Below are 43,975 nucleotides of genomic sequence, written 5' to 3'. Positions count from 1 at the left end.
TGAAGTAGGACAGACTTAAAGGGCAATTAATAAAAAGGTAGTTTAAAATGAGTAATATCAATCAATTACAGAGAATAAAACAGAGCTATACAATATTCAAACTCTCAAGAGGAAAATTTAATCTCTTGGGAGTTTTTATATAAAGAAATTTTCTGGAGGTGGAATTGTGGGAATAATGGAAAAAGAAAATATGAAAGAGGAAGTGCTAAAGCTAAATGTAATTGATGGCAAGACACTTCTGGAAATGGAGGTGAAACCACTTAAATATGTAATTTCTAAAATAATGCCAACAGGACTACATATTCTTGCAGGTAGCCCTAAAATCGGTAAGTCATGGCTTGCCCTATGGATTTGTAATCAAATATCTAAAGGCGAAAAAGTTTGGGACTTTGAAACAATAAAAAGCTCTACACTATATTTATCCTTGGAGGATACAATTGAAAGAATACATTTTAGACTATCGCATATTACAGAAGAAGGTTCAGAGCAATCATTTTATTCAACAGAAGCAAAAGAACTGTCAAAAGGTTTAGAAGTGCAGATTGAAAACTTTTTAAAGGAATATCCTGATACTTCATTGATTACTATTGATACTTTTCAAAGGATAAGAGATAACTCAAATGATAAGAATGCTTATGCCAGTGACTATGATGAAGTTAGAAAACTAAAGGTAATTGCAGACACTCATGATATAGCAATACTTTTAGTTCATCATCTTAGAAAAATGCAAGATAGTGACCCAGTAAATATGGTTTCAGGTTCAACAGGTATTATTGGTGCAGTTGATGGTATTTATATTCTTGAAAAAGAAAGCCGTACAGAAAACAAGGCAAAACTTCACATCACAGGGAGAGATATAGAAGATATGCTTTTATCCATTGAATTTGACAAGGAAGAAAGTGTATGGAAATTAATTTCTTATGGAGATAATTCTAATACTTCAAAGGAAGAGCCTATTCTAACTGCATTAAAAAAGCTTATTACTGAAAAGAAAATTTTTCAGGGAACTTCCAAGGAACTGCTCGCAGAGTTAAAGAAGATAGATACTTCTATTACTGTAAAACCTAATGTTTTGGCAAGAATACTTAATTCAAATAAGGAGTTATTGAAAAATAAAAAAGCTATAAATTATCAATCAAAGAAAATAAATGGAATTAAATTGGTATGTTTTACAAGTTTGGGTGTCGATAGTGTCGATGGTGCCGATAATTTTCTATGTATGGGTAATGAAGAAAAAATAGAAAATATCGACCCTTAACTCAAAATTTTATAGAGGATATATTAGGGTGTCGATATTTTAAAGTAGTGGTACATGTAAAAATATCGACTTTACCGACCCCATCGACACCCTAAAATAAAATTATTGGATATTGAGAATAAATATTTTCTTCAATATCTTTTTTTATTATCAAATAACAGGAGGAATTAATGATGAGATATTTTCAAAATGAAAAACATAAAAATAATGTAATTAATTTTTTAAAGAAGGAAAGACGTATTTATAAAGATGGAGAAATAGATTGCTATTATATGCCTGTGGCTTATTTATTATTATCTACTCAAAATAATCTATATAAAAAAACAAGTCAGTATATGAGTAGTGATGGAATTGATTTTGAAACTATGATGAAAGAACAGGATTTCTCAAGTGGTGAATCAAAACTTGTAAGACTTGCTGCTAATCTTTTTAATGGTTCAATGGAAGTATCACCATCAGAATTTATTTATTGTTTAGATGAAGATAATTTTGAATTGGCAATACAATCCATATATTTTAGACGTTATGGTTGCCACATAGAAAACTTGCTACAAGTTGAAAACAATATGGAAAATGATGATGAATTGGAACTATAAAATTGTTAAGTGATAGTAGTATCATTTAACAATTTTAGGGAGTACAGAGGGCAGCGCCCTTTGTTGCCGTCTGCAAAGACCACACACTTTGGAACAAAGTATAGTGTGTTATACTCGTCAATGACGAGAGCCTGATTTGCAAGATATTTTAGGTTTAAAAATAAAATTTGAAAGAGCAAATCAGGCAAAAAACACAAGGGAAATTCTTCAAAAAAGAATTTTCCTTGTGTTTTTTATAGTCAGTGATGAGTATATGAAGACTCCAGAGACATTCTAAAAAAAATATTGAGAAAGAAGATGATTTGTTATGTATGCAATATTAAGATTTGCTAAACATAAGGGAGGACCTGCAAAGCCACTACAAAAGCATCATGAAAGAGAAAAAGAAGCTTATAACAGTAATCCTGATATTGATATAAATAGAAGTTCTAATAATTATCACATTATTAAGTGTGAAAAATCATATTATTATGAAATTCAAAGCAGAATAGAAAATGCTAAGTGTAAGGTTAGAAGTGATAGCGTAAAGTTTGTGGATACCTTTGTTGGAGCTTCACCACAGTTTTTTAAAGATAAATCAGATGTTGAAATAAGAGAGTATTTTGAAAGGGCTGTAAACTTTCTAAAAGAACGTATAGGAGAAGAAAATATATTTTCAGCAGTAGTACATTTAGATGAAAAAACACCTCATATGCACCTATGTTTTGTACCATTAACTCAAGATAAAAGATTAAGTGCAAAAGATGTTTTAGGGAATAGGGTAAAAATGACTAAATGGCAAGATGATTTCTTTGAATGTATGCATTCAAGATGGAATGAATTTGAAAGGGGAGAACCTGCAATTGAAACTAAAAGAAAGCATATTCCAGTAAGACTATTCAAACAAGCTACAAGTCTTAATGCTCAAATGGAAGAAATAAGGAATATTATGAAAGATATTAATGTATTTAATGCAGGAAAAAAGAAAACAAAGGTTATACAGCTACTTGAAAAATGGTATCCTAAAGCTATTTCCTTTAATAAATCTATGGAGCAACTTGTTAAAGAAAAAGATGTTTTAATGGGAGAAGTTAAAGCTGCTAAAAAAGATTTGGAAAATATGAAAAAAGACTTTAATAAGGAAAGGTCAAAGCAATTAGAACTTATAAACAAATTAAGATACACCAATGAAGATTTAGCACAGGCTTATGAAGCTAATCAAGAATTTATTGAGTTTATTCCAGAGAATCTAAGGCGACAACTTTTTAATAAATTTAATGAAAATAAGCAGAAACAAGAATGGGAAAATGAAATATAGTTTGAGATATGTATGCTATTGACATACATATCTCGTTATGATACAATTTTTTAGAAGGGGGAGTGTGTATGCCCGAACGGTACTCTTTTCGTTTTCATAAAGATGATAATAGTTTAATTGAATTTGCTGAGAAACAAACGAATTTTACTGATACTATAAGATATCTTATACAAAAAGAAATATATGAAAACGGAATAAGAAATCTTCAAGAACATATACCTACTACAAGGGATGATGAATATTTTAAAAAGATAAAAAATGAGCATGGAGGTGATAGTCATGAGTGAAGAATTGTTTCAACGTAATTTAATTAATAGTCCTTATAAGATAGGAAATTGGAATTTCTATAACATTGGAGCAACTTCTATTAAGTCTTTGAAAGAAAGTGGCATTATTGAAAATATTGACTATGCCGACATTGAAAATAGAAAACCTGATGGATTAATTGTATCAAATAGTAAGAAAGTAATTGCAGTAATAGAAAATAAGAAACCATCTGAGTTTAATACTGATAAAAAACGAAATAAAGCAATTAAACAGGCTTTAGAAGTATCAAAGGTTTTAAATGCAAAAATTGCTATTGTTACGGATACGGTTCAAACAATTTGGCTTAATGGAATTAATGGTGAAGAAATATTAGATGAAGATGGAAATGTAATTTCAACCATATTTGACTATAGTAGTCCAGAGGTATTAAAATTATTGATTAAAATGGAAGAATGCATAAATATAAATAATTCTCAAATTATATCAGCCGAGCTTAGGAATCCCACACCTTTAGCTAAACAAATATGGCAGGATATTTGGGCAGTAAGTGGAGCTACTCCGGAAAACTGTTTGTATACTTTCGTAGAAATTTTTATTTTCAAATATCTTAGTGATTTGAATGTTTTAAAAGGATTACATAATTTTGATACACTTATTGAAATGTATAAAACAAATAAAGAAGATGAAGTTTTAGAATTTTATGCAAAGACTATTCGTATTAAAATTAAAGAATTATTTCCTAAAAATGACAAAGATAACACAACTATCATAAATGGTACAATTTTTGTTAGTAAAGATGATAAAGCTATTGAGGGGTATAGTGGCGTTTTCAAAAAAATCCTATTTAGATTTAAAAATTATGGTAAACTTGAGAAAATTGATTATGATTTTAAAAGCAAGCTGTTTGAAAGCTTTTTAAAAGAAAGTATTAGCAAAAAAAATTGGGGTCAATTTTTTACACCATTAAAGGTTGTTAAACCAATGGTTAAAATGGCAGATATTAAAGAAGGAATGTCAGTTTGTGACCCAGCTTGTGGTGTAGGTAAATTTTTGTTGGAAGCAATTTTACCACAAATTAAAAGATATTATTCGGTTGATAGAAATGGTAAGCTAACTTCTAAAATAACACTGCATGGTTTTGATAAAGGATTCGATAGAGAAGAACAAAAAACTATTATATTAGCAAAAGCAAATATGCTGATATATTTTTCAGATCTTATTAAGGAACATATTGAATCCACAAAGGATTTTGCTAAGCTTTTTAATGATACATTTACTCTCAAAACAAATTCTATATTAGGCACTTTACGTGACCCAGTAGAAAATGAATATGATTTAATATTAACTAATCCTCCTTATGTAACAAGTGGTAGCAGTAATTTAAAAGATGAAATTAAAAAAGACACCATTTTAGAGGCTTATTATAAAACAAATGGATTAGGGGTAGAAGGTCTATTTATGGAATGGATAGTAAAAGCTTTAAAACCTAATGGAAAAGCTTTTGTTGTAATCCCAGATGGTATTTTAAATAGGCAGAATGATACTAATTTAAGAAAATTCATACTTGAAAATTGTTATGTTGATGCACTTATTTCATTGCCTTTGAATACATTTTTTACTACAAATAAGAAGACGTATATTATTGCACTAACTAAGAAAAATGCTATTAGTGATATACAAACAGAACCAGTATTTTCTTATTTAGTAAGTGATATAGGAGAAACATTGGATATAAACAGATTTGAAACTGGAGAAAATCAGTTAGAGACAGCTGTAAATTTATTTAATCAATTTAAAGGAGCAAAAACGTTCTTTGAATCAAAAGATTTACGTTGTAAAATATTTAATATTGATGAATTTATCAATACTGTTGAAAAAGGATGGATTATTGATAGATGGTGGTCAGAAGAAGAAAAAATAAAATTAGGAATAATTGAAAAAATGCCATCAATGACGATGTCTGATTTTAGTAATTTTATTGGTGATATTGCAAATGAAATTACAGAGTATCAGTCTATCTTCAAAGAATTGGATGAAAAAAAAAACGATAACTTAGTAGATATAAAAACTTTTAAATTATATGAATTGTTTGACGTAGTAAAAGGATATTCAAAGTATACCAAAAGTTATGGTAATGCTCATAAGGGAAGTTTTCCTGTTTATTCAGCATCAAATTTAGCACCTTTAACATATATAGATACTTATGATTTTGATGGTAATTATTTAACATGGGCGACTAATGGTTTTGCAGGATATATGAAAGTTATCAATGGTAAATTTTCAGCCAATGGAGATAGGGGAGTCCTTATTCCTCGTTTTACAGATATTGATTTAGGTTATGTTAAACTTATTCTTGAACCAATTTTAAGAGAACTTGCAAAAGGAAGAAAGGGTGAAGATGGTAAAGATGAGTTTACTAAATTGTATCCTTCAATGATAAAAGATATAGAAATTGAAATGCCTATGATAATTGGAACTGATAGTTTTTGTGAAAAAACACAAAAACAATATGTAAAACGTAGTTCAGTAGAATTAGAATTTAAAGATAAAATTAGAAAATTTAAAGAAACAATTAATAATTTTAATTTTATCCATTCAGATATATCTAAATCAGTTACTATTAAAATTAAGGATTTGTTTTATATTTTTAAAGGAAAATCAATTTATACACACAAGTATTTTGTAAATAATATTGGTGAATATCCTGTGTATTCTTCTCAAACAAAAAATAATGGAGAAATCGCAAAAATAAGTACTTTTGATTTTGATACCGAATGCATAACTTGGACTACTGACGGAGTTTATGCAGGTACAGTTTTTTATAGAAAAGGAAAGTTTAGTATGACTACACATTGTGGAGCATTAATCTTAAAAGAGGAATATAAAGAAACTATTGATATATATTATGTTTATGCATATCTTTCTTCAATTTTGAGGAAACATGCAGATGGAGAGCAAAATAAGCGAGTAACAGTAAACATAATAAAAAATATAGAAATTATTATACCAATAAATGAAAGTGGGTTACCTAACATTGAAGAGCAAAGAAAATATGCAAAGCAATATCAGAGTTTAGAAAGTGTAAAAAACGAGCTTTTGAATAAAGTAGATGAAATACTAAATGTTAATATTATTTTTTAAATAATAAAAAAGAGTCTTAGGTTGAAATTAACCAAAGACTTTTTTTATGCATTTTTACGCTGAAAGGAGAAATTTTATGACACAAAATAAGAATATACAGCCACAGAAGGGTTCAAAGGTAGTTAAGACTAAGATAGTAGTTAAACCTTATTATAAAGGCAATAAAAGCCTTATAGATGCATTTACAGAGGTTATTATAAAAAACATAGAAAAGAAAATGGGATAGCAGCTTTAAGATTGAAAGTCTTTTAGCTGTTTTTTATTTGTCTTGAAATTCTAAAGAGAACGGCGCTATACTAAAAATAGAATATTGTATGGTCTGTTGTCTTTGAACGAAAAGGAGGATTTTTAATGGTAAGGCAACAGAAAGATTATAATACAGCAGTTTATTGCAGACTTTCAAAAGATGATGGAAAACTTACAGAGAGTTCAAGTATACAAACACAAAAAGAAATGTTGACACAATATGTAAGACAGCAAGGGTGGAAATTAGCAGGTATATATGTTGATGATGGCTTTTCAGGACTGGATTTTGATAGACCAGATTTTAAGAGAATGCTTGAGGATATTGACAATGGAAAGATTAATTGTGTAGTAACTAAAGACCTTTCAAGGCTTGGTAGGAATTATCTTGAAGCAGGGGCATATCTTGAAGTATATTTTCCAGAGCGTGGAGTAAGATATATAGCTTTAAATGATGGAGTGGATACTTTAGATGCTATTAATAATGATTTAGCACCATTTAAAAATATTCTAAATGAAATGTATGCTCGTGATGTTTCAAGAAAAGTAAAATCAGCTAAGAAAACAAGGTTTATGCAAGGAATGTTTTTAGGAACTTCTGCTCCCTATGGCTATAAGAAAAGTCCTAAAAATAAGCATTTACTAATAATTGATGAAGAAGTAGCTCCTGTTGTAAGACGTATATTTGCTCTTGCTAAACAAGGATTTGGAATCGCAAGAATAAGGCAAGTATTAACAGATGAAAAAATAATGCGTCCAGGCGCATACAGTGAAATAAGTTATGATAGATATTTTGCTGGCAATGAAGATAAACGTTATATTTGGAGTAATAACTCAGTTAGAGATATTCTTAGAAATCCAGTATATGCAGGACATCTTGCAGGATATAAAAGACCTGCCATATCAATGAAAAATCAGAAAAGACCCTGTAGGCAACCAGAAGAATGGGTTATTATTGAAAATACGCATGAACCTATTATTTCAAAAGAAGATTTTGAATTAGTACAAAGACTAATAAAAAGTAGAAGGGTCAATACTTCTACGGGTTATGATAATATATTTTCAGGACTTGTAAAATGTGCTGATTGTGGCTATGCTATGCGTACAAGCTCTGCTAATAGAAGGAAAAGACCTGAACCTATTGATAATGTAGGATACTTTTGTAATAACTATGGTATTTATGGTAAGAAAGCTTGTACACAACATTGGATTGAAGCAAGGGATTTACATTCGGTTGTATTAGAAGATATTAAAAAACACGCAAGACTTGCCATAAAAGATAACGGAAAACTTATAAAAAAAATATCTGAGAAAATTAGCACACAAAATAAATTAGAACTTTCTAATCTTTTGAAAGAACAAAAATTGTATAAAACAAGGCTTGCAGAAATTGATAAAATTTTTACACAACTTTATGAAGATAGAGCGACTAAAAAGATAAGTGATAGAAATTTTACAGTAATGACAGAAAAATATGAAACAGAACAAACTAATCTTGATGAAAAAATAAAACATATCGAAAACAAGTTATCTGAAAGTCAGAAATCCATTGAAGATACAAAATCATGGGTTAATCTTATAAAACAATATGCTGACACAATAGAGCTTGATGCATCAATGCTAAATGAGCTTATTGAAAAGATAACCATATCAGAACCTGAAATTATTGACGGTGAGAGACTTCAAACCGTTAGTATCTATTACAGATTCGTAGGTTGCATTGAATAACCTATGACTGTTCTTTAAATCTGTTCCACTGATTTAGAGCAGAGAGAAGGAAGAATTAATAGATATAAATGCCTTGCAATAAGACAAAATATAGCTAATAAATATGGGGATATTAACTTTGATACAGATATTTGGACAGAAATGTTTGAAGCAGCAAATAAACTTGAAAAAAATAATGATATGTGTGAGTTAGTGCCGTTTTGGTGTTTACCTGATAATCAGGAAGTAAAAATAGAAAGAATTGTACCAATATATCCATTAAGTAAAGATGGAGCTAAGTATGAACGACTTATAAAAATATTATCACTTTATAGATTAAGTTTAGGCCAAGCTAGGCAAGAGGAACTTTTAGAGTATTTATTTGAGAATGATATTAAAGAAGAAGAACTAAAGAAGTTATTTATGAATTTGAGTCCGTTTTACAAATAAAAAATATTTTTTAGTGAAGCATCAATGCTGATTTTTATAGCAGTGATGCTTTTTTTAATAACAAATAATGATTAGTGAAAGTTATGAAGAAAAAACGCTCAAATAATCAGCATAACAACCAGGATTATTGACTTTATATAATAGTAGTAGTAAAATTGACTAAAGTCAAAGTGAAATTGTGAAATAAAGTTCATATTTTAAGTAATGGAGGTTGAGATGATGGGGGAAAAAGAAATAAAAATATATCAAAGTGTAAATGAAAAAAAAGGAATAATAAGTGTTAATTTTTATAATCCAGTTACAGGTAGGAAAACTACAAAAAGTTTAGGAAAAGAAGTTGGAATAGATAACGAAAAAGCTCAAATAATTATAGATGAATTAAAAGATTTAATAAATAATGAAAAATATTATTGTGATTATACTGGGTATTTAGAAGCAAAAAGAAATTTTAAGAATGAAATGGTTCTTAAAATGGTGTTTTCTGGTGCTGAATTTTTGAAATTGAAAAATGAAGAAGAAAGAATAAAATATATTGATAACAGAATAAGTATTATTGATGGTAATGGGATATATAGAGGTAAGTCAATACAATTATTAGGTGATTCTGGTGCGGGTAAAACAAAAACAATTCAACAATTATTAGGATCGGTAAGGTATAACACCCCAGCATCAACAACTTCAAATACAACAGTAAGTGATTTTGAAGCTGTTATAAAAGGAAATACTGATAGATTAAAAATGGTTGTAAGCTTTTTAGATAAAGATGAACTTTCGGAATATATTAAAGATAATGTTATAAAATGCATAAAAATCATATTGAGTAGTGATGAAAACGAAGAATTGAGTAGCACAATTTCTACTAATATAATGATTTCAGATGATATGAAGCTCAGGTTAAATTTTTTATTAAGAAATATAGATAAAGATCACGAAAATATGCTTAAAGTTCATACTATTTTAAATGATAATGCTATTGAGCTTTGGAATACATTTACAAAAGAAAAAATGATTGATTTAAGTTATAGAGAAGCGAGTAAGGAGATTAAAAATAGTTTTTCTGAATATATAGAGGAAGAACGTGATAAGATATCAGAAGAGTGCATAAAAATTTTAATGCAGATTATTATAGAAGAAATGAATAAAGTGATTAAGAAAATGATTTCCTCTATTAATGAGACAGAAGGGAAAGGTATCATTTTCAATAAAGAAATTGTTAGCGATAGAGATAAGTATGAAAATATAGATAATATACATTTTAATGAAAAAGAATGGCCTAAATATTTTTATTTTGAAATATTAGGTGATGGTGAAAATAAAACACCAAGCGAAAAACATAGAGAAATATTCTGGAAAATATATAGAAATATCTCTTGTGCTGATGAAGATATGCCTAATTTATATCCTTTAGTTGCTTCGAGTCGAGTGGAAGGTAATTTTAAACCATTATGGGTAACTGAAAATGAAATTGAAAATGCTGTCATTATAGATTCGGAAGGGTTTGGACATGATGTAGATAAATTAATATTTACCTCAAAGACAATAAGATATATGCAGAAAGTTGATAGAATTTTATGGATAGCAGATTCAACAAGAGCCATGACTAATAATGACAAATTGATATTGGAAGAATTGTTAAGGAATGGGTGTATTAACAAAGTTAAAATGTGTTTTAATAGATTGGAGAAGATGGATAAAAAATCTGAGGCATCTGATGAGGCAAAACAACAAAGGATAGATTTATTGATTAATAATTTGTTTAAATACTTTGAAGAGAAAGCTTATGAAAACAGTATTGATGTTTATGCATATAAAGAAAATGTAATGCAAAGAGATAAAAGATATTATTTTGATTATTTAGATGAAGTTATAGAAGATGAAGATGGAATATTAACTGAAGAAACAAGATTGATAATAGAAAAATTAAATCTTAAAGATGATTCAATTAAAGGGTTAAAAACTCAATTAAAGTATACTATAAAGAGTTTTGGAGAATTAATAGAATGGATAAATAGTACGGAATTAGAAAAGTCAAAAAGTGGAATAATTGATTATTCTCCTATGTATTCGAGTTCAGTGCTATCGCGTTATTGTGATACTGAAATACTGAAATATAAAATTGATATAAGGAATAAGATTTGGAATGCTCATTGGAATACAGTAAGAGCATTTACTTCTAGAATGGTATATAATCTTTCAAGTTATAGAGGATGGGGAGGTATATATCCTGAAAATGAATTAAAAATGATAACTAAGAATATTGCATTGGACTATTTAATGAAACCACTAAACTATAATAATTGTAAAGAAAGTGATAAAAAGGCTTTTATGGATATTATTCAATCGGCTCAAAATTCATTGGCTATAAGAATAGATGAATTTATAGAAAAAAGAGTTAATGATGATATGAAAGAAAAATGGAAGGAAGCATTAGGTGATTCTGGACCAGGAAGTGGTCTACGTAGAAAATCTGCTGTTATTGAAATATTTGATGAAATTTTTTTGTTTGATAAAGAAAAAAGAGAAAAAAATATGATATATATAGAGTTGCATGAGGCTATAAAAGAAAATGAAGTTCTTGTAGAATTAGATTCTAAAATAGGAATATAGAAAAAAGAGATGCATAATTGCTTCTAATATAAGATAGCGATTATGCATCTCTTTTTTATTGTGTTATACTTTTTGATTTTGTATAACTTTGTGAAAAAAGTGAGTTGAATAAAATAATATGACATTTTTTCAACATAACAGTTGAAAAAATATAAAAGCGATGTTATTATAATAATGTGAAAAACGTTTGTTATGTTGCGTAAGTATAAAAAAAATTAGCATAACATGCGATACTGCGTTTAAAATATAAAAGTTATACTAAAATATTTGAATTTTATTTTGTGAAACTGAAAAATATTAAACAAATATTTAGTTAACTTATGAAGAAGGTGATAAATTTATAAGGTGTTGTAAACTAAGTCGATAAAATTATTAAAAGGTGGAGATTAATATGGAAGTTGAGAAAAAATCGTTAAGAAATATGATGATTATTAATTTTATAATTGGATTAATAATTTTAGTAATCATTAAGTTGTACAAGCCTGAATACTGTAGCTTAAGTGGGGTAATAATGGCTCTAATAAAAAGCAAAGAACTAACAGCATTATTTTATATTATGTTGATAGTGGTATTTGTTATTTTTACTTATGTATTAGCTCTAATAAGTGTTCATGTAATAGGTTCAATGACAATTGGTAAGGCTATAAGGTTTGTTAAAGAAATGTTTGGAATTGATGCAAGTGCTGGAGAAAGGAATATTATAGATCCTGCTGAAGAATATACTTACTTGGAAGTTGCACTTATTGCAATATATGCATTTTTGATTTTACCTATTATGTTATATATGTTGTGGCCAGCACTATCTGTTATTCTAATAATAATCTTAATAATAGTGGCTATAGGGAGCTGCTAATGTAATTTGTGTATAATTTTCAGCAAGTGATACACATTCATGCATAAATCACTTGCTGATTTAAATAATAGTATAGTTTCAAGGGGAGCAGAGATGGGAGAACTTAAGAGATTTTCAGGCTCAGATGATAAAAATAAAAAGTTATATCATAATACAAAATTACTTTTAAAGTTGTATCCTAAAGTGATTTGGAGAATTAATAATGAAGTTTTATGTATACAGGAAGAAGTTAGTGAATATGGGGTTAAGGCAATAAATGAATATATTGATCTATTTGATGAGCAAATAACACAATCTAAAATAGAAGAAAATCTTCAGGATTTAACTTATAGTAATTGCATTATAAGAATTTTAGATAAGTCAATTGATATTTTAAAGAAGTATCCAGAAGTTGGAGAGTTGTATTATAGCATATTAAGATATTCATATTTAGAAAAAGAGAAGTATAAAGAAAATTACATACTTGAACATTTAGCTATATCCAGATCTACTTATTTTAGAGTGAAGAAAGAGGCTATAAATTTATTAAGCACAATTATATGGGGATATGAAATACCAAAAGTAATTAATATGTTTGAGGATAATAAACAGATTTAATATATAAATAAGGTGAACCGGATAAAAGGGGTACAACTTTACTATGATGAAGCATAATGGTGAAATTTGGCGGAGATTTATTTATCTTTTCAAAAAATCTCCACCAGAAATACAAAATTGGACTATGTCAAATCCTTTAGATTTAAGTATCTGTCCTTTAAAATCCACCAGCTCAATTGGCATTTTTAATTCAGCAGCAACATTGGCATAGGTACAGTCTTCTTTAAATAAAGCCATAATTGTTTTATCAGGAATTAATAGTTCAGCAGCAAAAATGTTAGCTTCTCTTTCAGGTTTTGATTTCATATCAAATAATGAAAATTCTCTTATAGGATCATTCTTTGCAAAGCTTTGATGAAATCTATCGTGACCCAATTCATGAGCGCAGATTATTGGGAAAAGTTCTTCTTTTATATTTTTATTTATGACTATGTAGCGAAACTTAGATTGATAAAAGTAGTACCCTTTAAGAGTGCCAAGTTCATGATAGCAGACATTTATTTTCATCATTTCAGCAATTTCAAAAGGATCACGTGTCTTATATTTTTTCACAAGTCTGTTTACTTCTTTTAAGATAAATTTAGTCATAAGCAATTGCTCCTTTAAGGTGTTTTATGGCTGTCTTTATCCTCGGTAGTCTTCCTGCCATATTTTTTCCTTGCCTTATGTTTAGCATCAAAGTATATTTCTGTAATAGATTTAAAAAAGGCATCTTTATCATCTTCAGATAACTCTCCACCAGCAAAAATGGCAGAAGTTCTATCTAAAATTATTTCAGCTTCTTTTTTTCCTTTATAACCAAACTCAGTTTTTGCATTTGAAATAAAATCTTCATTCCTCGAGACATCATCATTATCAGAAATTAAATAATCTACAGATACATTAAATATCTCAGCAAGTCCAGTAATAATCTTTTGACCTTTAGGAAATCTAGTATTATTTTCGTAATTACATATTGATTTTTGAGTTATATTTAATTGCCTTGCCAAATCTTCTTGAGATAATCCTGCATCTTTACGAAGCTGCTTTAATTTGTCACCGAAATTCATTTCTATGACCTCCAATTTTATTATAATACAAGAACATTTGTTCTGAAAAGTTATTGACAAGATAAATTTGCCAATATATACTTAAAATTAGAACGAAAGTTCTTAAATATATTGTAGATTAGAACTAAGTTACTGTCAATGCTAAAGTGTAAAGGGGATGTGGAAATGGATAGCTATGGTGAAATTCAAAGCAATAATTTTAATTTGGGATTAATAAGAACAAGAGGGAATTTAAAAGTAAGCCCTAATATTTATCACAACACAAAACTACTTTTAAAACTTTATAACAAAGTATTATGGAGAATTAATAACTCCTTTGAAGAGATAGAAGCTGACTCTATTTCTTTTTCAGGAAAAAAACTAGACGAGCTTATTGAAAACTTAACAGATACAGAAGAATTTATATCTGAAGCAAAGCTTGAAAGTAGACTTCAATCTATTGCAGATAGTAAAAGTATTATTAATTTAATTGAAAAAGCATTGATGATGTTAAAATCATATCCAGAGAATGGAGAGAGGTATTATTCAATAATATATAAAATTTACATTTCAGCTTATCCTTATTGTGAAAATGAAATACTTGAGTATTTATGTTGCTCTCGTGCTACATATTATAGAGAAAAGCGGAATGCTATAAATTTATTAGGAACAATTTTATGGGGATATTTATTTCCTAATTTTATTAAAGAGCTTAAGAGTTTAGAGCTGATACAAGATTGATACTTAACTGATACTATGTTGGTACTGACATTATACTTTGATACTGATAACATATATACAATAGGAATATTATTGCATATTTTAAAAGCCTTGAAGCGTTTAGTTACGCCTCAGGGCTTTTTTTATGCCAAAAAATAAAAATCAATATAAATAACGCTCAAGAGGGAGTCGCACATTTTTGTGCGGCTCCTTTTTTGCGTTCTGAAAGGAGTTATTAAAAATGTCAAAGGAAGAAAAAGAAATAGCTTATGAAGAATTCAAGGTGGTTATTGAAGAAGAAATTAAAAAAGAGGAAAACAATGAGAGGAAATATTACAGACACAATATTTCACTAGAATATCTTCAAAGCTGCGATGTACCCTTGGAGTCAGCTGAAAACGAACAAGATTCTGAGGTAGAAAAAGAAGCAGAAAAACTTATGAATTTTATAGATTTAATTTCGGAGACAAGCTTACTGAGAGCATTAAAGAATTTTAAAGAAGAAGATCTAAAAGTAATTGAACTTAGATATAGGTTTGGTCTTTCTATAAATGAAATAGCGATAAAGCTACAAATAAAAGATGAAGCTGCTAAAAAGAAGCATCAAAGAGCAATTAAAAAATTAAAAGCAAGTTTAGAAAAAAATAAATAAATTTTATATATTTTGTCCCCTAAAGGCATTTCTCAAGGCTATATAGTGAAGGCATTTTTTATAGATGCTTTTACGCTCCTTGAAAACTTAATATACGGTATATCAAGAAAGCAACCTTTGCCGCTGGGGACACAGCAAGCAACTTAAGCAGAGCGCCATGACCATTTATTGAGAGCGAATCAATCTGGCTTTAAATAATCCGTGGAGGGATTACTTGCGATGAAAGGCAAAGGGATAAATAATGATACTTCTGCCTTGAACGCTTATCGGTATTGGGCAGCCTGCAATGAATGACAGGATAACGCTCATTTGGCTTGAGAACTTATAGCCATGTCAGCTTATATGATGTTCTTCCAAAACAACTTGATATATCCCCTTAGGTTGTATCAGGGAGGTTGAGAACAAATATGATACAGAAAAATAACTGTTTAGTAATAAGCTTGACAGTGGAAACTATGCGGTGGATTTAGGATTTATGCCACCGTATCCTTCTGCTGTCAAGCTATACACCGATTGGATAAGGAGAGATGCATGTGCATGATATAGACTTGGCAGATGAAGAGAAATTAAAGAAATATATTGAAGATAATAAGTTCAAAGGTGAATATAAATATCTATTTACTTTTGAAAATTATATATTTGCGGTTAAAGAAAACAAATGTATAAATACTTATTATGTTATAAATATAAAGAAGAATAAAAGTGAAATTATACTTAGAAGTAAGAAAATCTATTCGGAAGAGCTTAAAGATATTCTAATAGAAAGACTTTTGAATTCTTCTAATTATGAAGTAAAACTAAAAGATGATCCAGAGGATATGATTGAATTTATTTTTATTAAGCTTATGGCTGAAAATGGCTTTAAGATTAGAGAAAATCAAGTTGAACTTTCAAAAGCAATGTATAGAGGAATAATAGAAAATAAAATTGCAATATGTGAGGCTGCTGTAGGTACAGGAAAAACTTATGCTTATATAGTAGCTTGTGTAGTTCACTCACTTTACGAAAGACAAAGGAAAACTAAATATATATTTACTAATGAAGGAACTGATACAGCTGCCAGTGTTATTTCAACATCGAGTATAGAGCTGCAAAATGCAATTATAAATGATTATGTACCAACATTATCAAGAATCTTGCAAGAAAATAAAATTATAAATAAGCCAATAAAAGCTGTGTTAAGAAAAGGGAAAGAGCATTATTTTTGTATAAAAAGATATGAAAGGTTTATGAATTACTTAAAAAGCAGTAATAAAGCTATTGATAAGGAATTGTTACAAAAATTAAATGAACTTCAAATACCTGATAAGGGAATAGACTTAGATGAGTATAAGGGCTTGAAAAATCATATATTGCAAAAGATTAATGTTCCCAAAGCTTGTGATAGATCTTGTTCTTATTTTGATAGATGTAATTATTTAAAGCATTTGGAGTACATGAAATCTTCAGAACATGATTTTCAAGTATGCAACCATAATTATTATCTAGCTGATGCTGTAAAAAGAGCATCAGGAAAAAGAACCTTAATTCCAGAACACTTTGCAGTAGTTGTTGATGAAGCTCATAAGTTAAATGATGCTGCTGCACAAATATTTGGAAAGAAGTTATCCAGTGAAGACATTACCATGGCTATTAACATTATGAATAGTAGTCTTAAAGGTAATAAAGCATATTTAAAAATAGCAAAATCTAAATTGCAGGAATTGAATAAAATAGAAAGTTCTTTATTCAATAGTTTAATATCTAAAGGCAATTTATCTGATATTGAAGAAAATTCTCAAATTCAAATAAAATTAAGCAGATATGAGAAAAAGCTGCTATATAATATGAAGCAAAAAATTTTAGATATTAAAACTTATTGTAATCGAGATATCATTAAAAACAGAAATATACAATTTATTTTAGATGAGCTAGAAGAAAATATAAGGTTTTTTCAAACTGATAGAATAATTTATTGGCTTGAAAATCCGATAAATAAAGATTCAATATGTTTGTCCTGTGTACCAAAAGATTTAGAAAGGCTGCTAAATAAAGTATTATGGGAAAGTGGTTCTCCCAAAATACTAACGTCTGCTACTTTGTCTGATGATAAGGGCTTTGACTATTTTAAGAGTAATACAGGAATCAATATTTTAAGTAAAAATAATATTAAAGAAATAAGTGTAGTTTCTCCATTTAATTTTAAAGAAAATACACTACTATATATAAGCGAAAAAATACCTTATCCCAATAAGCAGAGTGAAGAGTATATTACAGCTTTGTCAGAGGAAATATCAAAAATCATAGAAGTTAGCTTTGGACATGCTGTAATACTTTTTACTTCATATTCGTTAATGTCAAAGATCTATGAAAATATTCAGAATATAATAAAATATCCAACAATGAAGATGAATAAAAGTGAAAAGAATATAATTGAAAGATTTAAAAACAGTAGAAATGGAGTACTGTTTGCTACAGGTTCTTTTTGGGAAGGGGTAGATTGTCCTGGAGATATTCTTTCATCACTTATAGTTGTAAATCTACCATTTATAGTTCCCACACCTATAATTGATGAAAAGAAAAAGGCTTACGAGAACTTAAAAGAATTTATAGATGAAGTAATATTTCCAGAAATGCTTATAAAACTAAAGCAGGGAATAGGTAGATTAGTAAGATGTGAAACTGATACAGGTGTTATATCTATATTAGATGCACGAATAAATAAAGATGGCAAATATCGAAGAAGGGTGCTTGAAGCTCTTAAAGATTACAAGGTTACAGACTCCATAGATGAAGTAAGAAGATTTTTTAGGAAAGTAAAAAGTGAAGATTATTTTTTATAAAACATTGCAGTTACAAAGGTAGCTGCTTTTTCTATTTTTAATGAGTGTTTGGGGGAGATTTTTATATGGATAATAATATGAAGTATAGTATTCAAATTGCAATGCTTAGTCAATTATTGAAGCTCAATATGATATCGGACAAAGAGTTCATGGCTATAAAAAATGAACTTATGAAAAAATATAAGATTATAATGCCTTGAAAAAATACCTTAAACAGTATAAAATTATAACTAATAAGTAATAGGAATACAGTTTGAGGAGAGATTGATATGGCAGATGTACAAGTAATAAAAGCCAGTACAAATAGAGTTAATAGAAATAATGCAAAGGTTATTGAGAGATTAAGAGTAGCTGCTTATTGCAGAGTAAGCACTGATTCAGAAGAGCAATTAAGCAGTTATAATTCACAAGTAGAACATTATAGAAATATGGTGGAAAATAAACCAGAATGGGCACTTGTTGATATATATGCAGATGAAGCAATAAGTGGGACTCAAATAGATAAAAGATTAGATTTTCAAAGAATGATAAATGATGCAGTAGATGGAAAGATTGATTTAATTATAACTAAATCAATATCTAGATTTGCAAGAAACACATTGGACACATTAAAATATGTAAGACTTCTTAAAGAACATAATGTTGCAATCTTATTTGAAAAGGAAAATATAAATACACTGACAATGAATGGTGAAATGCTGCTTGTTATTTTAAGTTCATTAGCTCAACAAGAAAGTGAATCTATTTCAGCTAATGTAAAAATGGGATTAAAGATGAAAATGAAAAGAGGAGAAATGGTTGGGTTTAATGGCTGTTTAGGGTATGACTATGATCCAATAAACAAAGTAATTACAATAAATGAAGAAGAAGCTAAGACCGTTAGATACATTTTTCAAAGATATGTGGAAGGTGCAGGGTGTTTTGTAATAGCAAAAGAGCTGAGCAAATTAAAATATAAAACAAAAAAAGGAAGTACAAGTTGGAATGATGGTTCTGTAAGAGGCATTATTAAAAATGAAAAATATAAAGGAGATTTGCTTCTAGGAAAGACTTTTACAGTAGATCCAATATCTCATAGAAGGCTTGATAATATGGGAGAAGAAGAAAAATATTATATTAACTCACATCACGAAGCAATTATTTCAGAAGAAATGTTTAATGAGGCTCAGAAGATATTAAATAAGAGAAACTCAGGAAGCAGCAACATGGGAAGAAAAGAAAAATATAGCAGACAGTTTGCATTTAGCAGCAAAATAGAATGTGGTTTTTGTGGAGGAACTGCTACAAGAAGAAGATGGCATAGCAGTACTTCTCATGAAAAGACTATTTGGCATTGCGTAGTATCAACTAAAAAAGGTAAAAAATACTGTCCAGATAGTAAAGGCATAGATGAAAAGATTATAGAAAATGCATTTCTTGAAGCATTTAATATGTTTTGTCTTAAAAATAAAGAAATAGTAGAAGAATTTATGGAAACAGTAGAAAATACTATTAATGCTACTAATTCTATAAAAGAATTAAAAAAGCTGCAAAGAGAAGTTTCTTCTATAGAAAATAAGATTAAAAAATTAGTTGATATGAGAATAGATGAAATGATAGACAAAGATACTTATGAACTTAAATATACAGAACTATCAACTGAGTTAGAAAAACTTAAAGCTAAAAGAGATGAAGCGGAACTTGTTAATGAAGATAATATTGATGTGAAAAAACGAATCGAAAGTTTTAGAAAAGTTTTTGATAGCAATAAACCTATAAAAGAATTTGACAGAGTAGTTTTTGAAAGTGCAGTTAATAAAATAATATTAGGTGGAACTGATGAAGAAGGAAATAAAGATCCGTATATGCTAACATTCATATTTAATTCTGGCATGAGTCATTCATTAAAAGGTAAAGATGTGGTAAAATCTAATGGTGATTCAAAAGACGAAAAAGTGTGTTCCTATACAGAACACGACACACGTGGAGACTGTTGTGTTGCTACAACGAGCAGATACGTAGAAATCCTTTGTTTTAGGCACTTTTTCAAACATATTGTCTTCACAGGTGGTGGTTGATATAGAGTGTGGGGATACAAAAAATAAAGGTGGAGAATCAAAGGGGTACTGTGTAAAATGGTACTCCTTTTCTTTTGTTTAGGTGTTCAGAAATTAGCGTGCCTATCATGCATTACGTGACCTGCTTTACTATGACAATCCAAAGCGCACCGCTTTTAAGAGTTTGCTTTTCTTGCTGCTTTTATACCTCAGATTGTATATTCCCATCAAAGGAAATATAATAAAATTATGGAGGTGTTATGCGTGGATTATATAACGACAAAAGAAGCGGCGAAAAATTGGGAAATCACAGATAGAATGGTAGTGTACCATTGCTCTGCTGGACGGATTAAGTGAGCTAAAAAATGGGAAATACATGGCTTGTTCCGGTTGACGCTGAAAAACCGGCTGACGGACGATACAGGAGTAGTAAAGTAAAGGATGGTGAAAATAAATGAAACGTATATTTTTAGTTGAGGACGATAAGGCAATCGCCAGAAACCTTGGGCTTCTGCTCCGCTCGGAGGGATTTATAGTCACTCACGCCCTTACCCGGAGTGAAGCCATTGACGCGCTTGCCGGGAATAAATTTGATTTGGCGTTGATTGATATTTCTTTGCCTGATGGAAATGGCTTTACGGTTTGCACGGAAATCAAAGAAACGCAAGATATTCCCGTCATCTTTTTGACAGCTTCTGGCGATGAAGCAAGTGTTGTTACCGGGCTGAACATGGGCGCGGACGACTATGTCACCAAGCCTTTTCGTCCGCGTGAACTGATCGCACGAATCAGAACCGCTCTGCGAAAAAGCGGACGATCTCCATCGGCTTTTGAAATCTGCGGGCTTCATGTGGATATGGCAAGCGGTGTCGTGAAAAAGGACGGCAGCGAGGTTTTTCTTTCAGCCTTAGAATACCGCTTGTTATTGGTGTTTATTAACAATCCCAAAAATATTATCACAAGGAGCAGGCTGCTTGACGAATTGTGGGACGCAGCGGGCGAGTTTGTTAATGACAATACATTGACCGTGTACATCAAACGCCTGAGGGAGAAGATAGAGAACAACCCCGCAAGCCCGCAAATCATTCTGACCGTTCGCGGTACGGGATATAGATTGGGGGAAGGGTATGCTTCGGAATAGAGAGTTTCGACAGCTTGTAATTTTGTTTTCCTTAATAGCTGCCACCACTGTGACGCTGGGATTTGCAATCAATAGGTTGGCTGGAATCCTTGCCATTGCTTCTGCCGTTGCCTTTGGAATAGCGTTTTTTGCGTTTACCAAAGCCCGATATAAAAGCATTGCGCAGATTTCAGATCAAATTGATCTTGTGCTTCATAACGCAGACCATCTGTATATTGGTGAATCGGACGAGGGCGAACTTTCTATTTTGCAAAGCGAAATAACAAAAATGACGCTGTGTATTCGGGAGCAAAATGACGCACTGAAAAAAGAAAAAGAACATCTTGCTGATTCGCTGGCTGACATAGCCCATCAACTCCGTACCCCTCTCACATCCGTGAACCTTATTCTGTCATTGTTAGAGAATAACCCTGACGAAAATGAACGGAAAGCATTGATACGGGAAACAAAGGAATTGTTTGTACAGATGGATTGGTTGCTTACTTCCCTGTTGAAATTATCCCGCCTGGACGCGGGCATTGTGGTGTTCCAAAGCGAGCAGATAGATGTGAATACTTTGATATGCGCCGCGTTTCGCCCGTTCCTAATCCCAATGGAGCTACACGATATTGATTTGCAAATAGACGTGCCGAAAGGGATAATCATTCACGGCGATTCTGGTTGGCTTTCAGAAGCAATTCAAAACATCCTCAAAAATTGCATAGAAAGCGCAGGCGAGAAGGGGAAAATTGAGATTGTTTGCGCGGACAACCCATTGTTTACCGATATTGCCATCCACGACAGCGGCGCGGGCTTTGAAAAAGAAGATTTACCATACCTGTTTGACAGGTTCCATCGTGGGAAAAACGCAAACGCTACAGGATATGGGATCGGATTGGCTCTCTGCAAGATGATTATAACACGGCAGGGCGGGACGATTACCGCCAAAAATCACCCGCAGGGTGGTGCGATATTTTCCATTCGTTTCCCAAAGTGACGAATCTCTCACCGGAAAGTCACAGAGATGTAAGTTGAAGGTTCTATTATATAGGTAAAACATGAGAAAGGAAATTCACATAATGGAGTTTTTAAGAATTGAAAATTTATGCAAGGTCTACGGCAAGGGGGAAAACCAAGTTACCGCCCTTGACCATGTTTCGCTTACAATCGAAAAAGGGGAGTTTACCGCAATCATCGGCTCCTCCGGTTCCGGCAAATCTACATTGCTTCACATCATGGGTGGAGTGGACGTTCCCACAAGCGGAAAGGTGTATTTGGACGGTCAGGATGTATATGCCCAAAGCAATGAAAAACTCGCCATTTTCCGCAGGAGGCAGGTTGGGTTAATTTACCAGTTTCACAACCTCATTCCCACGCTGAATGTGGTGGAAAACATCACCTTGCCTATACTTATGGACAAGCGTAAAGTCAACAAGGAGAGGTTGAATGAATTGCTGGAACTGCTTGGGTTACAACACCGAAAAACCCATTTACCAAATCAGCTTTCGGGCGGTCAGCAACAGCGTGTTTCCATAGGACGTGCTTTGATGAATGCCCCAGCAGTAATGCTTGCCGACGAACCTACGGGCAGTTTGGATAGCCGAAATGGACATGAAATTATCAATTTGCTGAAATTAAGCAATCAAAAATATCGACAGACCCTTATCGTCGTCACCCATGACGAAAATATCGCCCTACAAGCGGACCGTATTATCGGTATATCAGACGGTAAAGTAGTGCGAGATGAAAGGGTGAGACCATGAACATTTTCAACAAAGTTACACTACAAGGCATGAAAAAAAGCCGTACACGAACACTTGTAACGATTATCGGAGTTATCCTGTCTGCTGCCATGATTACGGCAGTGGCTACCTTTGGTACTTCCCTGTTAAATTTTCTGGTAAAGGGTTCTATTGTGAAACACGGCGATTGGCACGTTGAGTTTTTGGATGTTAATTCCCCTTTCGCACAGAAACGAACCCAGGACAAGGACGTTAAAAACACAGCAACATTTGAAAATATCGGCTACGCAAAACTTGAAGGTGGGAAAAGCCCCGAAAAACCTTATCTTTTTATAGCTGGATTTAGCAAGGAAGCCTTTGATACCTTACCCTTAACCCTGGTTTCAGGCAGATTGCCGAAAAACAGTGGGGAGGTTCTTATCCCAGCGCACGTGGCGATAAAGGGCGGCGTTAGATTCAAGGTGGGAGACACGCTTTCGCTTGATGTTGGAAACCGCATGAACGACAACAAGAATCTGGGTCAACACACCCCTTACATTTCCGGGAAAGAAACTCTTGTGCCAAAAGCAGAGAGAACCTACACAGTTGTGGGTATCTGTGAAAGACCTGATTTTGAGGAACGTTCCGCACCGGGATACACCTTGATAACGAAAGCAGATACTCAAGACAAAGCGGACAGCTTCAGCATATTTGTCACACTTAAAAACCCGCGCAAAGTTAAGGCTTACGCAAGCAGCACAGCGGTCAGCCAAGCTTACGTCTTTAACGATAGTGTGCTGCAATTCATGGGCCTTTCCGACAATAAACTGTTCAACGCGCTTCTGTACACGGTTGGCGGCATTTTGCTTGTCATAATAATGATAGGCTCGATTTTTCTGATTTATAATTCATTCAACATATCGCTGAATGAGCGCACACATCAGTTCGGAATTCTCTCGTCAGTGGGTGCCACGGCAAAGCAACTGCGAAATTCGGTGCTGTTTGAGGGACTTTGCATTGGTGCAATGGGCATACCCATTGGCATTATAGTCGGCATAGGCAGTATTGGACTTATAATTCCTATTGTTGCCAGGAAGTTCGGGAACATTATCCCAAGCACCGTACCTTTAACTTTGTCGGTGTCTGTCTCTGCAATTGTTGCAGCAGCAGCGGTGAGTTTGATTACCATTTTGATTTCAGCTTATATCCCGGCCAGGAAAGCCGCAAATACTCCCGTAATGGAGAGTATTCGCCAAACGGGCGAGGTCAAAACCGAATCGAAAGCCGTGAAAACATCAAAACTGGCACAACGTATTTACGGTTTGGAAGGAACTCTTGCGCTAAAGAATTTTAAGAGAAACAAAAAACGCTATCGCAGCATTGTTCTATCTCTTGTTTTAAGTGTGGTGCTGTTTGTATCAGGAAATGCTTTTGGAACAACTCTGAAACGTCTTGCAGAACGATCCATAATGGACTTTGACTATGACATCGTTTTTACCACTCAGGGCATGAACGACAGCGAAATGTTCCCGCTTTACAACAAACTAAAAACCGCAGAGGGAGTTTACAAAAGCTCCTACCAAGCAATTTTCGCATATTCATGTACTGCCAAAGCAAGCGATTTTTCAGACCGTTATCGAAAATCCGCAGGTTATGCTGCACCGGACCAAACGGTTCATCTTCCAATGGACATCCAGTTTATTGAAGACAGCGAATATCTGAGTTTTATCAAAAAATTGGGCTTGTCCCGAGAAGAATATACTGGTAATGATGGTAAAATGATTGCCGTTGCCAAAAAACTGGTTGCGAAGAAAAACGGGCCAAGCGAACTGTTTGATATGTTTGCCAGTCGTTCAATGACTTTCAGTGTGGCTCCTGAAATAAATGACAAGCCTAAGATGGAACAGAGTCAAAGCATAAACATTACCTTTGTGGATACATACCCGGTGGACCCTCTTAAGACAATAAAGCAATCTTCCGATAAGAATGCATACGTTTTTATGGTGGTGGCTCCCTATTCTCTCAAAGAGAAGTTTGAAACACCGGATATCCATACAGATATAGGACTGAGCTTTCTGTCAAAAAAGCCTTCGCAATCGGTGGCTAAAATAGAAACCATGATTCATGACGCAGGAATTACCTCTGCGTATAACCTGCAAAATATGTACACCGTGGTTGAACAATACCGCAGTCTAACATTTGTTATTGATGTTTTTACCTATGTTTTTGTCATCATGATTTCGCTGATTGCGGTTGCCAATGTGTTCAACACCATTTCCACGAATATCATGCTGCGCAAGCGAGAACTTGCCATGCTCCGCTCGGTGGGAATGTCTGAACGTGATTTCCAAAAGATGATGAATTTCGAGTGTGTCTTTTATGGCATGAGGACGTTACTATTCGGGATTCCAATATCTGCAATATGTTCTTGGCTGATTTACAAAGGGTTTGTGTCAGTAGAAAGGATGGATAACTTCCATTTTGTATTCCCTTGGGGCAGTATGGCAATCAGCGTATTCAGCGTACTCTTTATCGTATTCATTACAATGCTGTATGCTACTCGTAAGATAAAAAAAGAAAATATCATTGACGCGCTTAGGGATGACATGACTTAATTCAAAACTAATATTAACTTAATAGAAAAAATCAAAAAACATCTGTATGATTGAGTTTAAGTGATTCCCAATTGTCTTAAGGACGATTGGGACGCAGATGATATTGAGAAGAGGTGGTCTGAATGTCTTTAATGATGCCTGGTTGCATTTTAATGCTCATTTTTGTTATCAGCATGCTATATGAACCAAGAAGTTTCTGGAATGCACTGCTGCTGATGATGGCAATTGGCATTTTTCTTCTTGGATTTGGCTCTGCACCGGGAATCCGAGGAATGATTTTTGGGATTTTAACGATGCTGCTGATACCATTGATTTTTGTTGTTACTACCATCTTCCTCATTGTGAATGGTTTGGAGATGATGAAAAAAGAGGGACGGCGTTTGCAGAATGTTCTATCTTTATTGACGGGAATAGCCATGATACTGGGAAGTATATTAACCATTGCTGGAATGTATTTTTTTCAGGATGCTTCGGTGATGAGGACGTTATTCTCACTGGTGTTGATTTTGGAGTTTTATATTACCTTTACGTTTTCTGCACTGTTGATCTATTCGTTGATTTATACCTGCTTACCGAAAAGACTGAATTGTGCTTATATTATCGTCCATGGATGTGGTCTGATAGGCGGAGAAAGGGTATCTCCGCTGCTGAAAGGCAGAGTTGACAAAGCCGTCCATATTTACCATAAATGCAGTCAACATCCGAAGATTGTGGTATCAGGTGGTAAGGGCGATGATGAGAAGATATCGGAAGCAGCAGCAATGAAAAATTATCTTGTAAAAACCGGATTCCCAGAAGAGGATATCATTCTTGAGGAACAGTCTAAGACTACCTTTGAAAATCTCAAAAATGTCAGAGATATGCTGGATGTGAATGGTGTGAAACACCGCTATATATTTGTGACGAATAATTATCATGTTTTCCGAACAAGTCTCTATGCAAAAAAGCTGAAGATAAAGGCAAGCGGTGTTGGATGTGGAACAGCAGCTTATTACTGGCCAAGCGCCTTTATCCGTGAATATATAGCCATTATGTTCAGATATAAATGGATATTTGTGGCGATTATACTGTTGTGGGGGATAACAGTTGCCAAAATTTATTCTTGATGATAATTGAACAATAGACGTAACTATTCAGTCACCCCTGTAAAACCTTCAAAATACAGAATCCATTCTACACAAGTAATATAAATTACAAATGAATGCTACCCTGCGGTAATAAAAAACCTCAGTTGTGGCAGATGATGTTTTGCAGTCACAATGTGGCTATGCGGCGGTTTTGAAATAACAATCAAAACCGCTGTTGTTCTTTCCTTTCCTAAAGTGACGAATCTCTCACCGTAAAGTCACAGAAATGTAAGTTGAAGGCTTTATTATATAGGTAAACCATGAAAAAGGAGTGTAACAATATTTATGAAAATTAGTATCAAAAACGTGAGTATGACATACAAAACAGGAAAAAAGGCACTAGATAGCATTAATTTAGAAGTTAACAGCCCAAATTTTATAGGACTTTTGGGTCCAAACGGTGCTGGAAAAAGTACCTTTATGAAACTATTGGTATCGAAGATAATACCAACAGCTGGGGAAATAATTGTTGATGGTAAACCAATCCAAAAACATGAAAAAGAACTGAGAAAGCAGTTAGGTTATTTACCCCAAAGCTTTGGTTTATATGATGAATTAACAGTTTATGAGTTTTTGGATTACATGTGTGCATTAAAAGAAATTAAAAAAGATGTGAAAGGTATGATAAGACAAGCTATTGAACAGACTAATTTACAAGAAAAAAGAAACTTCAAAATTAAAACTCTTTCAGGCGGTCAAAGACAGCGTGTTGGTATAGCACAAGTATTACTTGGAAATCCCGAGCTTATCATTTTAGATGAACCTACCGTTGGACTTGACCCAGAAGAAAGAATTAAATTTAGAAATATATTTTCACAGACTGCAAAGGACAAAATAGTATTACTTTCCACTCACATCATCGATGATATACAAGCAATTTGCAATAGAATTATAATCATTAATACCGGTAGGATTCTATTTGACGGAACTTCGCCGGATTTAATAAAAGCTGTACACGGACATGTTGGTTTTATTGAGGAAAAAGATAACGAGTCTTTAGAAAAAAGAATTGGAGATAAGTATATAATAACATCCAAATTGTTTACAGGTAATGGCATCTCTTGCCGTGTTATTGGTAAAGAAATAGAAAGCTCTATTTCACTGATAGAGCCTACCCTCGAAGATGCGTACACATATGTCATACACAATGGGGGTGTTCATTAAATGAGGAATGCATTTTTTGCCTATGAAACAAAGCGGATTTTAAAGTCCAGATTTACTCAAATAATAATCTTGCTTACGTCAGTTTTTCCTTTGATTGCTGCATTACTCTCTCCTTACATTACCGAAAGTATTAGCAAGTTGCTACTTGGAATAAATAGCTCTACTCTTTTATCTCAAACCATACTTTTTCCAGCAAAGGCAGGGGCAGTAGTTTCAACTCTTGCTTTTACTGTACTAACAGTTTTTGAGTTTGACAAAATACTTAGGTTTAGAGTGGATTATATAATTGAACCAATATCAAGTTCTATAAAGATAAATTTAACTAAAATTACAGGCTTAATCTGTGCGGGTTTTATTTCAACAGCGGGTTCAATGATAATTATGATTCCTCACTATATATTTAACATGGGGAGTTTAAGCAATTTTAGTTATTTCTTGCTCAGTTATTCCATAATAATTTTTAGTTCCATTGTGCTAACAATTCTTATGACTGCAGGATTTTATCTTATATTTAGGAACGTTAATATAACCTGTATTATTATGCTTTTAGCAGTGCTTTTTAGTTTTTTAACAGGAAATATTAATTATCAATATATGTGGGTTCAGACAGGTGCTAGTGGATTTTCTGAAAATTTCGGAAGTGGGAATATCCTTTTGGGAATGCTCTGGAATAGATTGTTTGGATTATCGGTAGCTATGTCCATATTTTTATTCGGAATGTTGTGCCATAGATGTTATGAAAAAGGATTAATTAAATCTATCTTTAAAAACTGTAGAAAATATAAGATGCTGCCAATTTGCTTTTTGGTTTCTCTTTTTGGAGCATTTTTTATTTTTCAAAATGAACCAATTTTTAAATCAATTTCCCTTATGGATGTTGTGTCAACGTTGATTAGTGGTAAAAAAGAAACGCCTGTAAACACCAATGTCATAGGAACTTCAAATATACTTGTAGATCTTAAGATAGAAAAAAACAAAAATTGTGCTAGTGGAGCTTATTTTGAGGAACTGCAAAACGGCACTGACAAGCCTCAAAACATATATTTTGAATTAGCAGAGGGTTACCACATTAATGAAATCAAGTTAGACAATGTAGACATAAACTACACGCAGGTTTTGTCCAAGATTTTGAATAACGCAAAACGTGGAAATGTTTTTCAAACAAGCATTCCCAAAAATACTAAAGCTAAACTAAGTATAAGGTATTCAGGTACACCGAAAGCCATAAGTTTAAATAAAGATTTTTCCGAAGGAATTAGCAAAAATTATGTAAGTCTAGGGCACGCCATTGACATTGCTCCAGTTCTTTGTGTTGAACAAAATGATAGGATTATTGAAGGAAAAATAAAAATAGACTCAAAGTTTACAGTCATAACGGAGGGAGATAAAAATCGCAAAATTTCTGAGAAGGATGGTTTTACTACTTGGAGTTTTTCTTGTAATAAACTAAATGATTTATCTTTGAAAGCCGGACCATATGGAATATTTGAAAGAAATGTAAGGGGCACAAATGTGGAGTTTTTCTATCCATTATCTGCGAGAAAAGAATTTGAATCTAGGGGAAGTGACACTTTAGATATATTCTCGTTCTTTTCGGAAAAATTTGGGCCCCTAGGCAGGGATAGTCTTAAAGTAGTTGTAACATCAGGAGTACATGGTGGAGTTGGAATTCAAGCAGGAAATATTTCTTGTATTTCCGAAGATTGTTTAAAGAAAAAATCCAATGTAGATTCATCCCAAGCCTCTTCTTCTGACACTTTTGCTTTGCTGACCCATGAAATTGCCCATCAATGGTGGGGCGGTGGAGTAGATGTATCTAACGAAAAAAGCCCTAATCAAATAGATAAAAATCATGATGAATGGTCAACTGACGCTTTTGCGGATTTTAGCACTTATTTATTCTTGAAAAACAAATTTGGAAAAGATTATGCAGAAAATTTATTGCTGAAAAAATGGAAAGAAGGAGCAAATGAATTAAATCGAAACTTTTATCAAAGAAATCCTGAATACATGAACAAATTATCAATGCTTCCAAAGTATTACGTCTCATTATTTTTACATGCTAATAAAATTTATGCTTTGGCACCACTTGAAGTTTACAATGTTTATAATAACATTGGTGAAGACAATTATTTCAATTCCATGAAAGTCATTTACAAGGAATACTATGGTAAAAAAGATAAAAAACTATCTTTTTCTGAGTTTTTAAATATTACTGGTGCTAAAAGGAGGTAGTCGTCAATGGATATAAAAATTCTTAAATACGAACTGAAAAGAATAATTTTTTCAAAAATATTTGTGATAACTTTCATAATTGCACTCTTTTTCTCAATGATTGACCTCTATACAAAAATAATACAAGGTGTTTCTGGTACATCACCTTTTTCAAAATGGAGTTATTGCAAGTTTTTGTGTGATATAAATACGATTATGTTATTAATTCTTATGCTTACTTGCACAGGTCTTTTTTCTAGAAACGAAGAAAGAGTAAGAGAAATTACTTCATGTACATCTTTACCACAGAAAAAGTATTTGGCTACAAAAAGTTTAGCTCTGTTTATTTCTTACTTAATTATTGCGGTATGTTGTATTTTGATAAGTTTGGCGTTTTACAAGACAACTTTTAGTTTTATAAATTTTCAAAGCTTTTTATTACCAATCTTAATAATATTACTTCCCACTTTTGTGTTTGTTTTTGGAACAAGTATGTTTTTAGGCAGCAAAAGCCAAATTTTGCTTTATGTTTGGATTCCAATTGTTTTGATTTTGTCACTTATAAGTTTTAGTAGCACACCTTTTATTGATATTTTCGCCAAAGGGTATGTGACTTATATGCCTACAGTTCTATCCGTTGATAGTTTCGGTGAACCTGTTTTTAGTTTGTCTTTAGATTTTATAATAAGTAGGCTTATATTTACTCTAGTAGGAATGGTCTTATATGTGGCTTCATTTAAGAAGCTTTCTGAAAAACCTTAAAAAGTTAGTATAAATCTATTAAAGCAAAAGTTAATTTTTGTGCGGTATTAAAATTTGTAAATAGTACTTAGCTCTGCCGCACAGTAGTAACAGTAGTAATTGTAGAATATTGGATACATAACAAAATATGGCAGATCTACTTGGGCAACTTCTACTATTCTTGGCATTATAAAAAACGAGAAATACATAAGTAGATTTCCAAATTAGATAATAAGAAAGCCTTGTATCAAATTGAACAAGGCTTTTTACTAAAGCAGGTTTATAATGAATTAATATGCAATAACAACTTTCTAATAAGTGGACTATTTTGATGATTTTAAATATGATGTTAATTTAAACCAGATAATTAATCTTGACGCTTTATGATATGGGGTTTGTATATTATCGGCAGATTTTCATTTTTAAAAATTAAACCACTGAAGCAACTATGATTGCCAAATTGATCAACTGAATGCCAGCGTTTCATAAGCTCGGTGTTGGTAATATAGGTGTAGTTGCCCAGTGTGAAAGGATCCATAAATATAATCCTGTCATCATCATAACCACAAGCGATTACATAATGATTATCTTTCCAGTCAAAATTATAGTCAATATTGTCATCTTTCCAAGCCTGAATTGTAAGAATAGGTGTAATCATGTTGTCAATATAAGATTTAACAATATTAATGTTCATATCTATATTAAAAGAGGCTTGAAAGCCAAGCTTTTGCATAAAGTTAATGATATTATGATAATCAGTACCAAATATTGGCTTTTGCTGTAATAGCTCTATCAGTATATCCTGTCGGTATACGATGCCGTAACTTGCAAGTATTGATTGTACACAAGCTACGCCGCAAGTGTATACGGTTTCCTGATAACATAGTGGTACAGGAATAAGATGATTGCAGGAATTAATATGAGTTTCGGAATTGTCAATGTTCTCAATTTTAGCTAGCATTATTTATCACTCCTTACCAGAAGTTAGAGAAAACTCTCTATAATGATAATATATGATATAATGTCGAATAATGTGCGTTAATATTTGTTTAGTATTATATACATGTTAATAACCATAATGAACATGGGGATGATAATAATTATTACATTATTAGCCCATACAGGCTTTATTCTTAAAGATGTGGTAGAGCCGATAACCTTGAATGAAAATTCTTGGTTATCAGCTCTTTTCAGCAATGGCATTATTTCTTTTTCTATCTGCTTACCTTACATCAATTGTAAGTGTTTTTAGATTTCTACATTTGATATAATTTAAATAAATCAATGATCAATTCTGGGATTTTTCAGCAAAACTGTAAAAGGAGAGTTATATTGTGATTAGTCAAAGGAAATTATTAGAAGTCCAAGGCTTACAAAAAAACTATGGAAAGAATAATAACATAACAAAAGCTATACAAGGGATTAGTTTTGATGTTTTTCCAGGAGAATTCTTAGGAATAATGGGGCCAAGTGGATCTGGAAAAACTACATTATTAAACTGTATTGCAACAATAATAAAACCAACATCTGGGCGTATACTTTTAAATGGTAAAAACATAAGTGCTTTTGGTAGTAAAGATTTAGCTGAATATCGTGGTAGTCGAATTGGATATTTGTTTCAAGACTTTGAATTACTGGACAACTTAACTGGACAAGAAAATATATTATTACCATTATCTATTCATGGAGTAGATTTTGCAAAAGCACAAGTTAAATTAGATGAGTTAGCAAGTTTCTTAGAAATTACAGATATTCTAAATAAATTCCCATCTCAGATGTCTGGAGGACAGAAGCAAAGGGTAGCTGCTGCACGCAGTTTGATTTCTGATCCAGATATTGTTCTTGCGGATGAACCTACAGGAGCATTGGATACACGCTCTGCAAGGATTTTAATGAATAAGTTGGAAGGTATTAACAGAAGTAGCGAAAGAACTATATTGATGGTTACCCATGACCCTAATGCAGCAAGCTTTTGCTCAAGAATCCTTTTTATTCAAGATGGTGTGATATTTCATGAACTGCGCTGCAAACAAGATGAGTCTCGCCAGGAGTTTTATGAAAGAATTTTAAAGTTATTATCTCAGTTTGGGGGAGGAAACGCAAATGTTCTATAGGCTGATTTATCGTAATGCTAATCGAAGTCGTAAGGAGAATTTAATTTACTTTGCAACACTTGTAGCAGCAGTGGCTTCGTTTTATATAATTCTCTCCCTTGGAAGACAGGATGTTATTTTATTTTTAAAGGAGTTTGAAAGTGATGCAATCGATAAATTTTTAGCTAGGATGCCAGTTGTTTATATATTTGCATTATTTTTATTATTTTTCTTAATTTTATTTGCTAATAGGTACCAATTAAATCGGAGAAGCAAAGAGTTTGGACTTTATCTTATGTTAGGAATGCGCAAAGAACGTCTTGTTTTTCAACTTTTAGCAGAGGCATTAATTACTTCTATTTTAGCACTTATTGGAGGCATTTTAATAGGAGGATTTTTAGCAGAAATAATTAGCTTAACAGTTTCTAAATTGGTTGGGCAGGGAATTGTGGGTCATCAACTAACCTTGTCGGTAGATGCGATTTTTTTTACAATAATCGGTTTTTTATTCATTCAGTTTATAGCATTAATTATTCTTGGTGGAGGATTATTTAATCAGGACTTATATCAATTACTTTATGAGCAAATGGATAAAAAACAAGATATGGGGCAGTTAAAAGGCAATACACTTAATATTTTAATAGGTTCTATATTACTAGGTATTGCCTATTGGATTGTTTTATATCATTTTATGGACTTTGCAGGAATTGTTCCGTTTGTAGCAATAGCTCTGGGAAGTTTAGGAACTATATTTTTTATGAATGGATTTGGAAAATTACTAAGTTTATTAGCAGGATTGTCTCAGCGTAAATCTACTAAAAGGTTGCACACATTTACATTAAGGCAGTTTCAAGAGAACATAGCTAATAGATCTACCTCTGTTGCGGTAACATCTATTTTAATCACATTATCTATTATTTTGATAGCAAATGGTGCCTCAACTATTTTGAACTCAGGAAGTAGGTTATATAATAGAAAAAATTCCTCGTTATATGATTTTACTGTTAATGGAGATAATCCAAAAGTTAAGGATTATCTTACTTCAAAAAAAATTGCACCATATGTAGAGGATTTAAATCTATTGAAGCTTGGAAAAATGAAACATCAAGGTGTTCATAGAGAAGATGGGATGGTGTTGTCATTAGTTGATTGGTCCAAATTAAGAGAGCAAATTATTATGGCTCTGCCAGCTGATTATAAAGAACAAGTTTTATCTGGAGAAATTCAGTGTTATGATATTGGTGAAGGAAATCCTGAAGCAGTTAATCTGTTTGGCATCCTAGAGACAGGTACAAGAACACCTTATCTCATTCCTGAATCATCTTATAATGGAATTTTAGAAGCTATAGGAGAAAATCCCTTGAACCTACATTCAGATGAAATTGTCTTATACTTTAATCCAGACTTTATGCCTATGGATAATTTAGACAAACTACCTGTACTAGATAACATTTTTGAAAAGGCTGCAAAAGAAGGGCAAAGTTTGATGAGTATTAATAATAAGGAAGTATTTATACGTCCATCAGTTCCCATGAGGGGATTAGTAGCAGACCGTTTAGCAGAAATTTTTTCAGCATTTATAGTTCCTGATCATATGTTTGAACAGTTAATAAATACAGAAACCTATGTGTCATATTGGAATTTTCGAATCCCACAAAAGATGCAAGAACAGAAAGGTTTACTGAAACCAATGATGGAGGCTAGAGATTTATTAAAATTTTCAGGATTTAGGTTTGAAAGTTATTTACAAAACTTTGGACGCCAACTCTTTGGTGTTGTTACTGCAAGTTATACAATTTTATATATGGGATTTTTATTTTTGATTATTGCTTGTACGGTATTATCTTTACAATTTTTGACACAGATGAAACAGACTGGACAACGCTATTTAACACTTTCAATCTTAGGTGCAAAACGTAATCAAATGAAGAAATCTATGTATAAACAAGTGTTGTGGACATTTTTGTTACCTATGTCTCTTGCATTCGTCAGTGGAACTGTTGGAATAAAGGCTATGGCTTCATTTGTTGATATTTACATTGAAAATCAAGCATCGCTTTATCCTATTGCATTTACCTTTGCGTTTATCGTAATAGTAACAGTAGCGATTTATGGAGTAGCAGTTGCCCGTTCAGCAGATCATGAGATTGATAAGTTACGTTGGAAGCCCAATATAGATTAGGCACATTAAAATAGATAACAAGTCAAAGATGCAAAATATCCTAGTATACTGACTTATTTATTTTTTAAATGTGCCTTAAGGGACTATTAAATTTTACATGGAGGGAGGTGCTGAAGTGGCTAGGATTACAATTGTTGAAGATGATTTATTAATGAGAGAAGAATTAATGGATGTATTGCAAAGAGCTGGTTATGAAGTAATAGCAATTGCAGACTTCCATGATATGGTTGATCAAATAGCTACTTTGACACCAGATTTAATATTGTTAGACATTAATTTACCAGAGCAATCAGGATTTGAAGTATGCAAAAATCTAAAATTAAAAGGGATTGGTCCAATATTAATTCTTACATCTAGAGATAAGTTACAAGATGAATTACATGGTCTTAATTTAGGTGCAGACGATTATCTTACGAAACCATGTAATCGAGATAGATTATTAGGGCGTATTCAGAACCTGTTAAGAAGATTTGAAGGACAACCAGAATTGATAGATGTTGGCAGTTTTTTCATAGATCCCAATACTTTTACTTTGTATAAGGGATCTCAATCCTTATTATTATCAACTAATGAAGGAAAAATTTTATTGGCTTTAGTACAGAATAGACCTGAGATTGTATCCAAATCAACACTGAGCGAACTTTTATGGGGAATGGACCAATATATAGACGAAAATGCACTTCAAGTGAATATCACTCGCTTACGAAAAACATTGCGTCAATTAGACTTAGATCATCAAATTGAAACAGTAAGGGGTAAAGGGTATAGGCTTAGGGGGTATATGAAGCCATGAAATGGATAAAGCAAATATATGATTGTCTTTATGCTTATAAACAATGGTTTCTTATGTTGATGGCTACCACTATTCTATTTAGTTTTTTAGCTTGGCTGGCTTATCCAGAAACCTTTAAGGTGTTAGTAGGATTAATGATTGTTTTTACTTTAGCCATGATATCGGTGGCTGTATTTATTATAATTAGAAAGCAAAAAATAATAGAAGAAGCTTTTCAAGATTTCTTATTAGAAGCAAGCGAGACCAATGAAGAAATATTATGCCATGTATCTCCTAAGAATTATTGGTGGTTTATTTATAGGATGGGGAGCCTTATAAGATCATATCAATCTGAACTTAATGATCAAGTCATTGAATTGGGGGATTATGAAAATTATATAGAGGGATGGGTTCATGAAATTAAAAAGCCTCTATCATTAATGACATTAGTATTGGATAATCGTACTGACGAAATGTCTCCCCTTGTTAGAAAGCGTATGCTTCATATTAAAGAGCAAATGATTGGAGACGTAGAGCAAATTTTGTATTTTGCAAGACTTGGGGCTATTCATAAAGATTATATTTTTCATTCTATAAATTTACTAGCATTTTGTAGACAAACAATTGAAGATCATCAAACATTACTAGATGAATCTAGTTTTCAAATACAATTCATAGGTGAAGAAATGGAAGTCTTTTCTGACCGCAAGGGATTAGCTTTTATATTAGGACAAATAATCACTAATAGTACGAAACATATTTCACAGAATCAGGATATTCCAATTTTGAAGTTTGAAACGTTTTATGACAAAGTGAGAGATAAGGCTATCTTAAATATTAGTGATAATGGACCTGGTGTATCTGAAGAAGATTTACCATTTATTTTTGATAAGGGCTTTACTGGAATGAGAGGTACTTATACCAGACAAGCAACAGGTATGGGACTTTTCTTAGTAAGCAAGATGGCTTATGATTTAGCAATTCAGTTAGATGCAAAATCAGAGTTGGGCTCGGGGTTGACTATATCGCTAATATTTCCAAACGTGAAACAATAATCTATCAACTACACATTAATGAGTTAATGCCTAGATAATGATAAAGTAGAAAAGCAGTATCAATGGAAAAAAATGGGGGGCGTAAAAGTGGAAAAACCATATAAAAATTTCTACAAATTATGTTTAGGATGGTTTATTATACTATCCATTTATTTACTGATAGTTTTCATAGTTATCTCAGGTGGCTTCTTGAGAGCAAAGAATGTTTTAGGAATTTTACTACTAGTTTTTCCTTATACAGTTGGTGCACTGTATTATTTATTCTTCTGTAGAGGGAAAAGTAAAACTTTTTATGCATTAGGCTTTTTTGTACCTAGTATTACAGAGAAAATAATAATATATTTACTAAGTGCATATATTTTTGATATTAATCCTCTTTATATTACAAGTGTTATGCAAATAACTACTGATGAAGGATCGCATATGAGGCAAGGTATCAATGGTATTGGAACCTATTACCCTTATGTTTTTTCATTTTTTAGTTGGAGTTATGTGGTTGTAGGAGTGTTGATTCCTATAATTATGACAATATTTATAGTTAGATTACAAAAGAATGTGGATTTATAAATTTCATTTGTTAACTTAAATTTAAATAAAGTAGAAAAAGGAAGCAGCCTATAAGAAAGACTGCTTATTATTATAAAATTTTTATAAATCAATATGTTCTTCAACCAGATTTACATCAAGAATAGGTTCATGAATTTCACATAGCTCTTTCAATTTTGACTGGACTTTAAAACCTTTATACATCCTTGTATCATGAAATTGCAAGAGCTTTTCTTCACCTGATGAAGATGTATAGGTGATCAGAAAAAGTAACTTCTTTGTATGAGAATTATATGTAACATTTGTGATTTGCGAGTACTTCAATGAGACGCTGCCTTTAATACATATTGTTGTCATTTCAATGTGATCATCATATAGTGCGACTTCGATCATTGTTCCTTTAGGGAACATTCCAATATCTTCAAGAGCCTTGAAGTAGTCACTGATTATACTTCCTGGCTTACTTTAAAAAAATCCCACGATATATCCTCCTTTGAAAATCATTCATCCCTTTTTTATATATTTAACAAGAGCTTCTGTTGTTTTTAGTAGCTCATCAATTTCTAAGTACTCTTCAACAGTATGTACATTGTTCATTCCTACTCCAATAATAATTGAGTTAAATCCCTGTTTTGCAAATATATTGCTATCTGATCCTCCTCCAATAACCTTAAGTTCAGAAGGAATATTCAACTCTTCATATACTTCAGCAAACTGTTTTGCAAAAATTAGATTATCATTTGGTTTCAACACTGGATAATCACATTGATAATTTAATTTATAACTACCGCCAAGCTTTGTAACAGATTCATCGCATGCTTTTTTATATAATTCAATAATCTCTAAAATTCTATCTTCAGAATGGCTTCTTATTTCTCCATTAATTGTACATACATCAGGAACTACATTTGATGGAAATTCAGAGTTTATTTTTGAAATATTTGATGTTGTTAAATCATCAATTCTGCCTATGTTCATATGAGATAAAGCATAAGATGCCACAGCTATAGCATTGATGCCCTTTTCAGGCTCTATGCCAGCATGAGCTTTTTTACCTTGGAAACAAATTTCAATATCATATTTACTTGGGGCAGAATGTGCAATAAGCCCAGATTTCCCGGCATTATCAACAACAATCATATTTTTTGCAGGAAACATATCTTTGGGTATTTCTTCCCAATTAAAATGTTTGGCTCCAAGCATACCGATCTCTTCACAAGGTGTTAAAACAACATAAATGTCTTTATGAGGGATGTTTTCTTCTTTTATAGTCCTTATAGTTTCTATAATAGCTGCTATTCCACCTTTGTCATCTCCACCTAAGGTGGTTGTTCCATCTGTTTTGATTATATTACCATCTATTATTGCCTTTGCATTTGAATTAGGTTCTACCACATCCATGTGAGCAGCAAGGGTTACTCCATCACCTTCTATATTACCAGGAAACTTAGCTATTATTGAAGGAGAATCCCCACCATATTCTAGGTACCCTTTATCCAAGTATATTAGTGCACCCATTTCTTTAAATAAATTTACAAGATATTTTGCATATTCTCCTTCTTTTTTTGAAGGTGAGTGAATTTCTAACATTTCTACTAGATTATTTAATAACCTTTGTTTATTCAATATTATACCTCCTAATACTAAATTGTTAGTAACTAATTTGAAGTTATTCATTATCTATTTGTTTACTTAGTTGCCTCTTAGCGAATGAAATTGTAGCAAATACTGAAACTAGAGTAACAATGAATGATGGTTTACCTGGAATAAAGGTAACAATCTTTGTCATTATAAAAGCAATAGCAAGAGCAAATATACCTGATTTTGGAGACTTTAATGCAAATTGGGCAAAAACTCCGCCAAATAATGCAGGAATAATAAGGGATAACACCTTTGTAACAGATGGAGGTAATGTAGCTAGCACAGTTTGTCCAGCAAACACAGATAATAATAAAAATACAATACCAACCCATATAGAAACTCCTATTCCTATAGTTCCCATGATTGCACCTTCATCAGTACCAGATTTATAACCTGATCCTTCTAAAGCAGATACTGCTGCTGGTATTCTCATATTTACTAAATTTCCTGATAGGAACCCCATATATAATCCAGCTCTACCAACGATAGGAAAATAACTAATAGGTTCACTAAAATAAAAAGCTCCGGAAACTGACATCTGAGAAACTGCCCCAGCTAAGATTGCACCAAGTCCAGGGTTAAATCCAAATACTAGAGTCATAATTAGTGGAGGAAGCAAACTTACAACCACTCCAAGAATCATAGTAAATCTACCGATTTTTGTAATATCTTTAATATATTTATCATAAACATTCATTTATAGTAGTCCTCCTTTATTTTAAAATGCTACAGTTCCAATAATTGCTCCTCCAAACATTGCAATTGTTAGAGCCCAATCCTTTAACCAGGTAAATTTTTTATCTCCTAACTTCAAACATATTATCATAATAATCAGACCTGAAATTGCAGAAAGTGTTACATCAGGATTTGTTTTAACTTTTAGATAATTACCAACGTTAAAGTATGCAAAAGATCCAAGCATAGCACCTATACTAACTGCTGGTAATAATGCTTTTCTTCCACTTGTTAATAAGTTATTTACTTTGTCCATTTTATGTGCAAATAAAAATACGAATATTATCCATCCAAGGGAACCTAATGCCATTGTCCATAGGGCATTTGTAAATACTACAGGAGTCATATTAGTAGAAAGTTCTGACCCTAAAGCTTGAGCTCCAAAGTTGGCAGCCATAGCTTCAAAGTTAGAACCGCCAATTACGCTTAATCTGAATGCAGACACAGGGGAACCCATAGTCACTAATAAAGCTAACAGACTTCCAACAACACCTAATGCTGGACCAATGCTACCAATAGCACTTGTTTTAATACCTTTCTTCATTCTAGAATAATCCATTCCCATATCTAAACCTGCTTTAATTGATTTTTTAAGTATTAATGCAGATTGAATTAATACAACAGATATACCTAGTATACATACAATCCACATAATAGGATGATTTGCATAATATAAATGATTTGTTTCGTTCATTGTTTACCTCCATCTTTCTATTTTAAATTTCTTAATTTAGTAAGTTAAGTTGTTTGTTTGGAAAACGCAAATGTTTTTCTGTAGCAACAAATATTTCGAATTGTACTATATTTTTTAAAAAATGTCAACATTTATGAAAAAATATGTAGAATAAAGGGATAAGTTAACATAAATTACAATTTATATTTAACTGTTTAATTAATATATTGATACTATACATGTATTGTTAATGTAGGAAACTTTTGTATGAATTAATAAAACTAACCTTCATCTAACCATTACTCCTGTATACTTTAGTTACGGTGAACAACACCAAATAAAATTTATGGGAGGTTTTCATAATGAAAATTAAAAAAATTGCAATGGGGCTTTTGGCAGCAGGTATGTTAGCATCAGTACCTACAACAACTTTTGCAGCAACTAAGGAGAAGGGAAATTGTCTTGATAATTTATCTGCAAATGTTAAAACATATGATGTAGGAGAAATACTACAAAAACCAGCTAATGCGATTGAGATGAACAAGAAAGTTGTAAAAATTGAAAAAGTATCTGGAGGCATTAAAATACATGTTGATGATCAAATACCTCAAAAGATAGAAAATGCAGTTGCTATTAATAAGAAGGCTATAAGGATTGAAAAGTCATCAGAAGGCATTAAGATATATACTGATGTACAAAAATAATTGATTAGAAGGTTTTAAAATAAAGCAATTAATAATATAATGAACATATTAAGCTGCGCCTAACAGGTGTGGCTTATGTGTTTTCGGAGGTGAGTATTTGAAAATTTTATTGGTAGAAGACGAAGAGAAGCTTTCGTCAATTTTACAAAAAGGATTAAAGAAGCAAGGGTTTGTAGTTGATGCAGCTTTTGATGGGGAAGAAGCATTGTACAACCTAGAGGTAAATAGATATGATATTATTGTACTTGATCTTAATCTTCCTAAGATCAGTGGATTTGAAGTACTTAAAGCTATAAGAAAAGATGATAAGCTAATAAAGGTACTTATATTATCTGCTAAAAACAATGTTGAGGATAAGGTTATGGGACTTGATTTGGGTGCAAATGATTACTTAGAAAAGCCATTTGAATTTTTAGAGTTATCTGCAAGAATAAGAAATCTTCTAAGATGGGATTTTACAATATCAGATGAAATTATAATTTATAAAGATTTAACAATAAATATAGTAGATAAAACAGTTGAAAAAGATGATATGTACATTTCATTAACTAATAAAGAGTTTGGGATACTTGAATATCTTGCGCTAAATAAGAATAGATATGTTTCAGCTGAAGAAATTATAGAGCATGTTTGGGATAGTGAGGCTGATCTGTTTTCAAATTCATGTAAGTATCATATTTCTATGATTAAAAGAAAGCTTGAAACAAAAGATGTGATAGTAAATACAAGGGGAAAAGGATATAAATTTGGTGGTAGATTATGAAATCTTTGAAAGTTAAAATAACCCTTTTAATTTCTTCTATACTTATAGTTACTATGGGATTATTGACGGGATATAGTATTTTAAATAGTAACAATCAATTTGTTAACCCTTTGATTATAGAGCTTTCAAAAGAGCCTAAGGAACCGTTAAAACGAGAAATTATCAGTAATGATAATAAGAACACTGTATTTAAAAACAATGGAGATTGCGATAAAATTTTCATAACTTATAATGTTAGAGCTGCTCAAAGGTCTTTTGGTTATAAGCAGATTTTTGTAATGGTGCTAATGGTCTTGGGTGGTATAGTTTTCACGTATATTATAATTTCAAAAACATTGAAACCACTATCTGTACTTGATAAAACTGCTGTAGAAATAGATGTCAATAGCCTTGAGACACAAATTGAACTGCCCAAATATCAAGATGAGGTGTATTCTCTGACAAATTCATTTAATACAATGCTTTCAAGGCTTAAAATTGCATTTCAAATACAGAAAAATTTTGCGCAAAATGCGGCACATGAGCTTAAAACGCCTCTTGCAGTTATTAAATCATCTATACAGGTTTTAGAATTGGATGATAATCCAACAGTAGAAGATTATAAGGAAAACTTGACAACTGTTAAGCAAAGCACAGATGATCTTATTCAAATAGTAGGTCAATTGTTAGAGGTTACTAACAATGTTGCACCACAAAAACAGGAGATTGATATTGGTGAAGTCATTTTCCAATGTCTAAGTGACTATGAATCCGAGATAGAAAAAAAATCAATTTCTATACTTATGGATGTTAAGAATATAAAAATTTACTCAAATTTTTCCCTATTTAAAAGTATTATTTCAAATATATTATCAAATGCCATAAAGTATAATAGAATAAACGGCTCTATAAGTGTTTGTGTTTATAAAGAAGGAAGAAATGTAGTAATTGTTATCACAGATACAGGAATAGGAATTCCATCTGATAGTTTAATCCATATTTTTGAGACTTTCTACAGGGTAGACCATTCACGCTCTAAAAATACAGTAGGAAATGGATTAGGATTGTCTATTGTAAAGACAGCATGTGAAAAACTTCAAGGGGATATACATATAAATAGTGAAGTTAATAAAGGAACAGTGGTAACAATAGGATTTCCAATGAATAGGGAATTAATAGTGTAGTAATGAAGAGTGCTTATATTAAAAGAGCACTTTTTTAATTATATAGAGATATTTAATTGTTTTTATTTACCGTTTACTCTGAAAAATGTGATTTTAATGAAATACTTGTCCTAGTGTATCATTAGAAGATATTATGAGAAAAAATGAGCAAAATAGATTATATCTAATATAAATTTGTTAAAATAGAGATATAAATCAAAATTCGTTATAAGTACCGTGGTATCATATATCTCGTTCCCGAAAAACACATGCATCAACAAATTGATTGATGAAAAATAAATTTTTAAAATGTGTTGACAAAGGGAAACAGAGATGATATTATGAATAAGCTGTCTAGTACGGCAATGGTCTTTGAAAATTAAACAGAGAAGAGAAACCAGTCAATTCAAACAGGAAACTGTTTAAAATAGCGATGAGCTAAAAAGATTAAACTTTTAAATTGAGAGTTTGATCCTGGCTCAGGACGAACGCTGGCGGCGTGCCTAACACATGCAAGTCGAGCGATGAAGTTTCTTGGGGGATGGATTAGCGGCGGACGGGTGAGTAACACGTGGGCAACCTGCCTCAAAGTGGGGGATAGCCCTCCGAAAGGAGGATTAATACCGCATAATGTTAAGTTTTTGCATAAAGACTTAACCAAAGGAGTAATCCGCTTTGAGATGGGCCCGCGGT

38 protein-coding genes and 1 rRNA gene are annotated in these 43,975 nt (G+C 32.0%); 33 read left to right on the top strand and 6 right to left on the bottom strand.

Annotated elements, in window-relative coordinates; genetic code table 11:
• Positions 1–175 precede the first annotated feature (175 nt).
• From T514_RS25105 to T514_RS25085, 11 genes are all read left to right on the top strand, one after another.
• Positions 176–1,258 carry an AAA family ATPase gene (locus T514_RS25105; protein WP_242850603.1) on the top strand — a complete coding sequence of 361 codons (1,083 nt, stop codon included), beginning with the start codon at positions 176–178 and terminating at the stop codon, positions 1,256–1,258.
• A 170-nt stretch (positions 1,259–1,428) separates the two neighbouring features.
• Positions 1,429–1,854 (top strand): DUF6075 family protein, encoded by a 426-nt coding sequence (locus T514_RS0119740; RefSeq protein ID WP_242850601.1) that lies wholly within the window; start codon positions 1,429–1,431, stop codon positions 1,852–1,854.
• A 307-nt stretch (positions 1,855–2,161) separates the two neighbouring features.
• Positions 2,162–3,151 (top strand): MobV family relaxase, encoded by a 990-nt coding sequence (gene mobV, locus T514_RS0119730; protein ID WP_027625218.1) that lies wholly within the window; start codon positions 2,162–2,164, stop codon positions 3,149–3,151.
• A gap of 68 nt (positions 3,152–3,219) precedes the next feature.
• Positions 3,220–3,438: a hypothetical protein gene (locus T514_RS25100; protein ID WP_034869095.1), complete on the top strand. Its 219-nt coding sequence runs from the start codon at positions 3,220–3,222 to the stop codon at positions 3,436–3,438.
• On the top strand, positions 3,431–6,559 hold the full coding sequence (locus T514_RS27225; protein ID WP_207640937.1) for an N-6 DNA methylase: 3,129 nt from the start codon (positions 3,431–3,433) through the stop codon (positions 6,557–6,559). The genes T514_RS25100 and T514_RS27225 overlap by 8 nt, the downstream gene beginning before the upstream one ends.
• A gap of 76 nt (positions 6,560–6,635) precedes the next feature.
• Positions 6,636–6,785 carry a hypothetical protein gene (locus tag T514_RS26770; RefSeq protein ID WP_156939912.1) on the top strand — a complete coding sequence of 50 codons (150 nt, stop codon included), beginning with the start codon at positions 6,636–6,638 and terminating at the stop codon, positions 6,783–6,785.
• 125 nt (positions 6,786–6,910) lie between these two features.
• Positions 6,911–8,530 (top strand): recombinase family protein, encoded by a 1,620-nt coding sequence (locus T514_RS25090; protein WP_034869754.1) that lies wholly within the window; start codon positions 6,911–6,913, stop codon positions 8,528–8,530.
• Between the two features lie 141 nt (positions 8,531–8,671).
• Positions 8,672–8,959, top strand: a complete 288-nt coding sequence (locus tag T514_RS0119705) for a hypothetical protein (RefSeq protein ID WP_027626314.1) — start codon at positions 8,672–8,674, stop codon at positions 8,957–8,959.
• A gap of 219 nt (positions 8,960–9,178) precedes the next feature.
• Positions 9,179–11,566 (top strand): hypothetical protein, encoded by a 2,388-nt coding sequence (locus T514_RS0119700; protein ID WP_027626313.1) that lies wholly within the window; start codon positions 9,179–9,181, stop codon positions 11,564–11,566.
• Between the two features lie 391 nt (positions 11,567–11,957).
• Positions 11,958–12,419, top strand: coding sequence for a hypothetical protein (locus T514_RS0119695; RefSeq protein WP_027626312.1), 462 nt, complete (start codon positions 11,958–11,960; stop codon positions 12,417–12,419).
• Positions 12,420–12,458: 39 nt separating this feature from the next.
• Positions 12,459–13,016 carry a hypothetical protein gene (locus T514_RS25085; protein WP_051542196.1) on the top strand — a complete coding sequence of 186 codons (558 nt, stop codon included), beginning with the start codon at positions 12,459–12,461 and terminating at the stop codon, positions 13,014–13,016.
• An 81-nt stretch (positions 13,017–13,097) separates the two neighbouring features.
• Here the strand turns inward: T514_RS25085 and T514_RS0119685 are convergent, their stop codons facing one another.
• Together T514_RS0119685 and T514_RS0119680 are read right to left on the bottom strand one after the other, a co-directional pair.
• Positions 13,098–13,604, bottom strand: coding sequence for an ImmA/IrrE family metallo-endopeptidase (locus tag T514_RS0119685; RefSeq protein WP_027626311.1), 507 nt, complete (start codon positions 13,602–13,604; stop codon positions 13,098–13,100).
• Positions 13,605–13,618: 14 nt separating this feature from the next.
• Positions 13,619–14,065 carry a helix-turn-helix domain-containing protein gene (locus T514_RS0119680; protein WP_016207360.1) on the bottom strand — a complete coding sequence of 149 codons (447 nt, stop codon included), beginning with the start codon at positions 14,063–14,065 and terminating at the stop codon, positions 13,619–13,621.
• Positions 14,066–14,230: 165 nt separating this feature from the next.
• On the opposite strand from T514_RS0119680, the gene T514_RS0119675 reads away from it, so the two are divergent.
• The 13 genes from T514_RS0119675 to T514_RS0119610 all read left to right on the top strand — a co-directional run bounded on the left by T514_RS0119675 (position 14,231) and on the right by T514_RS0119610 (position 30,997).
• Positions 14,231–14,785, top strand: coding sequence for a hypothetical protein (locus T514_RS0119675; protein ID WP_016207359.1), 555 nt, complete (start codon positions 14,231–14,233; stop codon positions 14,783–14,785).
• A 220-nt stretch (positions 14,786–15,005) separates the two neighbouring features.
• Positions 15,006–15,416: an RNA polymerase sigma factor gene (locus tag T514_RS0119670; RefSeq protein ID WP_016207358.1), complete on the top strand. Its 411-nt coding sequence runs from the start codon at positions 15,006–15,008 to the stop codon at positions 15,414–15,416.
• Positions 15,417–15,949: 533 nt separating this feature from the next.
• Entirely contained in the window at positions 15,950–18,238 is a 2,289-nt protein-coding gene (locus T514_RS0119665; protein WP_016207357.1) for an ATP-dependent DNA helicase, read from the top strand.
• A gap of 65 nt (positions 18,239–18,303) precedes the next feature.
• The gene (locus T514_RS27600; protein ID WP_016207356.1) at positions 18,304–18,438 is read left to right on the top strand and encodes a hypothetical protein; all 135 of its coding nucleotides are present in this window, start codon (positions 18,304–18,306) and stop codon (positions 18,436–18,438) included.
• Between the two features lie 69 nt (positions 18,439–18,507).
• On the top strand, positions 18,508–20,295 hold the full coding sequence (locus T514_RS25080; protein WP_051542194.1) for a recombinase family protein: 1,788 nt from the start codon (positions 18,508–18,510) through the stop codon (positions 20,293–20,295).
• Positions 20,296–20,728: 433 nt separating this feature from the next.
• Positions 20,729–21,415: a response regulator transcription factor gene (locus tag T514_RS0119645; RefSeq protein ID WP_027626310.1), complete on the top strand. Its 687-nt coding sequence runs from the start codon at positions 20,729–20,731 to the stop codon at positions 21,413–21,415.
• Positions 21,402–22,391: a sensor histidine kinase gene (locus T514_RS0119640; protein ID WP_027626309.1), complete on the top strand. Its 990-nt coding sequence runs from the start codon at positions 21,402–21,404 to the stop codon at positions 22,389–22,391. Before T514_RS0119645 ends, T514_RS0119640 begins: the two co-directional genes overlap by 14 nt.
• An 82-nt stretch (positions 22,392–22,473) precedes the next feature.
• Complete coding sequence (locus T514_RS0119635) at positions 22,474–23,157, top strand: ABC transporter ATP-binding protein (RefSeq protein WP_027626308.1); 684 nt, start codon at positions 22,474–22,476, stop codon at positions 23,155–23,157.
• Complete coding sequence (locus T514_RS0119630; protein WP_027626307.1) at positions 23,154–25,730, top strand: ABC transporter permease; 2,577 nt, start codon at positions 23,154–23,156, stop codon at positions 25,728–25,730. Before T514_RS0119635 ends, T514_RS0119630 begins: the two co-directional genes overlap by 4 nt.
• 122 nt (positions 25,731–25,852) lie before the next feature.
• On the top strand, positions 25,853–26,836 hold the full coding sequence (locus T514_RS0119625) for a YdcF family protein (RefSeq protein WP_027626306.1): 984 nt from the start codon (positions 25,853–25,855) through the stop codon (positions 26,834–26,836).
• Between the two features lie 306 nt (positions 26,837–27,142).
• Positions 27,143–28,021, top strand: a complete 879-nt coding sequence (locus T514_RS0119620) for an ABC transporter ATP-binding protein (protein WP_027626305.1) — start codon at positions 27,143–27,145, stop codon at positions 28,019–28,021.
• Complete coding sequence (locus T514_RS0119615; RefSeq protein ID WP_027626304.1) at positions 28,022–30,256, top strand: gluzincin family metallopeptidase; 2,235 nt, start codon at positions 28,022–28,024, stop codon at positions 30,254–30,256.
• A gap of 6 nt (positions 30,257–30,262) precedes the next feature.
• Positions 30,263–30,997: a hypothetical protein gene (locus T514_RS0119610; RefSeq protein ID WP_027626303.1), complete on the top strand. Its 735-nt coding sequence runs from the start codon at positions 30,263–30,265 to the stop codon at positions 30,995–30,997.
• Between the two features lie 346 nt (positions 30,998–31,343).
• On the opposite strand, the gene T514_RS0119605 is transcribed toward T514_RS0119610, so the two are convergent.
• Positions 31,344–31,937 carry a cysteine peptidase family C39 domain-containing protein gene (locus T514_RS0119605; RefSeq protein WP_027626302.1) on the bottom strand — a complete coding sequence of 198 codons (594 nt, stop codon included), beginning with the start codon at positions 31,935–31,937 and terminating at the stop codon, positions 31,344–31,346.
• Positions 31,938–32,313: 376 nt separating this feature from the next.
• Between T514_RS0119605 and T514_RS0119600 the strand changes: the two genes are divergently transcribed.
• The 5 genes from T514_RS0119600 (at position 32,314) to T514_RS25070 (ending at position 37,645) form a co-directional block, all read left to right on the top strand.
• Positions 32,314–33,090, top strand: a complete 777-nt coding sequence (locus T514_RS0119600; RefSeq protein WP_479723130.1) for an ABC transporter ATP-binding protein — start codon at positions 32,314–32,316, stop codon at positions 33,088–33,090.
• Positions 33,080–35,251 (top strand): ABC transporter permease, encoded by a 2,172-nt coding sequence (locus T514_RS0119595; RefSeq protein WP_027626300.1) that lies wholly within the window; start codon positions 33,080–33,082, stop codon positions 35,249–35,251. Before T514_RS0119600 ends, T514_RS0119595 begins: the two co-directional genes overlap by 11 nt.
• Before the next feature lie 115 nt (positions 35,252–35,366).
• Complete coding sequence (locus tag T514_RS0119590) at positions 35,367–36,044, top strand: response regulator transcription factor (RefSeq protein ID WP_027626299.1); 678 nt, start codon at positions 35,367–35,369, stop codon at positions 36,042–36,044.
• A complete protein-coding gene (locus tag T514_RS0119585) occupies positions 36,041–37,078 on the top strand; it encodes a sensor histidine kinase (protein WP_027626298.1) in 1,038 nt (345 codons plus the stop codon). Before T514_RS0119590 ends, T514_RS0119585 begins: the two co-directional genes overlap by 4 nt.
• 87 nt (positions 37,079–37,165) lie before the next feature.
• Positions 37,166–37,645 (top strand): hypothetical protein, encoded by a 480-nt coding sequence (locus T514_RS25070; RefSeq protein ID WP_051542192.1) that lies wholly within the window; start codon positions 37,166–37,168, stop codon positions 37,643–37,645.
• A gap of 483 nt (positions 37,646–38,128) precedes the next feature.
• Here the strand turns inward: T514_RS25070 and T514_RS0119570 are convergent, their stop codons facing one another.
• The 3 genes from T514_RS0119570 to T514_RS0119560 are packed head-to-tail and all read right to left on the bottom strand — an operon-like array spanning position 38,129 to position 40,694.
• Positions 38,129–39,250, bottom strand: coding sequence for a M20/M25/M40 family metallo-hydrolase (locus T514_RS0119570; protein WP_034869741.1), 1,122 nt, complete (start codon positions 39,248–39,250; stop codon positions 38,129–38,131).
• Between the two features lie 43 nt (positions 39,251–39,293).
• Positions 39,294–39,962 (bottom strand): hypothetical protein, encoded by a 669-nt coding sequence (locus T514_RS0119565; protein WP_027626295.1) that lies wholly within the window; start codon positions 39,960–39,962, stop codon positions 39,294–39,296.
• 21 nt (positions 39,963–39,983) lie between these two features.
• Positions 39,984–40,694 (bottom strand): DUF5058 family protein, encoded by a 711-nt coding sequence (locus T514_RS0119560; RefSeq protein ID WP_027626294.1) that lies wholly within the window; start codon positions 40,692–40,694, stop codon positions 39,984–39,986.
• Between the two features lie 341 nt (positions 40,695–41,035).
• On the opposite strand from T514_RS0119560, the gene T514_RS0119555 reads away from it, so the two are divergent.
• The 4 genes from T514_RS0119555 to T514_RS0119540 form a co-directional block, all read left to right on the top strand.
• The gene (locus T514_RS0119555) at positions 41,036–41,377 is read left to right on the top strand and encodes a hypothetical protein (protein WP_027626293.1); all 342 of its coding nucleotides are present in this window, start codon (positions 41,036–41,038) and stop codon (positions 41,375–41,377) included.
• A 97-nt stretch (positions 41,378–41,474) separates the two neighbouring features.
• Positions 41,475–42,140 carry a response regulator transcription factor gene (locus tag T514_RS0119550; RefSeq protein WP_027626292.1) on the top strand — a complete coding sequence of 222 codons (666 nt, stop codon included), beginning with the start codon at positions 41,475–41,477 and terminating at the stop codon, positions 42,138–42,140.
• Entirely contained in the window at positions 42,137–43,303 is a 1,167-nt protein-coding gene (locus T514_RS0119545) for a sensor histidine kinase (protein WP_027626291.1), read from the top strand. The genes T514_RS0119550 and T514_RS0119545 overlap by 4 nt, the downstream gene beginning before the upstream one ends.
• Before the next feature lie 435 nt (positions 43,304–43,738).
• A 16S ribosomal RNA gene (locus T514_RS0119540) occupies positions 43,739–43,975 on the top strand; the annotation flags it as partial.

This window comes from Clostridium lundense DSM 17049, from assembly GCF_000619945.1.
Lineage (GTDB): Bacteria > Bacillota > Clostridia > Clostridiales > Clostridiaceae > Clostridium_AO > Clostridium_AO lundense.
The sequence above is the reverse complement of the archived record's forward strand: the minus strand, read 5'-3'. Positions and strand labels throughout refer to the sequence as shown.

Bases quoted from the DNA above. Each gene is read 5' to 3' on its own strand.
- T514_RS25105 (WP_242850603.1), top strand. From the start codon at position 176: ATGGAAAAAGAAAATATGAAAGAGGAAGTGCTAAAGCTAAATGTAATT.
- T514_RS0119740 (WP_242850601.1), top strand. From the start codon at position 1,429: ATGATGAGATATTTTCAAAATGAAAAACATAAAAATAATGTAATTAAT.
- mobV (WP_027625218.1), top strand. From the start codon at position 2,162: ATGTATGCAATATTAAGATTTGCTAAACATAAGGGAGGACCTGCAAAG.
- T514_RS25100 (WP_034869095.1), top strand. From the start codon at position 3,220: ATGCCCGAACGGTACTCTTTTCGTTTTCATAAAGATGATAATAGTTTA.
- T514_RS27225 (WP_207640937.1), top strand. From the start codon at position 3,431: ATGAGTGAAGAATTGTTTCAACGTAATTTAATTAATAGTCCTTATAAG.
- T514_RS26770 (WP_156939912.1), top strand. From the start codon at position 6,636: ATGACACAAAATAAGAATATACAGCCACAGAAGGGTTCAAAGGTAGTT.
- T514_RS25090 (WP_034869754.1), top strand. From the start codon at position 6,911: ATGGTAAGGCAACAGAAAGATTATAATACAGCAGTTTATTGCAGACTT.
- T514_RS0119705 (WP_027626314.1), top strand. From the start codon at position 8,672: ATGTTTGAAGCAGCAAATAAACTTGAAAAAAATAATGATATGTGTGAG.
- T514_RS0119700 (WP_027626313.1), top strand. From the start codon at position 9,179: ATGGGGGAAAAAGAAATAAAAATATATCAAAGTGTAAATGAAAAAAAA.
- T514_RS0119695 (WP_027626312.1), top strand. From the start codon at position 11,958: ATGGAAGTTGAGAAAAAATCGTTAAGAAATATGATGATTATTAATTTT.
- T514_RS25085 (WP_051542196.1), top strand. From the start codon at position 12,459: ATGCATAAATCACTTGCTGATTTAAATAATAGTATAGTTTCAAGGGGA.
- T514_RS0119685 (WP_027626311.1), bottom strand. From the start codon at position 13,604: ATGACTAAATTTATCTTAAAAGAAGTAAACAGACTTGTGAAAAAATAT.
- T514_RS0119680 (WP_016207360.1), bottom strand. From the start codon at position 14,065: ATGAATTTCGGTGACAAATTAAAGCAGCTTCGTAAAGATGCAGGATTA.
- T514_RS0119675 (WP_016207359.1), top strand. From the start codon at position 14,231: ATGGATAGCTATGGTGAAATTCAAAGCAATAATTTTAATTTGGGATTA.
- T514_RS0119670 (WP_016207358.1), top strand. From the start codon at position 15,006: ATGTCAAAGGAAGAAAAAGAAATAGCTTATGAAGAATTCAAGGTGGTT.
- T514_RS27600 (WP_016207356.1), top strand. From the start codon at position 18,304: ATGGATAATAATATGAAGTATAGTATTCAAATTGCAATGCTTAGTCAA.
- T514_RS25080 (WP_051542194.1), top strand. From the start codon at position 18,508: ATGGCAGATGTACAAGTAATAAAAGCCAGTACAAATAGAGTTAATAGA.
- T514_RS0119645 (WP_027626310.1), top strand. From the start codon at position 20,729: ATGAAACGTATATTTTTAGTTGAGGACGATAAGGCAATCGCCAGAAAC.
- T514_RS0119640 (WP_027626309.1), top strand. From the start codon at position 21,402: ATGCTTCGGAATAGAGAGTTTCGACAGCTTGTAATTTTGTTTTCCTTA.
- T514_RS0119635 (WP_027626308.1), top strand. From the start codon at position 22,474: ATGGAGTTTTTAAGAATTGAAAATTTATGCAAGGTCTACGGCAAGGGG.
- T514_RS0119630 (WP_027626307.1), top strand. From the start codon at position 23,154: ATGAACATTTTCAACAAAGTTACACTACAAGGCATGAAAAAAAGCCGT.
- T514_RS0119625 (WP_027626306.1), top strand. From the start codon at position 25,853: ATGTCTTTAATGATGCCTGGTTGCATTTTAATGCTCATTTTTGTTATC.
- T514_RS0119620 (WP_027626305.1), top strand. From the start codon at position 27,143: ATGAAAATTAGTATCAAAAACGTGAGTATGACATACAAAACAGGAAAA.
- T514_RS0119615 (WP_027626304.1), top strand. From the start codon at position 28,022: ATGAGGAATGCATTTTTTGCCTATGAAACAAAGCGGATTTTAAAGTCC.
- T514_RS0119610 (WP_027626303.1), top strand. From the start codon at position 30,263: ATGGATATAAAAATTCTTAAATACGAACTGAAAAGAATAATTTTTTCA.
- T514_RS0119605 (WP_027626302.1), bottom strand. From the start codon at position 31,937: ATGCTAGCTAAAATTGAGAACATTGACAATTCCGAAACTCATATTAAT.
- T514_RS0119595 (WP_027626300.1), top strand. From the start codon at position 33,080: ATGTTCTATAGGCTGATTTATCGTAATGCTAATCGAAGTCGTAAGGAG.
- T514_RS0119585 (WP_027626298.1), top strand. From the start codon at position 36,041: ATGAAATGGATAAAGCAAATATATGATTGTCTTTATGCTTATAAACAA.
- T514_RS0119565 (WP_027626295.1), bottom strand. From the start codon at position 39,962: ATGAATGTTTATGATAAATATATTAAAGATATTACAAAAATCGGTAGA.
- T514_RS0119560 (WP_027626294.1), bottom strand. From the start codon at position 40,694: ATGAACGAAACAAATCATTTATATTATGCAAATCATCCTATTATGTGG.
- T514_RS0119555 (WP_027626293.1), top strand. From the start codon at position 41,036: ATGAAAATTAAAAAAATTGCAATGGGGCTTTTGGCAGCAGGTATGTTA.
- T514_RS0119545 (WP_027626291.1), top strand. From the start codon at position 42,137: ATGAAATCTTTGAAAGTTAAAATAACCCTTTTAATTTCTTCTATACTT.